The sequence below is a fragment of the Undibacterium sp. FT79W genome (assembly GCF_014284215.1).
Lineage (GTDB): Bacteria > Pseudomonadota > Gammaproteobacteria > Burkholderiales > Burkholderiaceae_D > Undibacterium > Undibacterium aquatile.
Genome location: NZ_JACOGB010000011.1, coordinates 1 through 57,671, shown reverse-complemented (window position 1 = coordinate 57,671; position 57,671 = coordinate 1). Strand labels below are relative to the sequence as shown.

At 50.9% G+C, this 57,671-nt stretch carries 49 protein-coding genes and 1 tRNA gene (1 of these 50 running past the window's edge); 18 read left to right on the top strand and 32 right to left on the bottom strand.

Annotated features, from left to right (window positions below; all coding sequences use genetic code 11):
- From H8K38_RS17435 to H8K38_RS17425, 3 genes are all read left to right on the top strand, one after another.
- Positions 1–168 carry the 3' end of a D-amino acid aminotransferase gene (locus tag H8K38_RS17435; RefSeq protein ID WP_186886122.1) on the top strand. 678 nt of this gene lie to the left of the window's left edge, so only the last 168 of its 846 coding nucleotides appear in the window; its start codon lies beyond the left edge, outside the window; it ends in the stop codon at positions 166–168.
- Positions 169–250: 82 nt separating this feature from the next.
- Positions 251–526: a DUF493 family protein gene (locus H8K38_RS17430; RefSeq protein ID WP_186886139.1), complete on the top strand. Its 276-nt coding sequence runs from the start codon at positions 251–253 to the stop codon at positions 524–526.
- A 205-nt stretch (positions 527–731) separates the two neighbouring features.
- Entirely contained in the window at positions 732–1,139 is a 408-nt protein-coding gene (locus tag H8K38_RS17425; RefSeq protein ID WP_186886121.1) for a hypothetical protein, read from the top strand.
- Positions 1,140–1,264: 125 nt separating this feature from the next.
- On the opposite strand, the gene gcvA is transcribed toward H8K38_RS17425, so the two are convergent.
- Positions 1,265–2,155, bottom strand: coding sequence for a transcriptional regulator GcvA (gene gcvA / locus H8K38_RS17420; protein WP_186886120.1), 891 nt, complete (start codon positions 2,153–2,155; stop codon positions 1,265–1,267).
- A 188-nt stretch (positions 2,156–2,343) separates the two neighbouring features.
- Here gcvA and H8K38_RS17415 point away from each other — a divergent pair, with 188 nt between their 5' ends.
- From H8K38_RS17415 to infA, 4 genes are all read left to right on the top strand, one after another.
- Complete coding sequence (locus H8K38_RS17415) at positions 2,344–2,667, top strand: DUF2917 domain-containing protein (protein WP_186886119.1); 324 nt, start codon at positions 2,344–2,346, stop codon at positions 2,665–2,667.
- 192 nt (positions 2,668–2,859) lie between these two features.
- A complete protein-coding gene (lipB, locus tag H8K38_RS17410) occupies positions 2,860–3,528 on the top strand; it encodes a lipoyl(octanoyl) transferase LipB (protein ID WP_186886118.1) in 669 nt (222 codons plus the stop codon).
- A 32-nt stretch (positions 3,529–3,560) separates the two neighbouring features.
- Entirely contained in the window at positions 3,561–4,559 is a 999-nt protein-coding gene (gene lipA, locus H8K38_RS17405) for a lipoyl synthase (protein ID WP_186886117.1), read from the top strand.
- Positions 4,560–5,537: 978 nt separating this feature from the next.
- Positions 5,538–5,801: a translation initiation factor IF-1 gene (infA, locus tag H8K38_RS17400; protein ID WP_186886116.1), complete on the top strand. Its 264-nt coding sequence runs from the start codon at positions 5,538–5,540 to the stop codon at positions 5,799–5,801.
- Positions 5,802–5,927: 126 nt separating this feature from the next.
- On the opposite strand, the gene mdcG is transcribed toward infA, so the two are convergent.
- The 3 genes from mdcG to H8K38_RS17385 form a co-directional block, all read right to left on the bottom strand.
- Entirely contained in the window at positions 5,928–6,611 is a 684-nt protein-coding gene (gene mdcG / locus H8K38_RS17395; protein ID WP_186886115.1) for a malonate decarboxylase holo-[acyl-carrier-protein] synthase, read from the bottom strand.
- A gap of 12 nt (positions 6,612–6,623) precedes the next feature.
- The gene (locus H8K38_RS17390; RefSeq protein WP_186886114.1) at positions 6,624–8,150 is read right to left on the bottom strand and encodes a biotin-independent malonate decarboxylase subunit beta; all 1,527 of its coding nucleotides are present in this window, start codon (positions 8,148–8,150) and stop codon (positions 6,624–6,626) included.
- Positions 8,151–8,224: 74 nt separating this feature from the next.
- A complete protein-coding gene (locus tag H8K38_RS17385; RefSeq protein ID WP_186886113.1) occupies positions 8,225–9,505 on the bottom strand; it encodes an HD-GYP domain-containing protein in 1,281 nt (426 codons plus the stop codon).
- 182 nt (positions 9,506–9,687) lie between these two features.
- On the opposite strand from H8K38_RS17385, the gene H8K38_RS17380 reads away from it, so the two are divergent.
- Both H8K38_RS17380 and H8K38_RS17375 read left to right on the top strand, forming a co-directional pair.
- Complete coding sequence (locus H8K38_RS17380) at positions 9,688–10,023, top strand: metalloregulator ArsR/SmtB family transcription factor (RefSeq protein WP_186886138.1); 336 nt, start codon at positions 9,688–9,690, stop codon at positions 10,021–10,023.
- A gap of 49 nt (positions 10,024–10,072) precedes the next feature.
- Positions 10,073–11,182, top strand: a complete 1,110-nt coding sequence (locus H8K38_RS17375; RefSeq protein ID WP_186886112.1) for a 6-phosphofructokinase — start codon at positions 10,073–10,075, stop codon at positions 11,180–11,182.
- Positions 11,183–11,239: 57 nt separating this feature from the next.
- On the opposite strand, the gene H8K38_RS17370 is transcribed toward H8K38_RS17375, so the two are convergent.
- Positions 11,240–12,550 (bottom strand): hemolysin family protein, encoded by a 1,311-nt coding sequence (locus H8K38_RS17370; RefSeq protein WP_186886137.1) that lies wholly within the window; start codon positions 12,548–12,550, stop codon positions 11,240–11,242.
- Positions 12,551–12,843: 293 nt separating this feature from the next.
- Between H8K38_RS17370 and H8K38_RS17365 the strand changes: the two genes are divergently transcribed.
- Both H8K38_RS17365 and H8K38_RS17360 read left to right on the top strand, forming a co-directional pair.
- Positions 12,844–14,871, top strand: coding sequence for a site-specific recombinase (locus H8K38_RS17365; protein ID WP_186886111.1), 2,028 nt, complete (start codon positions 12,844–12,846; stop codon positions 14,869–14,871).
- 135 nt (positions 14,872–15,006) lie between these two features.
- Positions 15,007–15,639, top strand: a complete 633-nt coding sequence (locus tag H8K38_RS17360; protein ID WP_186886110.1) for a YitT family protein — start codon at positions 15,007–15,009, stop codon at positions 15,637–15,639.
- On the opposite strand, the gene H8K38_RS17355 is transcribed toward H8K38_RS17360, so the two are convergent.
- Positions 15,640–16,644, bottom strand: coding sequence for a GlxA family transcriptional regulator (locus H8K38_RS17355; RefSeq protein ID WP_186886109.1), 1,005 nt, complete (start codon positions 16,642–16,644; stop codon positions 15,640–15,642). It abuts the gene before it with no gap.
- 193 nt (positions 16,645–16,837) lie between these two features.
- Between H8K38_RS17355 and H8K38_RS17350 the strand changes: the two genes are divergently transcribed.
- The 3 genes from H8K38_RS17350 to H8K38_RS17340 all read left to right on the top strand — a co-directional run bounded on the left by H8K38_RS17350 (position 16,838) and on the right by H8K38_RS17340 (position 20,286).
- Entirely contained in the window at positions 16,838–17,944 is a 1,107-nt protein-coding gene (locus tag H8K38_RS17350; protein ID WP_186886108.1) for an S-(hydroxymethyl)glutathione dehydrogenase/class III alcohol dehydrogenase, read from the top strand.
- Positions 17,944–18,831: an S-formylglutathione hydrolase gene (fghA, locus tag H8K38_RS17345; protein WP_304941563.1), complete on the top strand. Its 888-nt coding sequence runs from the start codon at positions 17,944–17,946 to the stop codon at positions 18,829–18,831. Before H8K38_RS17350 ends, fghA begins: the two co-directional genes overlap by 1 nt.
- A gap of 333 nt (positions 18,832–19,164) precedes the next feature.
- Entirely contained in the window at positions 19,165–20,286 is a 1,122-nt protein-coding gene (locus tag H8K38_RS17340) for a beta-ketoacyl-ACP synthase III (protein ID WP_186886107.1), read from the top strand.
- Between the two features lie 34 nt (positions 20,287–20,320).
- Here the strand turns inward: H8K38_RS17340 and H8K38_RS17335 are convergent, their stop codons facing one another.
- From H8K38_RS17335 to H8K38_RS17325, 3 genes are all read right to left on the bottom strand, one after another.
- Positions 20,321–22,522, bottom strand: a complete 2,202-nt coding sequence (locus H8K38_RS17335; RefSeq protein WP_186886106.1) for a TonB-dependent siderophore receptor — start codon at positions 22,520–22,522, stop codon at positions 20,321–20,323.
- A gap of 118 nt (positions 22,523–22,640) precedes the next feature.
- Positions 22,641–24,518, bottom strand: a complete 1,878-nt coding sequence (locus H8K38_RS17330) for a M56 family metallopeptidase (protein ID WP_186886105.1) — start codon at positions 24,516–24,518, stop codon at positions 22,641–22,643.
- Positions 24,515–24,922: a BlaI/MecI/CopY family transcriptional regulator gene (locus H8K38_RS17325; protein ID WP_186886104.1), complete on the bottom strand. Its 408-nt coding sequence runs from the start codon at positions 24,920–24,922 to the stop codon at positions 24,515–24,517. Before H8K38_RS17325 ends, H8K38_RS17330 begins: the two co-directional genes overlap by 4 nt.
- 287 nt (positions 24,923–25,209) lie before the next feature.
- Here H8K38_RS17325 and H8K38_RS17320 point away from each other — a divergent pair, with 287 nt between their 5' ends.
- Positions 25,210–27,780, top strand: a complete 2,571-nt coding sequence (locus H8K38_RS17320; RefSeq protein WP_255423058.1) for a cation-translocating P-type ATPase — start codon at positions 25,210–25,212, stop codon at positions 27,778–27,780.
- A gap of 19 nt (positions 27,781–27,799) precedes the next feature.
- Here the strand turns inward: H8K38_RS17320 and H8K38_RS17315 are convergent, their stop codons facing one another.
- The 3 genes from H8K38_RS17315 to H8K38_RS17305 all read right to left on the bottom strand — a co-directional run bounded on the left by H8K38_RS17315 (position 27,800) and on the right by H8K38_RS17305 (position 29,714).
- Positions 27,800–28,321 (bottom strand): TlpA disulfide reductase family protein, encoded by a 522-nt coding sequence (locus H8K38_RS17315; RefSeq protein ID WP_186886102.1) that lies wholly within the window; start codon positions 28,319–28,321, stop codon positions 27,800–27,802.
- Positions 28,322–28,453: 132 nt separating this feature from the next.
- Positions 28,454–29,257, bottom strand: a complete 804-nt coding sequence (locus H8K38_RS17310; RefSeq protein WP_186886101.1) for a transporter — start codon at positions 29,255–29,257, stop codon at positions 28,454–28,456.
- 1 nt (position 29,258) lies between these two features.
- Positions 29,259–29,714, bottom strand: coding sequence for an Lrp/AsnC family transcriptional regulator (locus H8K38_RS17305; RefSeq protein ID WP_186886100.1), 456 nt, complete (start codon positions 29,712–29,714; stop codon positions 29,259–29,261).
- 132 nt (positions 29,715–29,846) lie between these two features.
- On the opposite strand from H8K38_RS17305, the gene lysA reads away from it, so the two are divergent.
- Positions 29,847–31,094, top strand: a complete 1,248-nt coding sequence (gene lysA, locus H8K38_RS17300; RefSeq protein WP_186886099.1) for a diaminopimelate decarboxylase — start codon at positions 29,847–29,849, stop codon at positions 31,092–31,094.
- Between the two features lie 70 nt (positions 31,095–31,164).
- Here the strand turns inward: lysA and H8K38_RS17295 are convergent, their stop codons facing one another.
- The 3 genes from H8K38_RS17295 to H8K38_RS17285 form a co-directional block, all read right to left on the bottom strand.
- Complete coding sequence (locus H8K38_RS17295; protein WP_186886098.1) at positions 31,165–32,061, bottom strand: alpha/beta hydrolase; 897 nt, start codon at positions 32,059–32,061, stop codon at positions 31,165–31,167.
- A gap of 95 nt (positions 32,062–32,156) precedes the next feature.
- On the bottom strand, positions 32,157–32,675 hold the full coding sequence (gene sodC / locus H8K38_RS17290) for a superoxide dismutase [Cu-Zn] SodC (RefSeq protein WP_370587114.1): 519 nt from the start codon (positions 32,673–32,675) through the stop codon (positions 32,157–32,159).
- 105 nt (positions 32,676–32,780) lie between these two features.
- A complete protein-coding gene (locus H8K38_RS17285) occupies positions 32,781–33,533 on the bottom strand; it encodes a phytanoyl-CoA dioxygenase family protein (protein WP_186886097.1) in 753 nt (250 codons plus the stop codon).
- Positions 33,534–33,675: 142 nt separating this feature from the next.
- On the opposite strand from H8K38_RS17285, the gene H8K38_RS17280 reads away from it, so the two are divergent.
- Positions 33,676–34,731, top strand: a complete 1,056-nt coding sequence (locus H8K38_RS17280; protein WP_186886096.1) for a 3-deoxy-7-phosphoheptulonate synthase — start codon at positions 33,676–33,678, stop codon at positions 34,729–34,731.
- A 123-nt stretch (positions 34,732–34,854) separates the two neighbouring features.
- On the opposite strand, the gene H8K38_RS17275 is transcribed toward H8K38_RS17280, so the two are convergent.
- Positions 34,855–37,623 carry a pitrilysin family protein gene (locus H8K38_RS17275; RefSeq protein WP_186886095.1) on the bottom strand — a complete coding sequence of 923 codons (2,769 nt, stop codon included), beginning with the start codon at positions 37,621–37,623 and terminating at the stop codon, positions 34,855–34,857.
- A gap of 607 nt (positions 37,624–38,230) precedes the next feature.
- Here H8K38_RS17275 and H8K38_RS17270 point away from each other — a divergent pair.
- Positions 38,231–38,794, top strand: a complete 564-nt coding sequence (locus tag H8K38_RS17270; protein ID WP_186886094.1) for a GNAT family N-acetyltransferase — start codon at positions 38,231–38,233, stop codon at positions 38,792–38,794.
- Between the two features lie 148 nt (positions 38,795–38,942).
- On the opposite strand, the gene H8K38_RS17265 is transcribed toward H8K38_RS17270, so the two are convergent.
- From H8K38_RS17265 to H8K38_RS17185, 16 genes are all read right to left on the bottom strand, one after another.
- The gene (locus H8K38_RS17265) at positions 38,943–40,304 is read right to left on the bottom strand and encodes a formimidoylglutamate deiminase (protein WP_186886093.1); all 1,362 of its coding nucleotides are present in this window, start codon (positions 40,302–40,304) and stop codon (positions 38,943–38,945) included.
- Complete coding sequence (gene hutG / locus H8K38_RS17260) at positions 40,301–41,116, bottom strand: N-formylglutamate deformylase (protein ID WP_186886092.1); 816 nt, start codon at positions 41,114–41,116, stop codon at positions 40,301–40,303. Before hutG ends, H8K38_RS17265 begins: the two co-directional genes overlap by 4 nt.
- A gap of 80 nt (positions 41,117–41,196) precedes the next feature.
- Entirely contained in the window at positions 41,197–41,997 is an 801-nt protein-coding gene (locus H8K38_RS17255; protein ID WP_186886091.1) for an IclR family transcriptional regulator, read from the bottom strand.
- 221 nt (positions 41,998–42,218) lie between these two features.
- Entirely contained in the window at positions 42,219–42,866 is a 648-nt protein-coding gene (locus H8K38_RS17250; protein WP_186886090.1) for an SPOR domain-containing protein, read from the bottom strand.
- Between the two features lie 51 nt (positions 42,867–42,917).
- Entirely contained in the window at positions 42,918–43,688 is a 771-nt protein-coding gene (locus tag H8K38_RS17245; protein ID WP_186886089.1) for a type III pantothenate kinase, read from the bottom strand.
- Between the two features lie 40 nt (positions 43,689–43,728).
- The gene (locus H8K38_RS17240) at positions 43,729–44,571 is read right to left on the bottom strand and encodes a biotin--[acetyl-CoA-carboxylase] ligase (protein WP_255423057.1); all 843 of its coding nucleotides are present in this window, start codon (positions 44,569–44,571) and stop codon (positions 43,729–43,731) included.
- A 389-nt stretch (positions 44,572–44,960) separates the two neighbouring features.
- On the bottom strand, positions 44,961–49,190 hold the full coding sequence (gene rpoC, locus H8K38_RS17235; protein WP_186886088.1) for a DNA-directed RNA polymerase subunit beta': 4,230 nt from the start codon (positions 49,188–49,190) through the stop codon (positions 44,961–44,963).
- 230 nt (positions 49,191–49,420) lie between these two features.
- On the bottom strand, positions 49,421–53,527 hold the full coding sequence (rpoB, locus tag H8K38_RS17225) for a DNA-directed RNA polymerase subunit beta (RefSeq protein WP_186886086.1): 4,107 nt from the start codon (positions 53,525–53,527) through the stop codon (positions 49,421–49,423).
- Positions 53,528–53,742: 215 nt separating this feature from the next.
- The gene (gene rplL / locus H8K38_RS17220) at positions 53,743–54,117 is read right to left on the bottom strand and encodes a 50S ribosomal protein L7/L12 (RefSeq protein ID WP_186886085.1); all 375 of its coding nucleotides are present in this window, start codon (positions 54,115–54,117) and stop codon (positions 53,743–53,745) included.
- A 57-nt stretch (positions 54,118–54,174) separates the two neighbouring features.
- A complete protein-coding gene (rplJ, locus tag H8K38_RS17215) occupies positions 54,175–54,672 on the bottom strand; it encodes a 50S ribosomal protein L10 (RefSeq protein WP_186886084.1) in 498 nt (165 codons plus the stop codon).
- 292 nt (positions 54,673–54,964) lie between these two features.
- Positions 54,965–55,657, bottom strand: a complete 693-nt coding sequence (gene rplA / locus H8K38_RS17210) for a 50S ribosomal protein L1 (protein ID WP_186886083.1) — start codon at positions 55,655–55,657, stop codon at positions 54,965–54,967.
- Positions 55,657–56,088, bottom strand: coding sequence for a 50S ribosomal protein L11 (rplK, locus tag H8K38_RS17205; protein ID WP_186886082.1), 432 nt, complete (start codon positions 56,086–56,088; stop codon positions 55,657–55,659). Before rplK ends, rplA begins: the two co-directional genes overlap by 1 nt.
- 120 nt (positions 56,089–56,208) lie before the next feature.
- Positions 56,209–56,802 (bottom strand): transcription termination/antitermination protein NusG, encoded by a 594-nt coding sequence (nusG, locus tag H8K38_RS17200; RefSeq protein ID WP_186886081.1) that lies wholly within the window; start codon positions 56,800–56,802, stop codon positions 56,209–56,211.
- On the bottom strand, positions 56,802–57,185 hold the full coding sequence (gene secE, locus H8K38_RS17195; protein WP_186886080.1) for a preprotein translocase subunit SecE: 384 nt from the start codon (positions 57,183–57,185) through the stop codon (positions 56,802–56,804). Before secE ends, nusG begins: the two co-directional genes overlap by 1 nt.
- 38 nt (positions 57,186–57,223) lie before the next feature.
- Positions 57,224–57,299: transfer RNA gene (locus H8K38_RS17190), tRNA-Trp, on the bottom strand.
- A 73-nt stretch (positions 57,300–57,372) separates the two neighbouring features.
- On the bottom strand, positions 57,373–57,671 hold a 299-nt coding region (locus H8K38_RS17185), incomplete at its 5' end, for an elongation factor Tu (RefSeq protein WP_186884622.1).

Sequence of the window (57,671 nt, the reverse complement as noted above, 5' to 3'; positions counted from 1 at the left end):
CGCATCACCCGTGACGAAGTATTTGCAGCAGATGAAGTCATGTTGTCGTCCGCGACTAAAGAAGTGCTTGCCGTCGTCAAACTTGACGATCAGACTATTGGAAATGGCCTGCCAGGCCCCATCTACAAGCAACTGTATGCCGCATATCAATTAGCCAAAGCGGCGTAAGCGCAGCGTATTTCCATTTCTTCATGAACTCAGGAATGCAAAGCGCCGTCCGGCAAGATGAAGAAATGGAATTATCATGGAAATGAAACCTATCCCGCCAGAAGAGAGCCTGATCGAATATCCGAGTGATTTTCCGATCAAGATCATGGGTGCAATGCACGACGCCTTTGCGCAAACCATCGTGGAAGTTGTGACACTGCACGACCCGACGTTTCACGCCGGGAAAATGGATATGCGCCCTTCCAGCAAAGGCACCTATCTGTCATTAACGGTCACGGTCTGGGCCACCAGCCGTGAACAACTCGACAATCTGTACCGCGAGTTGTCTGGCCATCCTATGGTCAAAGTCGTGCTGTAAGCAATATTTAGTACTAAATATACTCCCCCCAGTATATTTTAAAGCCCTTTATTTCTGCGGACATAAAGGGCATTTTTATTAAAAAGAGGGGGAGTATGTAGCAGTAATTCAATACGGCACTCATCGAACGAAAGTCTCTTGCCAGGTAACATTGCGTGAAGCATACTGGCGTAGAAGTTATCACTTAACCAAGATGGAGCCGGGTATGTGGATATTACCGTTATTAATAATCATTATTCCAGTTGTCGTGTTGTCATTAAAAATTGGCGCAAAACAAGGCTGGCGCTGGCGTATTTTTGGAGCAGTGGCAGGCTTGACGATCGTACCAATCAGCTATGGAATGAATATAGCCGCGTATTACGTTCCGTTCACATATGGCGGCAAACTACTCGCAATTACCGGTTTCCTGTTATTTTATTTGCATGGAACACCTGGCTACCAGTTAGGAATATGGCTTGGAATCTTTAGAGGTAACGAAGTGATCAGTTCTGGCGCACCGCTTTACTACTCGTTGCTATTGAGTACCATTTTCTGGATCGTGACTTACGGAGGCTTTGGTTACTTCTTAGACGTGAAACAATCGAAAAATAAATCAACGATGATTTCTGTGTAAGATAAAAAATCTCGTCACAGATCAAAAATAAGCATCTCTATACTCCCCCCAGTATATTTTAAAGCCCTTTATTTCTGCGAACATAAAGGGCTTTTTCATTAAAATAAGGGGGAGTATGCAAGAAATCAGGTTCTGGCCGAGCGCACTTCTGCCAGCAACCACTCCCTGAATGCCCTGACCTGTGGCTTATCCATAGAACTCGCCGGATACACGAGGTAATACGAGACCGGGCAAGGAATACTGATGTCAAACAAGCGTCGCAGCAGGCCGGATTGAATATCGGATTCAACGATCGCATGCCTGCCGAGCGCGATTCCCTGACCATCGACCGCCGCTCTGGCGAGCATGGAAGAATCCTGAAAAATCAGGCCGCCACTGGGTTCATCCGCGTCCAGCCCGGCAGCCCGGAACCACGGTAACCAGGGCTCTTCGTCACAACGCAACAAATGCGCGCCCACCAGCTCGGCTGGCGTCTGCGGCACTTTATCAGCCTGATAAGTGGGACTGATGACAGGATAATATTCGTCGCCCATCAGCAATTCGCTGACGAGTCCCGGATAATGTCCGAGGCCAAAACGTATCGCAATATCCACCTGCTCGCGGGTGAAATCGACCAGCGATGAACTCGATTGCAGGCTGACTTCCAGGTCGGGGTGGTGTTCGATGAAACGCCCCAGACGCGGCGACAACCAGCGGGCAGCGAATGAAGGCAGCGATGTGATGCCCAAGCGTTTTTGCTTGTTGCGATCCCGCAGCAGATCCGCCGCATCCGCCAGCTCTTGCAAGGAACGCCGGATCGCGCTGGCAAAACGCTCACCATCCGGCGTAATGCGAATGCGCTTGCCATTTCTGACGAATAACTCCACGCCGAGCTCTTCTTCCAGCGCCCTGACCTGATGACTGATCGCGCCGTGGGTCAGATGAATTTCGTCAGCAGCACGCGAGAAATTTTCATGACGGGAAGCTGCTTCAAACGCACGCAAAGCAGCAAGATTCGGCAGACGGCGGAAATCCATTTGGCTTATATCTCCTATTTCGATAACGCATATTACTGTGAATTTAATTAGCAAGGAAAGACAAAATTACTCGTTTTACATCTTACTTTCCAACGACTACAATTCTGACATCGTAATGCAGGATTGGTCTTTTCAGAGATAAATTGCTGCATATTTAACTTTATGCAGATATCGCAAGGAGTCTGGAAATGACAATTAATTTCGCAAAACCATCATTCACTATCACCGCGGGCGACACCGTTTCAGGCCAAAGTGAACAAGCGCAAACATTCACCGTTACAGCTGGTCGTGTCTGGCTGACGATTGCCGGTGAAGACGAAGATTTCTGGCTGAGCGCTGGCGAATCCGTAACGGTACCTGCTCACCGTCTGGTAGTGATTGAAGCCGATCAGCAAAATAGCAGCATCGCATCCGTGGCAGCAACCCAGCCACAACATGCGTCAGCAAAAAATGCAGGATTCCCGTTCCAATGGCAAAAACTGACGCAAAAAATCAGCCACGTTTTTGCCTGATCAACGTAGCCAGTGTTTCAGCATAAAGATCACCGGGATATCCGCGTGATCTTTATTTTTTTGGGAACGCATTAACTTGTCGAAACGCGCTCACTGAGACTCCTCGGCAAGCGGCGCCACGCAATACATGCCGCACTTGCTGGCGGCGCTAAAAGCAGAATTCGTCCCGCAGCGATGTTACACTAGCGTTCTATGCAAGCAGCTCTGTCTAATTCCATCTCCCCTCGCGTCATCCATCGCGGCGTTGAATCTTATCAGCTCACTTTTGATGCGATGCGTGCGTTCACCGATGCGCGCGATGCGCAGACGCCGGATGAGTTCTGGATCGTTGAACATCCTCCTGTATTCACACTCGGGCTCGGCGCAGATCAGTCGCATGTATTGGCGGCGCATGATATTCCGGTTGTGCAGACCGATCGTGGCGGCGAAGTCACTTATCATGGTCCGGGCCAGGTTGTGATTTATCTGATGATGGATCTGCGACGCAGCCACCCGAAAGCGCGCTTGTTTGCGCGTGAATTTGTGCACAAGATAGAACAGGCCGTTATCGATACGCTGGCAGCGTATAATCTCGCCGGCGAACGCAAAGCCGGCGCGCCTGGCATTTATGTCAGCGATGGTCAGTACAAAGGCGCCAAAATCGCCGCGCTGGGACTCAAAGTGCGCGGCAATGGCTGCACTTATCACGGGGTTTCGCTGAATGTGGCTATGGATCTGACACCATTTTCTTGGATCAATCCCTGCGGCTATGCGGGACTGGCAACGGTGGATATGAAAACGCTGGGAGTCAGCGTTCCGCTGGCCGACGTACAGACGACACTCGCACAACATTTGCAGCACCTTTTGACTGTTACTCAATAAACGCTTTCTGATTTTCTGAACCGATCCGTATCATGACAACCGACAACACACCTGCATCCCCCGCCACCACGACTGCTGCTTACGATCCGACTGAAAAACAGAAAGGTGCCAGCAAGACTGCGCGCATTCCTATCAAGATTGTGCCGATGGAACGTTTGCCTAAGCCTGACTGGATACGCGTTAAAGCTGGCTCACCGACAACCCGCTTCTACGAAATCAAAGATATTCTGCGCGCCAGCAAACTGGTCACGGTCTGCGAGGAAGCTTCCTGCCCGAACATCGGCGAATGCTTCGGCAAAGGCACGGCAACCTTCATGATCATGGGCGACAAGTGCACACGCCGTTGCCCGTTCTGCGATGTCGGTCATGGCCGCCCGGACCCGCTCGACGTCAATGAACCGTTGAATCTGGCTAAAACCATTGCCGATCTCAAACTCAGTTATGTTGTCATTACCTCGGTTGATCGTGACGATCTGCGCGACGGCGGCGCTGCTCACTTTGCCGAATGCATTAGTAAGATCCGCGAATTGTCGCCAGCCACGCGCATAGAAATTCTGACGCCGGATTTCCGTGGCCGCATGGATCGTGCACTGGAAATTCTGAACCTGGCACCACCTGACGTGATGAACCACAATCTGGAAACAGCACCACGCCTCTACAAAGAAGCGCGCCCCGGTTCAGATTACGAATATTCACTGAGCTTACTCAAGCGTTTCAAGGAACAACATCCGAACACGCCGACCAAATCCGGCATCATGGTTGGCCTCGGTGAAACCGATGAAGAAGTGCTGCAAGTGATGCGCGATATGCGCGCCCACAATGTCGATATGCTGACCATAGGCCAATATCTGGCACCAAGCGGGCATCATCTGCCGGTGCGCCGTTATGTGCATCCTGACGTCTTCAAAATGTATGAAGAAGAAGCCTACAAAATGGGCTTCGCCCACGCCGCCGTCGGCGCCATGGTGCGTTCCAGCTATCACGCAGACCAGCAAGCGCATGGCGTAGGAACGGATGTGAAAGATCAGTAAGTGGTGAGACAAATCAGATACTGACGAGATAAGTCAATTAACGATTTTGGTGGACTTTTCGAAAAACTGTTTCAATAACAATCACTTGCCATCAATTTTTGCCTTTCCGAAGGATGAAAATTTTTGGCGAATTGACTGGTTCGGTGAAGTCGCTTTCCCCAATCGACTGCTACGCCGAACCCAACCATCGGTGCTGGTGCACCTATCGCGTGTACTGAATACTTCCTTTCAGGAAAATCCCGCTCTACTCCTTGACCCTGATTCCACATTTGCATCGAGACAACGCAATGTGTGGATTTCGGTCGGAACATTGTCTGCTGACCGAACATCCATGCAGGTGCGCTACACAGTCGTATTGCCTATTGCTGGAGTCAGGGATCAATATGTGTCGCATATCTCTCGCTTGGCGTTGATTTGTTTATATTGTGGATCAACCTGAGTGTCTATCACTACGCACAGAAAATACAATAAAGTCTCAGATTATTTGAACCTTGAACTTGCTTTGAATGTTCCAGCTTCCTTTTCATGGACGGCAGTATTTTGCATGACCGGTTTACAAAGTTAATACGAATTATTACTCTCAGAACCCGTCTGTAAAAAACAAACATGGATAGTGATTATGGTAAGACAGACCTAAGAAACGACTACGACCACCTAATCAGGGTATAATCTCCCGTTAAAGTGAGTTAGTCCAATTATCAAACAAATTTTCCGGCATCCGTTATCCTCTTCCGTCAGCGTAGTACTTTGCGTCAATTGGTGGCTCTTGCCTGTGCTGATTTTCCGGATATGTCTTTACGCTCTGACGTAAATGCCATACAAGTATGGCTCGCATAACGATCTTTTTCTCTTTAATGCAGCGGATACGCTGTACGAACAATAAGTAACGCCAGCTCCTGCAATGAATGTCATTGCAGGACTATATCAACTGCCGCAACAGCGACGGTACCTAATCATTAATATGAATGTGAACCCACAATGGCAAAAGAAGAACTGTTAGAAATGAACGGCCTGGTTGAAGAAGTTTTACCGGACTCCCGCTTCAGAGTGAATTTGGAAAATGGACATCAACTGATCGCCTACACCTCAGGAAAAATGCGTCAGCATCACATCCGCATTCTTGCGGGAGATAAAGTCACGCTGGAAATGTCGCCTTATGATTTGACTAAAGGCCGCATCACTTTCCGCCATATTGAAAAACACAGCGGCTCAGGTTCTGCTCAGCCACGCCGTCGTTACTAAACTGCAGGTGCGTTGAAATAAGCTGTCCGGACTGATCCAGGTAATCAACTCGTCGAGTGATGAGGGCATTTGAAACCGAATCAGTCTTCGCTTTGAACATGTCTGTATTTTGCCATTCCGGCAAGGCTAAGTTTCATGCAGACTTTCTGTCAGCACATGTTTGGGAAGTAGCCGGGCCTGATACATGTCTTTCACCAGAACAAGCTGATCCTGCGCAGCGTCCGGCACCGAGTCGGATAATAACCATTCCTTCCAACTGACTGCCTGCCCACGTGGAAAGATGACTTCACCATCCAGCGGCATTTGTTCACGATAACGCTGCAATAAAGTCAGTCCGGCAACAAGATGTTTGTGATCCTGCGGACGAAACAGGATGTCAATTCTGGAATTCGTATCGAGATAATTTAATCCCGTCAAAAACTGCAACGCGAGTGCACCATATACGCGTAAGCGCACACCGGCAGCCGTTGCCTCCAGATTCAGCTCTCGTAAAGCTGTTTGCCAGGCAACAGGCGCCACTGGAATTACCGTGCTCAGCGATAAGCTCGACTGATGCTCTATGATGTACTCGACTCTGGTTCTGGCAAATATGTATGGCTTACGCCCATCCGTCAGCGACAGATCAAATCCTATACAGACTTCATCATCGCCGGCTTCCGCATCCCGGCGCAACACCACAGCAGGCCACTCCTCACGTTGCCAGCGTTGCAAACCCTCGCTATTTTGCGTTTGCCTGGAAAAAATGTCGCTCCATGCCTGATCAGATAACCACACCAGATCGTGACGCTGAAATTGTTCAATCTGATCCACTTCAATACTGCCTTAACGTTTAATATCTGCAAATAATACGGCATCAACGACTTTTTGTGCCATAACACGCCCACCTCGTGCGGCGCCGTGCGACATACGTAAATCTTCATTGGAAATATCTGCGAATGCGGTCATCAGACAAGATGCCAGATTATTTTTCCAAATTTTCTGTATGCCGCCCATGCGCAGATAGTTTTCAGGGCCGGGCGCAAAAACCGGATGAGATTGCGCAAGTCCAGCGAGCGTTTCCAGTGGAATTTTCATAATGCGCGCCATGGCAGATAAATCCATGACTCTGATTATTGACGAAGGTAGTGCGTAGCAAGCATCTGCCATCATACCGCTACTGACAAAACCTCCGGATAAGGCCTGCCCATAGACCAAAGCGACGATCTTATGTCCGTTTCGCCGCGCTGATTCTATACATTTTCCCAGATGCGCCATATATCGTTGCATTCCCAGCATTTCATCCCTGCGGCGCAAACGCTGCCCCGTCGTATCGACCAGCAACAAAATCGGTCGCTCCGGATAATCACGCATCGTCATCAACACCAGTTGTGCCTGCTTCAGAGCGATTTCCACTCCGATTTCGGTGTGATTTGTCGTACCGATAACGCTGACGGTTGCGCTATTCATTTGCGCAGTGCCTGATAACACTGAGTTTTCTTCGGCGATGTCATATCCCTTAGGAAAAAGCTGTGCCGCCAGATGACCCCATTCCGGCTCAGGCTTCCCGGCTCTGCAAGTATCAGCGTAACCAGTATCGCCAGTCGCTGGTGGGAATGTCGCTAAGCGCTGCGTCAACATTGCATGTTCGGCTTCAAGTGAGCTGAAGCCCGATACTGTCTGCCTGGTGACCGTCAGTGCCTGCACCGCCGCTGCTTTAAATGCAGCAATCGTATCTTCCACCAACATCTGGCAATCGCCACTACGATAGCGATGTTCGCCGCCGCTGACTTGCCATACCAACGCACGATCTCTGGAGTCAAATTCCTCAACACCATGCACAGTTTCAATGACTCTGGGCCCGGACATTCCCAACCGCGCCTCGGTCGACATGACGAGAGTATCCGAGCAATTGGCGACGATGCCCATACCGCCAAAACAGCCATGCAGGCCTCCATTGAGTACGATTACAGGAATACCGGCTGCACGCACCGCCAATACTGCCCGCATCAGCTCAGAAACTGCGATCAAACCCGCGTTGGCTTCTTGTAAGCGCACGCCGCCAGACTCTGCCAGAAGTATCACTGCCGTCGGTTTTTCCAGTAGCGCTTTGCGCAATAAGCCAACTAATTTGGCGCCATGAACTTCGCCTATCGCACCGCCCATGAAATTGCCATCCTGCACAGCAGCGAACACCATTTTTCCGCACAGGTAGCCATAGCCGATGATGACGCCATCATCGAATGCAACCGGAGTATTCAGGTGTGGCAAATGCGGACTACCCCATGCAGGTGATGCGGGTAGCAATTCTTGAAAATGTTCAACGATGCCGTTTATGCGTTGCCGCGCAGTCGCATGCAGATAACTGGTCATGTCTTTATCCGGATAAATTTGCCGCTCTTGCTGCGCTGTGAGCGATCGAAAATCAGTCTCGTCTGACAGACCTATCAGGATGACTGTCTGGCGTTTTTCTGGGTATCGAAGAAATAAGTCATGCGTTTGCGTGGGCTCAGATATTCGTATATTTCAGGTGCAAGCTGCGCGGGTTTGAGACTGGCCTCAATCTCGATAACCGGCTCATGAACCAGATCAAGAATAATCGCCTCCGATTTAGGGACACTCGGATCATAGATCAATACACTGGGACGTAAGGGCTTACCAGAATTGACAGCAACGACCATACCGTAAGTGCCATCAGATAACCGGACTATCGTTCCGGGAGGATAAATACCCATACTGCGGATAAACAGATTCAAGGCAGCAGGGTCAAACTGCTTGCGCAGATGACCGAACATATGCGCCATCGCCTCGTAAGGGCTCATGGAATCTGCAGGATTAGGGCAATTACACAAATTATCGTAAGCATTCGTTATCGTCACAATACGCGCCAGCGGGGAAATTTTATCGCCCGGCAAAGCACCCGGATAACCGCTTCCATCCATATGTTCGTGATGCTGATTGATAATATCCAGCACCTGTTTTGGCAAATGTAATTTTTCAGCAATTTGCTGACCATAAAAAACATGCTGTCGCAATAAATTCTGCTCAGCACGCGTCAGTTCAAATGTCTTGTTAACAATCCGGTCAGGAATCTCCATTTTTCCTATGTCGTGAAACAGGCATCCCATACCCATCAACTTGATATCATCGGCGGAAAAAGCGAGTTCTTTCGCCAGCATCATCGTCAGCACAGTCACATTCAGCGAATGGTAATAAGCCTCTTCACCAGCAATTTTGTCATTCATCAGATGGATCGCGATATCCTTATCAACGAGCAGAGATTCCAGCATCTGCTGCACCAGCTCTTCGGCTTGCCTGACGGATTCCTGCGGACGTGCAAACAGGTTCTTCGTAATATTTTTTAAAGTTCCCGCTGCTTTCAGCAATTCCTTTTCACACTCAGCAATAGCATTGCGCTCTTTCAGAAGACGATCAATACGCGCACGCTTTTCTTTGATTTTCTCAAGTTCCTCAGGCGTCGGCAGGGCTACTTCTGCAACGGGTGCGTTGGCCGATGGCGGTGGCAGAGGACGACAATCCGACTTGGACGGATTCACCCTGATCGTTTTCAAACCTAACTGGCGAAGTGCCAGAATTTCCTGTTCGTTTTTTATCTTAAAACTGTTCAACGCAAAGGAATGATCAAGCCAGGAAATATCGAGATGAACATATAAGCCGACACACAGTTGTTCGACCGGAACGTTCACAGTAATTGGGGTTGCGCACATGTTGCAGATGAAAAGTATGAGTCAGGCTATTTTAACAGCCTGACAGCTTGGAATGACCGCGGCATTGTGCTGTCGTGCTGAACTCTAAGAGTTGGCGCTGGCATCCGCTTCTCTTGAAGGACACCAGCATCGCGCATTGAAATGGTATGATTGTCGCTTTAGAAGCGGAGCTTGCTACTGTGATGGAAGGCTTGTCAGATCAGGCGTTGACGCAAGTCGCGCAGTATTTCTCAGCGTTGGCAGAGCCAACGCGTTTGCGCATTCTGAATTGTCTGCGCGATGGCGAACTGAATGTTGGTGAACTGGCTGAACGCTGCCAATGCTCTCAGGCGAATGCCTCACGCCATTTATCGACGCTGGCAAAACACGGACTGGTTGAACGTCAGAGTCGTGGTACAACGGTGTTCTACCAGATCGCCGATCAATCCGTCTATGACTTATGTGATCTGGTCTGCGGCAATGTGGCCCGACAACTTGATGCGCAAGCAGCTTTGCTGGGATCAATCAGAGGCAAATAGTGACCTGAGCACAATCTGATCCGCTTTATTGGTATCACAGAGGAAATTCATGTCACATCCTATACGACGTATTGCCATCAGCACAGGCGGTGGCGATGCCCCGGGTTTAAACGCGGTCATACGTTCTGTCGTTTTTGCCGCTGAAAAACGCGGCTGGGAATGCTTCGGTATCCGCGAAGGCTTCAATGGCATATTACGACCGGATCGCTATCCGGTTGACGGCATTACCAGACTGACGATGGCACAAGTCGATCATATCGGTCACCTTGGCGGAACAATACTGGGAACCACCAATCATGGGAATCCTCTTAAGTTCGCCACCACCATGCCAGACGGCAGTGTGACAGAAACCGACCGCAGCGGGGAAATACACGCAGCGCTGAAGGCAATGGATATTAATGCCTTAGTCTGCATCGGCGGCGACGGCACATTAACGATTGCCAATGTGCTTCATCAGCAAGGAATGCGCGTCGTTGGCATTCCAAAAACCATCGATAACGATCTGGATAAAACCTTTACCACATTTGGCTTTGACACCGCCGTCGCCTTTGCAACCGAATGCACGGATAGACTGCACAGTACTGCCAGTAGTCATCAACGGATTATGGTGGTCGAGGTCATGGGACGTTATGCCGGCTGGATCGCATTGCATACCGGCATTTCTGCAAATGCGCACGCTATCCTGATACCGGAAATTCCGTACGATATTGAAAAACTGACGGCCCACCTGATCGCCAGAGACCGCGCCGGTCATCACTATTCCATCGTTATCGTGGCCGAAGGTGCGAACCCATTGGGTGGCGAACGCGTACTGCATGAAAAAGCCGGAGCCGGCTATGTGGAAAGACTGGGTGGCATAGGCGAAAACCTGGCGCAAGAATTACAGAGAAAAACCGGGAAAGAAGCCCGCGCCGTCGTGCTCGGTCATCTGTTACGAGGCGGTAGTCCGAGTGCCTTCGACCGCGTTTCTGCGATGCGCTTTGGTGCTGCCGCAGTCCGGGCATTAAATGAAGGGCATTCCGGCATCATGGTGGCACTGGCATATCCGGATGTGAATTATGTCGCACTGGAAGAAGTGGCAGGACGGATGAAAAGTGTGCCGCTGAATGGTGATATTGTGCAGACTGCGCGCGACCTGAATATCTGTCTCGGCGACTGAATTTCTACTTTATCCGACTTCGCATCAGCAAGTCACAACCTGCTGATGCGACGCGTATCACGATACGGCAGCCTCTTTTTTGGGGTAAATCCTGACCAGAACGATGCGTGGGCCATTCATCTTTTTAACCACGGCGTCAAAACGGTCGAACTCCACTTTCTGTCCTTCGACTGGCAAGTCGCCTAATTTCTGCATGATCAAACCACCGATCGATTCGACTTCATCGCTGTCTAGATCAAAGCGCAATGCCATGCCCAGCGTGTACAAGGGCAAGCTACCTTTTCCTATCAGGGTGCCATCATCCAGCAATGTCCAGTCGTTTTCATTCTGCCGAAATTCATCGCGAATCTGACCAACCAACGCGCCCAGCAAGTTATCCAGCGTTAAGAAACCGACTGGCTTACTGCCTTTATGTCCAACGATCGCGAAATGGGGAGCGCCTTTACGAAAGCGACGGAACAGCTCCAGAGCTGGCATATTCGGCGGCACAAATTCTACCTGACGCAAATGTTTACTCAGATCATCCAGCGGTTTGCCGGATTGCTGCGCCAGAAATAAATCCTTCAGATGCAACATACCCAGTACCGTTTTTTCATCTTCATCAAAATACGGATAGCGGCTGAAACGGTTACGTGCTGCCGTCTCCATGTTTTCTTCCAGGCTGGCGCTTTTGTACATCGCCACCACTTCATTGATCGGGCGCATCAGATCAGAAATTTCCAACCCGCCGAAATCGAGCACCTGCGCCATGATGCTCCATTCATCGCGTATTTCTTTGCTGCCGCCATGACTGCCGCGCAAAATCAGCTTCAGTTCTTCCGGTGAATAATGGCTATCACTGCCATGCGCAACATCCAGCCCCACCCATTTCAGTACCAGATTCGCACTGCTGTTGAGCACCCAGATCACCGGATACATCAGCCAGTAGAATGCATATAAAGCGGGAGCCGTCCACAAAGACACTTTTTCTGGCATACGAATTGCCATCGATTTCGGCGCCAGTTCGCCCACCACAATATGCAGGAAAGAAATGACGAAAAAAGCAAAAAAGAAGGAAACACCGTGAATAATTTCAACCGAAGTCACGCCCAAAACGTGGAACAAAGGTTGCAATAAATTTGCAAACGCAGGTTCGCCTATCCAGCCCAACCCGAGTGAGGCGAGCGTAATACCAAGCTGGCAGGCAGAAAGATAAGTATCGAGATGCTGATGTACCGTGACTAATAATTTGCCACGCAAGCCCGAAGATTTGGCAATACTGCGAATTCGGGTCTGGCGCAACTTCACCAGTCCAAATTCGGCTGCCACAAAAAAACCGTTTAACAACACCAGTAACAGCGCAGCTATCACTAACAATAAATTATCCAACACGAAACCTTAGTTACGAACACGGCATTACTTTAGACTAGTTTGCAACCATTTGCATGCAAATGCCTGTGACTCACACAAAAAATGGAACTTTTCTTGGTTTTTCCCGGTCTATCCTGTCACACCTCACAGGTAAAGCCGGTTCATTCAAGTATTGAACCAGCAGCCGGCACCAGCATCTTCCTCCTCCATAGCCCTGCGTTCATCGCGAATAGCAAGAGATGAACCCGGCAACATGACAAATCGTGCAAAGTACGCTACAAGTTGTCAGCAAAAAAATTAAGGAGAATCACATGTCTTTCGATATGATTCTGGCAGACATAAAGTCCAGCCTTGCATTAACACCTGCATATAACGACATCAGCCCGCTGCGCCGCTTAGTGGCACAAATACGGCCACGGCAAGCAACCGACAAGCAAAGAGCCACCGATAACATACGCGCGCTGTGCTTTGTGTTACGCCAGCATCCGGCATGGCGCAAGGCGCTGCGCGAATACGTGCTACAAGTCATCAGCACCCGCACTCTGGTCCATTTACTGACGGACACCGGCATCACCTTGAACAACGGCTTCTGGGGCGCCGCCTGGCAAAGATTGATCAATAAATTTCTTCCGCCATTAGTCAACAATGATTATGTGAAAGACATTTTCGGGCAAATCTTTGATCATCCTTCCGATCACATCTGGGTCAACGAGTTGGATGAAAATACCTGGCAAGATCTGATCGACAGTATCGGTTTTCGTACCTCGAAGGCACGACAAGCACATGCGGCGTTGACCAACGAAATTTTGAGCGCCGTACAGGTATTGTCATACCGGATAACCAATATCGGACTGGAAGCAGAGCTGGTACGTAATTATCCTGAGATCGAAAGATTCGAGTCGCCGTTTCTCCGGCAAAATGATGAGATCAATAATTACGTGATCAGCTATCGCACGTGGTTAAACGACTGCACAACGGCACGTGAAGACAATAAACATATCGAAGTCTTATTGTCGCAGTGTGATGATATCGTCAACCGGATACGGAAAACTGCAGCTGTCGCAGGGGTTTCTGTCAGCCTGACCCGCTTACTGTTGCGCCTGACGCAAAGCATGCACAGGTTACGCAGTCTGCTGGATTTACTCGACAGCACGGACGCCAACGAAGTGTCCTCAATAGCCATACGCTTATTCAAAGAGCTCGTCAGTGCCGACAACAAACGTCACAGCCTGACCGACCTGATGCAAACGAATACCGAATTACTATCGCTGCAAGTGACCGAACGCGCCGGGAAAAGCGGTGAACATTATGTGACCAATAATCGCAGTGAATGGATGGCGATGCTGCGCTCGGCGCTCGGCGCAGGCTTTATCGTCGGCTTCATGGCAACGATAAAAATTCTGTTCAGTAAATTAGCGCTTGCCCCGTTTGGGTATGCGGTTCTCTACAGCCTGAATTATTCAACGGGTTTCATGTTGGTACATGTACTGCATTTTACGATTGCGACCAAACAACCGGCGATGACTGCAGCGCTGATCGCCCGTGCGATCGATGAAGGCAAACAAAAGCTCGATGAGCTGGTCGAGCTGATCGTGCGCGTCTTCCGCTCACAGTTCATTGCCATCATAGGCAATATCGGCTTAGCGATACCGACGGCCTACGTCATTGCGTGGGTCTGGCTTTGGATGACCGGCAGCCATTTGGTCACGCCGGAAAAAGCCGAACATCTGCTGCACGATCTTGATCCGCTCAATAGCCTCGCACTGCCTCATGCAGCGATTGCCGGCGTCTGCTTATTTTTATCGGGATTAATTTCAGGCTACTACGATAATAAAGCCAGTTATGGGCATATCCCCGCCCGCTTACGCCAACTTGCCTGGCCACGAAAAATATTCGGTGAAGAACGTCTGCACCGCATCACTGATTACATCGGTGACAATCTGGGCGCACTGGCCGGAAATTTCTTCTTCGGCATCATGCTAGGCACGATAGGTCAGTTAGGCGTTTTCTTCGGGCTGCCGGTTGATATTCGCCACATCACTTTTTCCAGTGCCAATTTTGCTTTTGCACTGGTCGGTCTGGATCACCATATAAGCTGGCAACTGGCTCTGTATTCATTACTCGGCATTTTGTTAATCGGCATCGTCAATCTTGGCGTCAGTTTCAGTCTGGCAATGCTGGTTGCGCTGCGTTCGCGCCGCGTCAGCTTTGGTCGCGGTAGTACCCTGGTGCATTTGTTGTGGCGCAGGTTCCGTTCCGGTGGCAGAGATTTTTTCTTTCCGGGCAAAGAGCAACACCCGGAAAATCAAGCGCCAGAACAACGCGATCAGCAACATTAAGGCGTCTCGTCTGGGTCTGTTATTGATACAACTCAAGTATCCGGCTCGCAGCAGTTATCTGCCTTCATGATACTGCTGCGAGAGCCTGATCAGCAGGTACAATAAGCGTCCTTCCCGGTTCCGACGCATCCCATCATGTCAACGCAGCCCACACCATCTAAACGCTTTATTCCGCACAGTTTACTGGAAGACGTGCTGGCGATTCTGACCGGCACGTTATTTGTCTCGCTAGGGATCGCGCTCTTCAATCAGGTTGGGTTACTGACCGGCGGCACAGCTGGGCTGGCATTCCTGATTCATTACCGCACAGGCTTGTCATTCGGCACTGTCTTTTTTCTGGTGAATTTGCCGTTTTACTGGCTGGCTCTCAAACGTATGGGATGGCGTTTTACGCTCAAGACGTTTTGCTCGGTCGCGTTGGTGTCTTTATTTTCCGGGCTGCATCCGAAACTGGTACATCTGGTCGATGTGAATATGCTGACGCCGTTTTATGTTGCCCTGATTGGTGGCTTACTGATGGGCGTTGGATTTATCGTTTTGTTCCGCCATCAGGCCAGCCTTGGTGGGATTAATATTCTGGCGCTGTACCTGCAACAGACGCGCGGTATCCGTGCCGGAAAAATACAAATGGGGCTGGACTTCGTCATTGTGCTAGCGTCACTCGCTGTCGTCACGCCACTTGCATTGGCAGCCTCAATACTCGGTGCTTTTGCTCTGAATCTGGCTATCAGTCTGAATCACCGCCCGGGTCGTTATATGGCAATGTGATCACTTCGTCGCACGCAGTCGGGCGCGATAATCTGTCGGCGAACAACACAAACGTTTTTGAAATACGCGACGCAAATGATCGTCGCTGGAAAAGCCGCAACGCGCTGCAATGGCTTTAACGGGCGCATTTTTTTCCGCATTGTCTGCCAATAATTGACAGGCAAATTCGACACGCGCTGCTTCGATAAATTCCAGGGTACTGACACCGACTTCCTGTTGAAACAAGCGACTGAAATTGCGCAGACTCATCCCCGCCATCTTAGCCAATTGCGCAACTGGTAAGCGTTGATGCAGATTCGCCATAATCCACTGCTGCACATCGCGGATATTCGATTGCGCTGTTTTCTGACTCAATAAATGCGTGCTGAACTGGGATTGCCCACCCGGTCGCTTCAGATACACGACCATGTCGCTCGCGACTTCCAGCGCCAGTGCATGACCGCAATCGGCCTCAACAAATGCGAGTGCCAGATCTATTCCTGCAGTAACACCGGCTGAGGTCCAGAGATTGCCACTGCGGATAAAAATCGCATCCGCATCCACCTGAACCGCGGGGAAATCCTGCTGCAATTGCGCGGCAACGCTCCAGTGCGTCGTCGCATGTTTGCGATCCAGCAGCCCCGCCTGCGCCAGAAAAAATGCACCAGAACATAAGGCCGCCAGCCGGTTTACCTTTGGCGCAACCGCCGATACCCAATCAATAATTGCCGGGTTTTCCAGCAGCGCAGCATTGATATGACGGGAGCCGACGATAATCGCGTCGTCAGGCAGCGCCAAGGTATTCAACACCTTGGTCGCATCCAGACACATCAGCGTATCGGAACGCACCATGCCAATCTGAGCAGCGGCAATCTTTACGTCATATGCTGCAGGCTTGCCCTGTCGCTGCAAATGAATATTCGCATATTCAAAAACGGACATAGGACCGATGGCTTCCAGTGATTTAAAACCGGGATAAACCACAATATCCACGGTTCTCGGCAAGTGGCGTTTTTCTGACTTCATGAAGGACATCCGGTGAATGAAACGACGACATGATAAACGCGATCACGATTACCGTCATTTTCAGCCATTCTTCAGCTGTTTTCCGCCACACTACGCGATAAGCGATGCAAGCGCGCGTGCTATCCACGACAATCTGCGGCATCACATCATCTGAAGAGCGCCATTCCCGGCGCTCCCTCCTTAAAGGATTAACATGAAAACCAAAGCCGCCATTGCCTGGAAAGCCGGAGCACCGTTGACGATAGAAGAAGTCGATCTGCAAGGACCACGTGCAGGTGAAGTCCTGATCGAAGTCAAAGCCACCGGTATCTGCCACACCGATTACTACACGCTGTCCGGCGCCGATCCTGAAGGCCTGTTTCCGGCGATTCTGGGCCATGAAGGTGCCGGCATCATTGTTGATACCGGCCCGGGCGTTACCAGCGTGCGCAAAGGCGATCATGTGATTCCGTTGTACACGCCAGAATGCCGTCAATGCAAATTCTGCCTGTCACGCAAAACCAATCTTTGTCAGGCGATACGCTCGACTCAGGGTCGCGGTCTGATGCCGGATGCCACATCGCGCTTTTCGCTAGATGGCAAACCGCTGTTCCACTACATGGGCACCTCGACGTTCTCTAACTACATCGTCGTGCCGGAAATTGCCGTCGCCAAAGTCCGTGAAGACGCGCCTTTCGACAAAATCTGCTACATCGGCTGCGGCGTGACCACCGGCGTTGGTGCTGTCGTATTCAGCGCGAAAGTGGAAGCCGGTGCGAATGTCGCCGTCTTCGGTCTGGGTGGCATTGGTCTGAACGTGATTCAGGCCGCCAAAATGGTCGGTGCCGACAAAATTATCGGTGTCGATATCAATCCTAAACGTCAGGAAATGGCACGTAAATTCGGCATGACGCACTTTGTGAATCCGAATGAAGTTGACAACGTGGTGGATCACATCACGCAATTGACGGATGGCGGTGTCGATTATTCGTTTGAATGCATAGGCAATACCAAGGTCATGCGCCAAGCGCTTGAATGCTGCCACAAAGGCTGGGGACAATCCTTCATCATCGGCGTGGCGGAAGCCGGTGCAGAAATCAGCACCCGTCCGTTCCAGCTGGTCACCGGACGCGAATGGAAAGGCTCCGCATTCGGCGGTGCCCGCGGCCGCACCGATGTGCCGAAAATCGTTGACTGGTACATGGAAGGCAAGCTGAATATCGACGATCTGATTACCCATCGTCTGCCGCTGGAACGGATCAATGAAGGTTTTGATCTGATGAAGAGCGGCGAATCTATCCGTTCTGTTGTGCTGTACTGATGATGGCGGACGTCACGATGAAGGCGCTGCCTGAAGGTGTGGAACTGCTGAGCCAACACACGTGTTTTGGCGGGCTGCAGCAGTTTTATCGCCATCCATCAACAGAAATCGGGCTGCCGATGCGCTTTTCCGTTTTCCTGCCGCCGCAGGCACTGACAGGCGCTGTATGCCCGGCGATATTTTTTCTGGCAGGTCTGACCTGCACCGAAGAAACCTTCATGATCAAAGCCGGGGCGCAACGCGTCGCGGCGCGTGAAGGGCTGATACTGATCACGCCGGATACCAGTCCGCGTGGTGCGAATATTCCCGGTGACAGCGACGCCTGGGACTTTGGTGTCGGCGCGGGCTTTTATCTGGATGCAACCGAAGCACCGTGGAGTGCGCACTACCGCATGGAAAGCTACATCGTCCATGAACTACGTGCGCTCCTGACCCAGTTCTTACCCATCGACCAAGAACGTCTCGGCATCATGGGGCATTCCATGGGGGGACATGGCGCACTGACACTGGCCTTGCGCCACCCCGGCATTTACAAAAGTTTGTCGGCTTTTGCACCGATCGCCGCGCCGACCGAATGTGCATGGGGACAGAAAGCGTTTCAGGGCTATCTTGGAAATGACAATGCCGGCTGGGTCGCGCATGACGCCAGCCTGCTGATGGCACAACAAACGCAGACACCTTTTCCACAAGGCATACTGATCGACCAGGGCGAGGCGGATCAGTTTCTGGCGAGTCAGTTACACCCGCATTTATTCGCGACCGCCTGCGAAAAAGCAGGGCAACCACTGACTTTGCGTCGGCATGCAAACTATGATCACGGGTACTATTTCATCAGCAGCTTTATCGAAGACCATTTACTGCACCATAAAAATCAGTTGATCACCTGATTTTGCGACGGGATGAAGCACCGTGTACGCAGTGCTTCATCCTCTCATCCATGTCGACTGCCCCCTCCCGTCACAGTTAAATGCTTGTTTTTGATTCATTTTTTACCCTACTGGCTAGCATAAAAACTCTATTTCTATCGCTAATCGGATAAATTTGACGGAGTTTTGTGTAAAATTGGGCGACAACGTCGCGCTTACAACGCATTCACATGACCAACATTAGGGCGCCGCTATCCCTCATATTCCGATTATCGTCACCGGTGTAGCGCACACCATGCGCCCGGCACAATATTCCGTAGCGGAAACACGGCACCCAGCATAAGAAAGAAAACGATGAACAAAGTAGTCATCAGCGGCACCGGCCTTTACACACCTTCCGAATCCATCTCCAACGAAGAACTGATCGCCTGTTTTAACGCTTACGTACAGAAATTCAATCAGGAAAACGCCGCCGCCATCGCCGCCGGTGAAGTGACGGCACTCGAAGAATCTTCGGTCGCGTTCATAGAAAAAGCATCTGGCATCAAATCACGCTACGTCATCAACAAAGATGGCATTCTGGATGTGAAACGCATGGTGCCGCGTATTCCAGAACGCAGCGATGACGAGCCTTCAGTGATGTGTGAAATTGCGATGGCCGCTTGCCATCAGGCGCTGGAGCGTGCAGGTCGCACAGCGGCAGACGTTGATGCTGTCATCTGCGCCGCATCGAATATGCAACGTGCGTATCCGGCGATGGCCGTCGAAATTCAGAATGCACTCGGTATTGACGGTTACGGCTTTGACATGAACGTCGCCTGCTCTTCTGCGACGTTTGGTATTCAGGCCGCGGTCAGTGCGATCCAAAGCGGACAAGCCCGTGCGGTGCTGGTCGTCAGCCCGGAAATCACCAGTGGTCATTTGAACTGGCGTGACCGCGACAGCCACTTTATTTTTGGTGACGGCTGTACTGCTATTTTGTTGGAGCGCGCTGATCTGGCAACATCAAAACACCAGTTTGAAATCCTTGGCCTGAAACTGAAAACTCAGTTCTCCAATAACATCCGTAACAATTTCGGTTTCCTGAACCGTGCCGACGAGTCTGGCATCGGCAAACCAGACAAATTATTCCGTCAGCAAGGTCGTAAAGTATTCAAAGATGTGTGCCCGATGGCGGCAGCGACGATCACTTCCACTATCGAATCAACTGGTGTCCCTTTGCAAGACGTCAAACGCTTCTGGCTGCATCAGGCAAATTTGAATATGAACTTGCTGATTTCCCGCATGATACTGGGCCGCGATGCAACGCCTGAAGAGTCACCAACGATACTCGACACTTACGCCAATACATCCTCTGCCGGTTCGATTATCGCGTTCCACAAATATCAGGATGATCTGACCGCCGGTAGCGTGGGCGTAATCTGCTCGTTTGGTGCTGGCTATTCCATTGGCTGTGTGCTGGTGAAGAAACTCTGATCAATCTCTGGCTTCCGGGCTCTGTCAGACAAGGTCACAACTTAAGCTCCCACGCCAGACGCCATGTGCGCGCTGATTGCTGACGACTATTGTCGCTCCAGCGCGCGGTCGGCGTGGTGTAAGTGTCACTATCGACGCTGTCCTGTTGTAGCACATTGCTGACAGACATTCGTAGCTGGCTCTGAGGGTTTTGCTTCCAGGCCAGATAGAGATCAAGATGACGTTTTGGGTTGCGATGAACCCGCATATATTCTGATTCACGCGTAGTATTGCTGGCCTGAAAATGATAGTCCCCACCGATACGCAAACGAGGCAGCAGCTGATAATCTGCCCCTGTGCTGATCAGCAAAGGCACTTGTTGCGATAAGCGATTATCGGGACCAGGAACATTGTCCAGCCTTGACCAATTGCGGTTGAGCGTTGCGCGCAATTCCATGCCGGGGAAACGACTGGATAATTCTGCTAACTTTGTTTTCACTTCGATTTCCAGACCCATCACGCTGGCGCGGCCATGATTGCTCAACACATTCAGCCAGCTGCCGCCGCTCTGGCTAAGCTGCTCCATGATAATGTCGTCAATCTGACGCCGGTACAGATTCGCACTGATCAGGCTGGTGCTACCAAAATAATGTTCATACGCCAGCTCAAGGCCCCACGCACGTTCAGGGCGCAGTTGTGGATTCCCCTGAAAGTCTGCATTAAGCGGAGTATTGTTGTTATCGACGCGAAAACGGCGCGGCACCAGATTGGCAACGCTGGGTAATTTAAAGCTGCGGTTCATTGCAAGCCGCCACTGCGTCTGTTCTGTCTGCTTCCAGACGGTTTGCAGTATGGGACTGGCCATGATCGCAACATTATTGAAATCAAATCCGTCAGCTGCGAGCAACTCTTTACTGCCGCTGGTAATGCGCTCCCAACGCAAGCCCAGATAAGCCGACCAGGTTTTATTGATACGCCATTCATCCTGTATGTAGGCAGCGAATTTATTGATGCGCGCCTGGTAGAAATGCGCATCGCTGATCACGCTGCTATCGCTTACCTGCACATCGCGTTCAAGGCGATTTTCATTGCGCAAGGCGTGGCTGACTTCCCAGCCCAGACTGACAACGTGGTCAGCCGAATACGGCGCAAGATATTTACCTGACAGGCGATATTCATTTTCCAGCGCAGCACCGTTGACGTAGCGTATTTCCTGCAAATTCGCCTGACTATCTTTACCCCAGAACTTAAATTTTGCGTCACGTTCCAGCCTGTTCCATCCAAAGTTAATGTTGAGTTTGGCGCTATCGTCGAGACGACGTTCCCAACTGAGATCATTGCGCGATGTCAGCACATGCGCCGCCCAGATACTATTGTTCGTCGGGAAGTCTGTCGTATCACTGTCGTCTTGCTCATGCTTTGCTTGTTCCAGTCTGCTGGCGTTAATGTTGCCTTGCCAGTTCAGACTGTTTTCTGCATCGATTTTCCATTGGATGCGGGGAGATAAATTTAAGCCATCTTTACGGTTTTGCTGGGTTTGTTGTAGTTGCCTGCGGATTTGTGTTTGCCATTGTCCATTTGCAGGCTGAAAAACAGCGACGTTTTCCGCCAGGCTGATGTCGACATCATTGGTATTGCTTTCGGCATTTCCAGCTAAGACGTAAGAAATATCACCCCATCCTTCCGGAGCCTGCGCCCCAAGGCTCCAGGACACATTACCAGACAACCTGTTTGCTTGCAGGCTGGCATTGGCCTTAAATTCGCTCGCCTGTTTGCTGCTCTTTTTCTTGAGGACAATGTTAATGATGCCTGCGATGCTTTGGGCGCTCATATCAGCACTGGCGACGCGCATAACTTCGATTTTTTCTATCAGGTCGGGAGCAATGTTATCGATGGAAAAACCGCTGGGCGTGGCCTGACCATTGAGCAATATCTGGGTATAACCATTGCCTAAGCCACGCATACGTATTTCAGGCGCTTTTCCCGCGCCTTCACTGATGCTGATGCCGGGCAAACGTTTCAGCACTTCGCTAAGATTGGTATCGCCGTATTTTTCTATCTCGTCACGACCGTAAATGCTGCGCATGCCGATGTCGTCCTGGCGCTCGCGTACTGCCGTTGTTTTTCCGGTGATGTCGACTTGCTGGCTGGTCGCTTGTGCGAACGTAGCTTTACTGGCAAACAGGCTGATGGCAGCCACAGCCAGCACCTTTAATCGCGGCAACTGACTGCCGAAAATTTCACGTGTAAATTGCATGGTGTGTCTTTCTTTTGTTGTGTGTGGACGTGCCCTGTCCTTGCACCGCTCGGGGCGCAATATGTAAGGCATGGGGGGAGATAGCGTCAGCCAGCGAACCTGACTGACTAAAACCTGCTTAGCTGGCTGTGGTCGGTAGCATGGCAGCCCGTATATTCATCACATCACCATCGCGCGCATCAAGGTTTCTGGCATTCAGCAATACCATGACGACAGGCTTGCCTCCGATATTCATACGCATGGCCAGACAGCGACCAGCCGCTTTGGAATAGCCAGTTTTGGACAGACTGATGTTCCAATCCTGGTTGGCCGTCAGGGCATTGCTACTCTGGTATTTTTGCAGCGTGCCGTCGATGAAAACAGCACCTTCGCTACGACTGCTCTGGCGGCTTAACTCAGGATACGCAGCCGCGGCCATCACCAGTCTGGCAATGTCTTTAGCACTGGAGCGATTCTGGCTTGAAATACCGGTCGCTTCGACCAATTGTGTTTGCTGTAGCTTGAGCTGACTTATTTTCTTTTGTGCGGCATCGATAAATGCGGGCTCGCCACCGGGATAAGTTCTGGCCAGCGCCTTTGCAGCGATATTGCTGGAGGCGGTCAGCGCCAGTTCCAGCAAGCTTTGCCGCGTCAGTACCTGACCGGGCTTCAGCATAATCTGACGGGTATTCCAGACTGCAGCATCGTCTTTTGTGATGGTGATTTTCTCCTGTCGATCTAAACCGGCGTCGACAATCAGCATGGCCGTCATCAGTTTGGAGATAGAGGCGATAGGCACAATCGCGTCCGCATCTTTGTCCATCAATACCTGCCCGGTTTGCTCGTCCAGCACAAGCACATGTTCAGACTGGGTGCGGACATATACTGTTCTGCGAGGTGCAGCGTTGTTAGCAGCGTTGTTATCAGTATTGGCGTTGCTGACATTACCATCGATTGCGGTCGGCACGGCATGATGTACTGGCATAGTCACATCCGCCGTTGCCATCATCGGCATCTGCATCAACAGCAGCAATGCCATTCCGATACCCAATACGGGGCTCGCCATTTTCCAGTGCCATGGTTGCGCGTCAGGACGTATCAGGTGTCTGATACGTGACAGCAGGTCACCGCCATTCGCAGCGAGCCCGGGGCGGTAAAGCACACCTGACTCGAGTTTATCCAGCGCTTGCAATGCACACGCCAAAGGGCGGGCGTGACCAACGGCACTGATTGCAAGGTCATCGGCAATCAATTCTCTTTCTGTATTGATGCGCCGTGATAACCACCAGACAGCAGGATGGTAGAACAGCAACGACAAGACCAGATTTTGCAATAAATTGACGGCGTAATCCCAGCGTTTGATATGACCAAGCTCGTGTGCCAGCAAGGCTTCTATCATGTCGTATGACATACCGCTCAGCAGCGACGCAGGCATGAGTATCACCGGTTTGAAACAACCGTAAGTAATGGGGCTGAATAATTGCTGGCGAAATTGCAGCGTTACCTGACGTTGGATACCAAATTTGTGCGCCAGTCGATTGGCGCGACACTGCCATGTTGATGACGCGTCAGCTAAGGTGCCCGTCGCATGCTGCGCTCCCAGCTTGTGTACCCATAGCAAACCCAGCCCAAGGCGTAGCATCATGATCGCGACGCCGAGACTCCAGACACTGACGATAAAGGGCAGGCAGGCGCCGATTCCCGCAACAAAAGCGCTTTCTTTTATCCACACCAGATCCAGAGCGATGGCCGTGTTTGTTGCCAGTTGTAATGCCGCCTCCAGACTGAGCGTTTGAGGCGCCTGCCATTGCTGGACAATGCTCAGCAATGGCCATAACAGGCACAGCAACATGGCGATACAGGCAATCAGATAACGTAAATGCGGGCGGGCATTGCGGCATAGCGCAAACAGGATAGCGCTGATGCTGGCGATCAAAGCGCCCTGCCAGACGAAATTGAGTAAAGGCCAGCCCAATACCTCACTCATGCTGCGCGTCATGATGTCTGCGGATATCATGATTTCTTTTCTTCCTGCAGAATTTGCTCTATCTCTTTGCGTTCTGCGGCGCTGACATGACCACGTAGGGCTGCCAGTACCAGCGCCTTGCCAGAACCGGCAAAGACTTTCTGTATCAGATCCTTGAGCAGATTAGTTTGCAGTGAGTCTTGTTCTTGTGACGGTGCATATACGTGCGATCGCTGGCTTTCATCGCGGGTCAAAATACCCTTCCCATGCATGATTTGCAGATGGCGCAATACCGTCGCATAGGCGAGGTCAGGACGTTCCGCATGGGCAGCCTCATGTACCTGTTTGGCATTCATCGGGCCCTGCTGCCACAGTATCTTAAGCAAATTCAGCTCCGAGGCTGTGGGCTTGGGGATGGCGGATGTGGACGATACAGATTTAGGAACGGAGTTCATGAATAACTTCGAAATCAGGAATGAATGCAGAATAAATGTTCTAGAAACTTTTGTCTAGAAATTTTTTTCTATAATATTTTCGACTAATAAGCACCGGATCTCAGTCCATTGCGACGCTTCATAATGCGACAGTCGCTTGCAAGCCATTGCAAATCAGTCGCCGGACTTGCTCTTGCACAAGCTTATCTGGCGAGTTTGTTTGCTACTATGAGCATGTGTTTTTTGCATACTCCTCACCTGCCAGCTCACGTGAAAAGGTTCAGTACATGGTATCCGAAGTGAACGCAATGACCGGTCTTAGCGCTACGGAAGCCGCCGCCCGGCTGACGGCAGAGGGCGCCAATGAATTACCCTCCGCCAGACCGCGCAACATCGCCAATATGATATGGAAAGTCATCAGTGAGCCCATGCTGCTGTTGCTGTTTGCCTGTGGTGGTGTCTATCTGATTCTTGGCGATACACACGGCGCTGTCGTACTGGTATTTTTTATCCTGATCATCGTCAGCATCAGTCTGTTTCAGGAACATAAAACCGAACGTGCACTCGAAGCACTGCGTGACTTATCCAGCCCACGAGCCATCGTGATACGCGACGGCAGACAGCAAAACATCGCCAGCCGGGACGTCGTTTGCGGTGATTTGCTGGTTTTATCTGAAGGCGACCGTGTCACTGCTGATGCCATATTGCTGTCGTGCATGAATATGAGCGTGGACGAATCCTTGCTGACCGGTGAATCTTTAGCTGTCGGAAAAACAGTGGCAAAGCCGGCGCCGCTCACAATGGGACAAGCTGGCGGCGAACACATGCCTTTTGTGTTTTCCGGATCACTAGTGGTGCAAGGCAACGGCATTGCGCGCGTGATGGCGACTGGCAGCCGCACGGCGATAGGAAAAATCGGACAAGCTCTGGCCAGCGTGCAACAGGAACCAACGCGCGTGCAGACTGAGATGGACAAAGTCGTCAAAATGATCGCCTTTGCCAGTCTGGCTGTCGCACTGCTGCTGACCATTTTCTATGGCATCAGCCGCCACGACTGGTTGAATGGCATACTGGTCGGTATCACGTTTGCCATGGCGCTGATTCCGGAAGAATTACCCGTCGTGCTGGCTCTTTTTCTGGGACTCGGTGCCTGGAGAATTGCCCGACAAAGAGTGTTGACCCGCCGCGTACCGGCAATTGAGATGCTCGGTGAAACAACTGTGCTGTGCGTCGATAAAACCGGCACGCTGACACAAAACAAAATGGCCGTTGCGCGCCTGTTTGCGCAAGGCAGCCACTATTGCTGTACCGTGCCCGATGCGAAGCAGCCGCAGGTACTGGAAGAAGAGTTTCACGAAGTACTGGAATACGCGATTCTGGCCAGTCATCGCTCGCCATTTGATCCTATGGAAGTGGCGATTCAGGAATTCGGAAAATCAATGTTGGGGCAAACCGAACATCTGCACGATAGCTGGACGCTGGTTGATGAATATCCGCTCTCAAAAGAGTTACTGGCGATGTCACGCGTATGGCAATCGGCCGATCAGGCACATTTTGTGATCGCCAGCAAAGGCGCGCCCGAAGCGATTGCCGATCTTTGTCATCTCAGCGTTGAGCAAATAAACGCATTGCACAAGGAAGTCGATCTGCTGGCGAAGCAAGGCTTACGCGTACTCGGAGTCGCCAAAGCGCAATTCAGCCCGGTATCACTGTCTGCAACTGAAAATACTGATAATAAACTGCCGCCTATCCAGCATGATTTCGAGTTTGAGTTCATCGGCCTGATCGCACTCGCTGATCCGATCCGCGCTGGCGTACCCGCGGCGATACAGGATTGCCAGACTGCTGGCATCAGAGTCATCATGATTACCGGCGACTATCCTGCTACCGCGCAAAACATCGCTCAACAATGTGGCTTTGCAACATCCTCCGGCATCATGACCGGCGCCGAATTAACTGCGATTGACGATGCCGAACTCAGCCAACGCATCAAGACAACGAGTATCTTTTGCCGCGTATCGCCAGAGCAAAAACTAAGACTGGTCAACGTGCTGAAAAAGAATGGCGAGATCGTCGCGATGACCGGTGATGGCGTCAATGATGCGCCTGCATTAAAGGCCGCCCATATCGGTATCGCCATGGGCAAGCGCGGCACAGATGTAGCGCGTGAGTCGGCTGCACTGGTATTACTTGATGACGACTTTACAGCGATCGTGGCGACCATACGCTCAGGACGGCGCATCTTCGATAATTTACGCAAAACCATTCGTTTCATCATTGCTGTGCACATTCCGGTGATCGGCATGTCGCTGATTCCGGTGCTTGCAGGCTGGCCGCTGGTGCTGTTGCCCGTGCATATTATGGTGCTGCAACTGATTATTGACCCGACCTGTTCACTGGTGTTCGAGGCGGAATCGGAAGAGCCCGATGTCATGCGCAGACCACCGCGTTCCGTCAACGCCAGTATTTTTGATGCAGCAGTACTGCGCACCGGCTTGTTACATGGCACGGCGTTACTACTGACGGTGCTTGGTATCTATGGCTATGCATTACAGCATTATCCAAATACCGGAGAAGCCCGCGCCCTGGCGTTCACGGCAATGGTGATAGGAAATATCGGTTTGATTTTTATTCATCGCAGTGTGTCGTCAGACATCATCCACAGTCTGCGTTTGCCAAATCCGGCATTGTGGTGGGTGGTCGCTACGGCCTCAGCAATCTTGCTACTTGCGCTGAGTATACCGGCGATCAGTGCACTGTTTCACTTCGGACAACCGGCTTTACCCGAAGTGCTGACCAGCGCCGCAGCGGCTCTGTTTTGTATCGGCCTGATTGCAGCAGCCAAAGCATACCGATACAGACAGCGCCGTTTGTCCTGAGCTGTGTCTCAGATGAAGATCAACCAGCTAAAGCTTTTTCCAACAAACCATGCAATTCAGTGAATGAAGGCTCACCGACATAACGTTTTAAAACATTGCCCTGCTTGTCGATAACATAGGTAGTCGGCGTCAGCTTTACATCGCCGAAAGCCTGCGCCAACTTGCCCTGCACATCCAGTGCAACGTGAAATGGCAGTTGCCGGGTCTCAGCATAATTGACCACATAATTCGGCGGATCGTAGCTCATTGCCACCGCAACAAATTCCAGACCTTGCTTGTTGTACTTGTTATAGGTCTCTATCATGCGTGGCATCTCAGCGATACAAGTAGAACAGGAAGTCGCCCAGAAATTCACCATAACGACTTTGCCGCGCAAATCCTGCGTCGTCAATTTGTCGCCTTTCAGATTGGTGAACGTCACTTGTGGCATCGCGGGTTTGGCAGCGACCGACTGGTAAAAGAGAAAACCAAGCACAGCCAGTGCTATCGCTGCGATAGCGGCAAACAAAGCGAATTTACGTGGAGAAGACGGTGCCAACATGGGACTTCCTCAATAGTTCAGAGATAAGCGGGCATTATACGGTTTAAGCGTGATGTCGGCAGCGTGTCATCCATGTAGCGCCGGATTGACTGCCCTGTGTCTGACCTTCATCAAACGGCTACACTCCTGCAGCTAAAATAATCTGGCAATCGGCACAACAACGCCCGCAAAGAAAGCGCGGTCGGTCGCAGTGGCGCTGATGCCTTTGCTCAACCCTATATCAAAAGTCAAACGTTTGTTCGGACTGTAAGTCAGCGCCAGCAAGATCTGATTTTGCGGCTGACTGCCTTTACTTTTCGTTCCCGACCACTCAGCAGTGACACCCAGAGCCTCGCTGAGGCTATATGAAAAAGCCGAAGACAGACCGGTTTGCCAGCGGGACACGCCGTCATCTGCCCATCCCATTTTCGTCGCGTTCGCATTCAGATCCAGATGCCAGTCGCCCAGGTCTTTGCTGTAAATACCGTTCAGGGTGTAATCGCGTTTTTCTGTACCTATCGCTTGTTTTGCGGTTGGCAGTTTCACGCCCAGCTCCAATCCGAAAGCAGTGTCGCTGTCGATCACAAACGCCCGCTTCAACACCAGATTCACGTCACCCATGCCACGCACACGCGTCCCGGCGCCATCGTCATTCATAACACGAAGATCACCGCCCAATAAGATGCCCCACTGCTCGGAAAAAGCCAGTTTCAACAATGAGGGCAAACTGTCACGCCGGGCGTCTCCCGATTTACCGGATAAAACACCGAACTCCGCTTCGAGCTGACCTGGAAACGGCAATTGTGCCGAGTTCGATACCGATGGCCGATACGGTGTGATCGGCGCATCGTCCTGCTCTGCGGCGCCAGCCTGAAGGCTTACGCTACCAGCCAACAATCCTGCGCCGATACGTTTGATACACGCAGCTGTCGTACCGGAAAATCTCTTATTTTTCATCTCAGCCTCCTTCATGGACAGGTGCAGTAATCGTCTTTCCGGCGACATGCGTCGTCAGCACGATCGCCGTTGATGTCGATCCGAAGGCATTGAGCTCATTGATAATGCGCTGCAAATGCTCCACATCAGTTGCCAGCACACGCATCACTGCACCGTCTTCGCCGGTAACCGTATAACAATCGATAATTTCTGGACAAGATGCGACATACTGAGCGTAAGGTCTGCCCTGCTGCGTCGACAAACGTATCATTGCGGTAATCTGATAACCGAGCGCCTTAGGATTCACGTCTGCACGGTAGCCACGTATGACTTCAGCCGCCTCCAGACGCTTGATGCGTTCGGATACGGCAGGCTGACTCAGATGCACCTGACGGCCAATTTCCGCATGCGACATGCGTGCATCCTGTTGCAATAAACTCAGGATTTTCTGATCAAAATTATCTATTTTTGGATTCATAAGGAGACAAAAGAATTTTCCGTTGAATTCCATCAATCACGGTTGAATTGCTTATGGAATCCTATTTAAGCATCACGAAGCGCTTGTTAAAGTAGAGCTTACACTAAACCCGGTAAGGTTCAAGAGATCATCATGACGACCACTATCAGCAACACCCAGATCGCGCAGATCGCCACAGAATTCCACACCCCTTGCTGGGCATACGATGCCAGCATCATTCGCCAGCAAATCGCCCGTCTTAAACAGTTTGACGTGATCCGATTTGCGCAGAAAGCATCCAGCAATATTCATCTGCTGCGCCTGATGCGCGAACAAGGTGTGATGGTGGATTCTGTTTCTCTCGGTGAGGTTGAACGGGCACTGGCGGCCGGTTATGCGCCAACCGCCAATGCCGATCAGACCCATGCACCGATCGTGTTCACAGCGGATCTGCTGGATCGCAATGCATTGAAACGCGTGGTCGAACTGAATATTCCCGTTAACTGCGGTTCGCCACAAATGCTGGAACAGCTTGGACAGGCACATCGCGGGCATCCGGTCTGGCTGCGTATCAATCCCGGTTTTGGTCATGGTCACAGCCGCAAAACCAATACCGGCGGAGAACAAAGCAAACACGGCATCTGGTTTGAAGAATTGCCGGATGCACTGAAGATCATTGACCAGTATGGTTTGCAACTGGTGGGTCTGCACATGCATATAGGCTCAGGCGTTGATTACGACCACTTGCAAAGCGTCTGCGATGCAATGATCGCGCAGGTAAAAACCGCAAATCGTGACTTACAGGCGATCTCCATCGGCGGCGGCTTATCGATTCCTTATCGTGGCGATGAAGCTGTGGTCGATACCGATCATTATTTCCAGATCTGGGATAAAGCGCGTAAAGAAATTGAAGCGCATCTCGGCCACAAAATCAGTATGGAAATTGAACCGGGACGTTTTCTGGTTGCACAGTCGGGCATCCTGATTTCGGAATTACGTGCGCAAAAACAAGTCGGCAGTAATTTCTTTGTACTGGTCGACGCCGGCTTTAATGATCTTGCCCGCCCGGCGATGTATGGCAGTTTCCATCGCATCACCGCCCACACCGCGGACGGCACACCGCGCACGACCGCATTGAAGCCAACCGTGGTGGCGGGTCCTTTGTGCGAATCCGGTGATGTGTTCACACAGGAAGACGGCGGCGTCGTGATAACGCAGGATTTACCCGCCTGCGAAATCGGAGATCTGTTTGTCTTTCACGATACCGGCGCTTACGGTGCCAGCATGTCGTCGAATTACAATTCACGTCCGCTGATTCCGGAAGTGCTGGTCGATGGCGATAAAATCACGCAAATCCGCCGTCGTCAGACCATACAGGAACTCATCGCTTTAGAGCTGTAATACAGGGCCCATTGCGATGAAAACGAAAGGCGCTATACGTGCCATACAGCTCACGCTGTTGCGCCTTTTTTTATTTCAGACAAGCTCCGAGAAACTCCTGAATTTTTGCGGACACCTGGCGTCCCTGAGAACCAAAAGCGAAATGATCGGCATCGGCAATCGTCATTAACTCCACAGCCGCGCCAGCTGCTTTCATTTTCTTTGTAAAATCCTTAGCCTGTTGCACAGGTACAGTCGCATCCAGCTCGCCCTGCAACAGCAATAATGGCGGCAACTTATTTTTCAGCTTGCCTGATGCCGGGATATAACTGACAGGACTGGCGTCTTGGTAGGTCTTCGCCGATGCAGAAAAATCCTCACCCAGCAACGATTTCAGCATCACCCGCGGTGACATGGGGCCACGTATTGCAGGGTCGGCAGTCTGCCACCAATTGGGGAAATCCAGCGGGGGCGCGTGTAACACTGCACACCGCAACTGACTGCTGACGCCGCTGTAACCACCAGCGCTGTCCCACCTCCCTGGCGTGACCGCTGCCAGTGCGAGCAGGTGCGCACCGGCAGAAACACCAAATGCACCAATTTTCTCTGGATTGATCTGATACTCAACTGCTTGGCTGCGTAACCAGCGCACCGCACATTTCACATCCTCTATCTGCGCAGGAAACCGTGCTGCTGGTGCCAGGCGGTAATCGACACTCATCGCGACAAAACCCATACGCGATAAATGCTGCAACAAACCGTGTAAATCCGCACGGGAACCACCGAGCCAGCCACCGCCATGCACCACCATCACCGCAGAGTACGGCGGCGATGCATTGGTCGCCGGCAGCACATCAAATTTCAGCGGTACGTCATTGCCGCAAGCGGTGACGGTTTGCAATACAGGCATCGCTGCAGGCGTTACAGCCTGTGCCGGATGAATGAAGGTCACCAGAATCAACAAAGTGAAACAAAGACGCAGAAGCATAAAAAACCATTAAAAATAAAGTACAAAGAAAAAAACCTCACGTCAGACGCAAGGTTTTTATATCACGACACAAAAGCTGTTCACACGCTTGCAATTTATGGAACCACGCCACACGCCATGCGAGCACCGCCGCCGCCCAGCATCGCAGGATGATCGCTGTGATTATCGCCACCCGCGTGCACCATCAGCGCATGTCCGCTCAGATCGGCCGCTTTCAGACGCGGTGCCAGCACCGGATAATTCGCCTTGCCATCCGCACTCACGTACAACGCTGGTAAATCGCCTTTATGTCCTTTGCCATACGGCCCCAGATGCGCGCCTGATTTTTCCGGGTCCCAGTGCCCTCCGGCGCCCAGCGCGGCGGTTGCCACGCCATTATTTGCCGCAGGTGCGCAAGAAGGATTCGCGTGTACGTGAAAACCGTGCACACCGGCTGGCAAACCAGTTAAATCCGGTGTAATCAGCAAACCGTAGGCAGTATCTTCCAGTGTCACTTTGCCAGCAGTACCAAGATTGCCGCTCGCATCGACAAAATGCAATTCCAGTGTTTGTGCCTGCGCGATTCCAGTGATCAGGCTTGCCGCAATCAGACTCAGCTTCATTTTCGATAACATGGTGTCTCCTCAGGTTGTAAGACAGGTGAAACGAAGCCATTGCATGCAACAACATTCTGCAACGGCCTTTGAATCACAGCAAAGACTGACTATACACTTTTTATATCACAAAAGAATTTCAGGCAAACTCGCCGAACGCGAACCTGCTTCCGGCACATTTTCCGCATCCCGGTAAGTGAACACCATAGAAAATTTGCCTGCCGTGGTCAGATTTTTTCCAGCAGCATGAAACAAATTACTGTGAAACAGCAAGACATCGCCTTGCTGCAAAATCACCGGACGCGCCTTTGCCAGCAAGGCTTGATTCTGCGGCAAATCAGCACGTAAAAACTGCGCAGCATCTAATTGCGACGCCTCTATCTGAAGCTGATGCGATCCCGGTATCACCAGCAGACATCCGTTTTCCACCGTTTCATGTCGTAACGCCAGCCACGCTGAAATCAGTTCGGCGCGCGCAAAATGCCAGTAGCGGCTGTCACGGTGCCAGCCAGTTGCCGTGGAATACTGCGGCTGTTTCGTCATGATGCAATTGTGATGTGCTTGCGACATCAGCGCACCATTGCCAAGTAATTGCAACAATGGCTGCGCCAGTGCCGCGCCTGTCGCCCATGTTGCCAGCAGAGAATCACGCCCATACGCCTGCAACAAACGGCGTGCGGTATGCCCACCTTCGGCTTCGCGCGATGCCGGTGCGCCGGGATAGCGGGTATCCGCCTCATATTCTATGGGCTGTACATCATCCGCTAATTGTTGCTCTGCAAAGCGAATCACTTGTTCGCAAAAATCCGGCGTTGCCAATCCTGGTAAAACTAAAAAACCCTGAGTCTGAAACTCCTGAATCTGATCATGACTAAGCATTGTTATTGCCAATTTTCAAAAAGTGCAAAGCACTATTGTGCCACGCACTCGACACCGCGTTGCCCTGAAAACAGGCAAGTTTTGCGGCAGAGCAGCAAATTAAGTCATAATAGTCTCCAGGTTTTTCACTACTGACACCAACATGACTACTACCGCACTCGAAAATATCAACATCGTCTCGTTTGATCACATGCCTGCGCCGGAAGAGCTGCACGCCCGTTTGCCGCTCACGGAAGCGGCAGGTAATGTCGTCGAACAAAGCCGCGAAGCCCTGCGCAATATCCTTGATCGCAAAGACAAACGTCTGTTCGTCGTCGTCGGCCCTTGCTCCATTCACGATCCGGTGGCGGGTCTGGATTACGCGCGTCGTCTGAAAGCGTTGCAGGCAGAAGTCAGCGATGTGATGTTGCTGGTGATGCGTGTCTATTTTGAAAAACCACGCACCACGACCGGCTGGAAAGGTTACATCAACGACCCGTATCTGGATGATTCTTTCCGTGTCGATGAAGGCATGGAAAAAGCGCGTCGCTTTTTACTCGACGTCTGCGAGCTCGGTTTGCCTACCGGCACCGAGGCACTCGACCCGATTTCACCGCAATACCTGGGTGATCTGATCGCCTGGACAGCAATTGGCGCACGTACGACAGAATCGCAGACCCACCGGGAAATGTCGTCCGGTCTGTCAACACCAGTCGGTTTCAAAAATGGTACTGACGGTGACATCAGCATCGCGATCAATGCGATTCTGTCCGCCTCGCATCCACATTCCTTCCTCGGCTACAACAGTCAGGGTCAGGTGTCGATAGTACGCACCAGCGGCAATCAATATGGCCATGTCGTGTTGCGTGGCGGCGGTGATCGTCCTAACTACGATACGGTGTCGGTAGCGATGGCGCAGCAGGCACTGGTGAAAGCGAAACTGCCGCCGAACATCGTGGTTGACTGCTCACATGCCAACAGCTTCAAAAAGCCGGAATTGCAACCACTGGTGATGGCGGATGTGGTGAACCAGATCGCCAACGGCAATGACGCTATCGTCGGCGTGATGATCGAATCGAATATCGTCGCGGGTAATCAGGCGATTCCTGCCGATTTATCGCAACTGAAATACGGCTGTTCCGTCACCGATGCCTGTGTGGACTGGAGCACGACAGAAAATATGCTGCGTGAAGCAGCCGCCAGATTGCGTCAGAAATAATCTGGCTCAATCTGGTTCAGCATGTAAAAAGCGCAGTGTGAAAAATCACACTGCGCTTTTTTTATATTTCCACTGACAGTTACGCGAGCAGAATTTTCTGTCGCGTTATGCCCTCAAAAAGACTTACTTCGCGGCCGCTGCTTTTTTCGCTGCGCCAGCAAAATCGCCGACATAGAAATGGGCAAAACTGTCTGGTTTCACGTATTTGCGTATCACCGCATTCACATCATCCAGCGTCAGTGCGGCAATTTTCGCTTCGACCTCAGCATCAAATGCCATAGAGCGACCAACATATAACTGGCCGCGCAGGTTGCCTACCAATGCCGGATCTTGCGCACGGCGGATATTGCCTTCCTGTGCGATAGACTGCTTCGCATCCGCCAATTCTGCTGCCGTCACACCGTCTTTGACTAACAAAGCCAGCTCTTCTTTCACGCCGGTTTGTAATTTCGCCAGATTTTGCGGTGCGTACATTGCGTACAAAACAACCGCTGCGTTTTTGTCCAGACTCGGCACGCTCAGTGAACTGCCAGCACCGTAGCTGATGCCTTCTTTCTGACGCAGGCGATTGAACAGACGTGATTTGATACCACCACCGAGAATATTATTAGCAACGCGCAACGCTGGATAATCGGGCGACTGGTCATCGAGTTCAAACGGCAGTGATGCCAGATAAAACGCATTCGCTTTGTCCGGAGTTTCTATGCTGTTCGCTTGTCCGTTTGCATTCAGATTCAGGCTGGGAACACGAACATACTTCGCTGGACTATTCCAGTCGCCAAGCACCGTGGCCAGTTTCGTTTTGACTTCTGCCGCATCAAAATCACCGACCAGAGAAAACTCGGCACTGTTTGCACCATAGAAGGTTTTGTAGAAATCTTTGACGCTGTCGAGTTTTGCAGTGCTGTATTCTTCCATCGCTTCATTGAAAGAAGACTGATAACGAATATCGCCTTTTTTATACAGACTGTTTTTCAAAGCGCCCATTGCACGTGTTGCAACCGCTTGTGGCTCGTTTTTACCAGATTCTATCTGCGTCAGATTTTCTTTGACCAGCAAATCGAATTCAGATTGCGGGAATGTCGGTGCACGCAGAACTTCACGCAGCAGATCCAGCAAGGCTGGCAGATTAGCGCGCACGGTGTCAAAGCTGACATTCAGATTCTGCCCTGCACCGGAAATACGTAATTTAGCTTTCAGCTCACCGAGTTTGGTATCGAGTTCGGCACGGGTGAATTTGCCCGAACCGCGCATCAGCATATCCGCAGTCAGATCGGCAACAGCCACTTTACCGAACAGGGATTTTTCATCGCCGAAATGCAGACTCAGATTGCCATTCACGGTTTCACCGCGCGTTTTTTTGCTCAACAGCACGACTTTCGCGCCATTTTTCAGCGTCAGTTTTTCTGTGCGTTTATCGATATTGGCAGCGGTTGCATCGAAGGTCTCGCCTGCCGCCACAGTCGCACGGCCTTTGTAGCCTTCCACCAGTTTGGCAACGTCCGGTGCCGCTGGGATTTCAGCGCGATCAGGTTTTGCCACTGGCAGGAACTGACCATAACTGCGGTTGTCGGCTTTAAAATAATTTTGTGCGACGCGCTGTACATCTGCCACCGTCAATGCTTCGATACGATCACGTTCAATGAAGAACATGCGCCAGTCACCCAATGCAATCGATTCAGACATACTGACGCACAGACGTTGCGGATCGTTGATGGTTTTTTCCAACGCATTCAACAGATTGGTTTTGGCCCGCTTCAATTCGGCTTCGGTGACCGGTTCTTGCGCCAGCCCTTCGACAGTTTCAATCAGACTCGCTTTCACATCCGCGACATTCTGATCTTTACTCATGATGCCTAAGAACATAGCATAGCCAGGCTCTGCCAGCTGGAAGGTAATTTCACCGACACTCACTGCCTTTTTACTTTCCACCAGCTTTTTATACAAACGGCCATTGGGTGAAGAACCCAGAATCTCACCTAAAGCAGAGACAGCCGCAGCATCAGCATGGCTGCCTGCAGATGTCGGATACAGTACGGCAGCGAGTTGCTGATCGCTGACGCGGCGCACGGTCACTTCACGCGTACCATCGCGTGGCGCTTCGCGGGTCCAGGTGTTGCTCAGTTCACGCGTCGGTTTGGCGATGACACCAAAGGATTTTTCAATCAGCACCAGGGTTTTTGCCGCATCGAATTTACCGGCCACCATCAGCACAGCATTATCCGGCTGATAGAACTTACGGTAAAACGCCTGCAGGTTCGTGATTTTGACGCCTTCGACATCAGAGCGTGCACCGATGGTGCTGTGTCCATAGTTGTGCCAGTCGAAAGTGGCCGCACTGAGCTGCTTCCAAAGCACGCCAAACGGATTGTTTTCACCGATTTCCATTTCATTACGAACCACGGAAAATTCGGTATCGAGATCAACCCGTGCCACTTTGGAATTGACCATGCGGTCGGCTTCCATTTCCAGCGCCCATTTCAGATTATCTTCACTGGCAGGGAAAGTTTCGAAGTAGTTGGTGCGATCGTAAAACGTGGTGCCATTGAACTGCATGCCGCGCTTGCTCAGCTCTTGCATGATGTTGCCACGGTCTTTGGTACCCTTGAACACCATGTGCTCAAGCAAATGCGCCATACCGGTTTCGCCGTAACTTTCATGGCGTGAACCAACGAGGTAAGTCACGTTGACGGTGGTGGTAGGTTTTGATGCATCCGGTGCCAGCAATACGCGCAAGCCGTTAGGCAAACGGTATTCCGTGATGCCTTCAACACTAGTGTATGCAGTCGCTTTTGCTGCAACAACCGCTTTTGGCGCTGCTGCAAGGGTAGGCATTGCAGTCGCAGCAGTAAACGCGAGGGCAAATGCAAGGCAAATTGGTTTGAGTTTCATTGATTTATTCCATTAGTCGTTAAACGGTCAACTTCACTACTTCTGAACTTTTCTCTTCTATTTCTCTGATCTCTGATACCAGGCTGACATCGATAACAGCGATCAGTACCACTGATGCAACGTCACGCCGGAAAGGCGGTTTTGCGTGCACCCCGTTATGACAGAAAATGCTTGTTCTCTTATTAAACGAGAAATGAAGCATAACAAATTTTCATTGTTTTGCGAGAGTTTGTGACGAAATGATGAATACGCCGACGAAATGCAGAATGTGGTCAATAAAATAGCGTGAATTCACTCTCAAGAAGATCGCTGAAGTTCATCGACAATATCAATAAAAATGGGGAGTATGTGGCTTTTTCATCCTTATCCCTTTATGAAATAAGGATGCCTGAAAATACTGGGAGGGAGTATATTTATTCTTTCGCGACGAATTAGTGCGCCACAAGCGCTTCAGTGCTGGCTTGATTCACCTGACTTTCTCTTACTTCGGCTCCACCGCTGCGAGCAGATTGGTTTTGTCTGGCAGGAATACGTTAACCTGCGCCTGCGCAGCAACTTTGCAAGAAAAACCAAGCAGCGACACATCCCTTGCACCTGAGATCAACCGATGACATCTTCACCCACGTCTTACACCGTACGCCCCTTAACCGCACACGAATGGCAACAATACCGGCAGATCAGACTTCGCTCTCTTGCCGACGCGCCAGACGCCTTTGGCAGCACACTCGCAGCAGAAAAAGATCGTCCTGACGATGCCTGGGCAACACGACTCTTGCTGGCAACAAGCTCAGATAAAGATCACCCATTAATAGCGGAAATTTCGGGCGTTAAAAATGAATTTGCTGGTTTGCTGTGGGCGAAAGAGGATGCCACTGACACTTCCGTCGTCAATATTTTTCAGGTGTGGGTGGCACCAGAATATCGGGGACAAGGTATGGCAGCGGAACTGCTCAGAGCAGCAATTCTATGGGCAAAATCCAGGCGCGCCAGGCTTGTTCAATTAGGGGTGACGTGCGGCGACAGCGCTGCGATGCGACTCTATCTCCGGGAAGGATTTCAGGCCGTCGGCGTGCCTGAACCGCTGCGTCCGGATTCCGCTTTACTGGAACAAACAATGTGTCTGGTGCTGGAGCAGACGCCTTTCGTCTCCGACATTTTCCCTGAGAAATAATGGCATATTGATTGCCCATCAACCTTATTCATTGACTGAAAATTGGGGGAGTATGCACAAAAACCGCCTTAATCTCAGCAGAAAATAAGGAGGTTTAAAAATACTCCCCCCAGTATATTTTTCGCTTCCAGCAAGGAAAAATGCCAAATCACAGCTTGCGCAGCTCGCGCATGCAATTGACATAGGCGCTTTCTATCTGCGCTTGCTGGCAATGGCGGCCATTACTGACGACTTGTTTTCCACCGACATAAACGTCACGCACCAGCGTATCGTTACCGGCAAAGATCCAGCTATTGAGCACATCGCTGCTGGAAATTCCGGCCAGATTCGGATGCGCATCGTCGAGCACAATGAAGTCGGCACGATAACCGGAAGCGAGTTTGCCCAGCCTGCGCCCGCTGGCTTGCGCGCCGCCTTGCAGCGCCGATTGCCACAGAAAATCACCGACCTTTTTTTGCTGCGCGTTGCTGGCAATATTGCGGCCTTGCAAACGCAGACGCTGGCCATATTCGAGCCAGCGCAATTCTTCGACCACGCTTTGCGAAACATGGCTGTCGCTGCCGATGCCAAAACGTCCACCGGCGGCGATGTAATCCGGTAAATCGAAAAAGCCATCACCCAGATTCGCTTCGGTGGTCGGGCAAATGCCGGCCACGGCACCACTGGCGGCGATGCCGGCGACTTCAGTTGACGTCAGATGGGTTGCATGCACGAGGCACCAGCGCTGATCAACGAGACCGGTCTCCAGAAGCAATTCGACCGGGCGCTGGCCGCTGGCAGCGAGGCAAGCCTCGACTTCTTTCATCTGCTCTGCGATATGGATATGCACTGGCCGCCCGGTGGGCATTGCCTGTTGCAGCTCGCGTATCTGGCCTATGCTGGCCGCGCGCAGTGAATGCGGCGCAACGCCAACTTCCACCTGATGACTGCGGCTGGCTTCTAGATTTTGCACCAGCAGCAATATGTCATCGACACTCGTTGCAAAGCGACGTTGATCATCACGCAGCGGCTTTGCATGGAAGTCAGCGTAGCTGTACAACACCGGCAGCATGGTCATGCCGATGCCGCTCTGACTGGCGGCGGCGATCAGGCATAGCGCCATTTCCGCCGGATTCGCATACATCTTGCCCGCAGGGTCACGGTGCAGATAATGGAATTCACACACTGCTGTATAACCGTGCCGCAGACATTCTGCATACAGTTGTGCGGCAATCGCCTGTATCTGCTCTGGCGTGATGTGCAGCGCGTAGCGATACATGAGATCGCGCCAGGTCCAGAAGCTGTCTTTGCTGTCACCGGCGATTTCCGTCATACCCGCCATAGCGCGCTGGAATGCGTGGGAATGCAGATTGCACATGCCCGGTAACACGTAAGTCGCCTGCGGTTCGCCGGGTCTGACGGTGGCATCGTTTTCTATGCTTTTAATATCGCCCTGCGCATCCCACTGCAAGCGAATATTCTTTGTCCAGCCTTGCGGCAAAAACGCGTTGCGCGCAAACAGCGTCGTCATGCCGCCTCCGTTTCATGCGCCCAGTCTATGCACTGCTGCAGCAATTGCCGCAACAGACCCTGCACCTGCTGTGCCAGATCGGGGCGATACGCATACGGCGCGGCTTCGTTCATATACACGCGCTGGCTCATTTCCAATTGCACTGCGTGAATGTGCTGTGCGGGTTGTCCGTACTGACGCGTGATGTAGCCACCTTTGAAACGGCCATTGAATACATGGCTATAGCGCTGTGCATCAGCGGAATATTGCAAGCAGGCCGCCAGCCTTTGCTGTAATGCGGGGGCGCATGATTTCTGATCGGCGGTACCAAAATTCAGATCCGGTAATCTGCCATCAAAAAAACGCGGCACGACCGATGCAATGGAATGTGCATCCCACAACACCACTCTGCGATGCTGACGCTGCAAGCGAGCAAGCTCTGCTTGCAATTGCTGGTGATATGGTTGCCAGTACGTGCTGATACGGCGCTGAATTTCAGCATCCGTCGGTAGCTGATCCGGCAGATACAAAGGCTGTTTGGCAAACGTATCGACGGGACACAAGCCTGTGGTGTCCTGCCCCGGATACAGATTCGCATTATCCGGCGCACGATTCAGATCAATCACATAGCGCGAATGTTCCGCTATGAGTGTCGATGCGCCTAGCTCCTGCGCCATGTTGTAAAGCAAAGCTAAATGCCAGTCGGTATCCGCTTTCTCTTGCGCCACCGGCAGCATCTGCGCGGCGACTTCGGCCGGTATCGTTGTTCCGACATGCGGCATGGAAATCAGTAAAGGCGTGCTGCCTTGTTGAAAATGGAATGCGGGATACATGGGACGCTTTCAAAAATGGCTAAGACGATAGAAATGACGTTAGCGATGATGACGGTTTAGTCGATATAGTTTGTTCAGATTCAGATACGGCTTTCGATACGCAGACGCTGACTGATCTTGGCCGCAGCCGCCTGCGTCAGCCGTATCAATTCATCGCTACGCGGCAGGGCGCGGCTGGTCGGTGCCATCAGTGACAGGGTCGCCTCGGCCTTCACCGTTGCCGACATGACTGGCACGCTGACGCCCCAGACGCCAATATCGACTTCATCCTGACTGACCGCATATCCTTGCCGGGCGATCTCTTGCAGTTGTTGTTTCAGCTCAGCGACTCTTGCATCATCTAATTGCTGAGTCGCCAGTTGGGCATCCAACACGGCGGGCGGCAAACAGGCCAGTAAGGCTTTGGCGGATGCGCCGCGCGTCGTCGGGCCTGTGCTGCCACGCGTGAACGAACAGCGTAAAGCCTGCGGACTTTCCAGCATATCGAGACAAATTACCTGCCCATGCAAGTAAATTAATAAGCCCACGCTTTCGCCGGATCGCTCCAGTAATTGCTGCATTTCTTCGCGCGCTTGCTGCATAAGATGGGAATGATGATCGAAGCCCCACGCAAGCTGCACCGCCATTGGCCCAGGCTCATATAATCCGCTCTGGGCTACCTGCCCGTTGTGCACGTGCTCCTGCAACAGTCCCCACTTTTTGAGCATGGCAATTTGCCGGTACAAGCTGCTCAGCGGTATTCCGGTTTGTGCCGCCAATTCTCTGGCGCTGAGTGCCTGCCCTGCGCGTGCGACGCAAGCCAGAACCTGCAACACCCGCTCACCGGATGGCACATCGAACCGGACATCATGTACAGGTGCAGAAGGAAATAAGTTGATCATCGCTGACATTTCAAAAGAAGCTATGCCATGCTAACAGCAGACTCCGGAATATCAAGTCTGCATTCTCACATTATGAGAATAGGTGGTGAGATTTTAATCAGAAAAGGATAAAGAGCGAATACTACTTAGCTTTGCGCCACGAGAACAAAAGGTGATAAAAAAGCGCCACGGCGGGCGCTTAATCAAATCATAAAAACCACTGTTCAAAATGCGAATGAAGATCAGCTTTTGCTATAGGCCGCATTCTGGCAATTGCGGGTTTCCTGTGCAGGGAATTGTGCCTTAATCGCATCAAACTTCGTCTTTTCATCCCCATTCAGCGCCCGCAGCTGATAGGCAAATTTAGAGGTGGTCACGGTACGCGGCATGATGCGGGCGGTGCGTACCCCTTTATTATTCAGATTGGCCAGATGTAATTTTGCCGCTTCTTCAGTCTTGAAAATACCGAGTGAAATTCCCCAATGTAAGGTGCCTTGTTCCTGTATCACGAAGAAATCGGTGATGCCGATACGGCGCAATTCACCTACTTTCTTATCCGCACCATCTTTGCTGCCCTGAGACGGGATGTACACCATATGGGTGCCGATATCGCTGACATTCAGCCGTGACTGTCTATCGCCCAAAGCCAGCGTTTTTAACTTCTCTTCTATCTTCGGCGCCTCGGCCTGAGGAAAATTCCCGATTTCCAGACAAGCGATGATTTCAGCTTTTTTTTCCGGCACAGGCTCTGCTGCGGTCATCGCTGCACTGGCGGAAATCTGTACCAGTTCATCGACGTGATGCTGTTTTTTCAGGCGTTCCGGCTCATGCGTCTCCAATGACCAATGTCCCAGCCAGCCAAGATTGAACGCCAGCGCAAATGCGTTCAAGACCAATAAACTCCAGAAAAAAAATCGCAGCATGATGATAAGTAGGTGAATTCAGCTCGGGCTTGATTGTGCCACGACATACAGTCCAGTCAAGACAAGATTGGGGATATGCTGGCAATCAAAATCCAGATGGGGCAACAGATAAGGCGCGGCACCGCCGGAGATCAGACACGTCACCGCTGTTTTCTGTTCCTCGGCGAAGGCGTGATAAGCCAGTGTGATCGCACCAGTCTGCGCATGTATACAACCGCTGACGATCGCCTGATCAGTGTTATCGGCAAATGGTTGATGGACCCTGATGCTTTCTGCAACCTGCGGCAATTGTGCTGTATTGCGAGCCAGCGATTCCGCCATCAGTTTCAAGCCCGGCAAAATCATACCGCCAGTGAACACACCGTCTGCACTGACCGCATCGATCGTCGTTGCAGTACCGCAGGTCGCCACAATCAGATTCTGTTGCGGATACAGATAATGCGCCGCAATCGCAGAGACAAAACGATCACAACCCAGTTGCTGGGGATGACGATAATGGTTTTGCAGACCGGCCAACTCCGCTTGCGATGCCAGCCAATATGGTTGCAGCGTGGGAAAAATACGCGCCAATATATCGCTGAGCTGTGCTTTAACACCCTCACCCGCGACATTCGACACCAGCACTCTGGTGACCGGATATTGATGCCAACGCTCAGCCAGGGTGGCAATCTCTGTATGGGCAACAGAATCCATTGCCAGCCAGTCTGGTAACGCGTGAGTCAACGCTGTCGCTAACTGGGGGATGCCCCATTTGATGCGGGTATTACCGGCATCAATCAGTAATAGCATGTCTATTCTTCTTTCATTGTTTGTGCAATCGGCGCGAATATCAAACCGCATCGGTCAGTCTTAACGACACATCACCCGCCAGTACGGGTATTTGCCCGGCTAGAGTTTGCAGCAGCAGACGGCCGCTGACATCAACCCCGGTGGCGATACCACGCTGCAGTATCTGGCCGTGGTCAATGATCTGCACTTCCTGATTCGCGTAGGCATGCAGCGCATTCCAACGCGCCTGAAACGCAGAAAAACCGTGCTGATCGAACTGCTCGAAAGCTTTTGCGAGGGCGTTCAGCAAATGCGCAAGCAAAGCATTTCTGTCCATCCGTGCCAGCCACGGCGCATCTGCAACTGCACGCCCCAGGCTGGCTTCAAATGCCTCGGGCAACTGCAGATTCAGGCCGATGCCAGCCACAATCCAGGTGCCGCCATTTTTTTTGGCGGCACTTTCGATCAGTATACCTGCCAGCTTTTTTCCGTCGCGTAAAATATCATTCGGCCACTTCAGTTGCACTGGTAAATCGAGTGCCTGTAATACGTCTGCAATAGCAACGCCAACCGCCAACGGCAATCCCATCAGTGCGTGTGTCTCCCGGCTCAATGGCCAGGCAAGCGAAAACATCAGCATGCCACCCGGCACCGATTGCCAGCTACGACCTGCGCGCCCGCGACCGGCAGTCTGATGCAAGGCAACGCGCAGTAGCGGCTTATTCAATTCGCCCAATCGGGACAGCAGATCAGCATTCGTCGAGCCAGTTTCCGCGACAACTTCAACATCCGCCAACATGCCGAACGCATCACGCAATACGAGGATCTTCTCTGCAGCGATATTGAGCTGAACATCATCAGTACGGCCGCTTGCAGGCGTTGTGGTAAGGCATTGATCTGGCATGAGTCTGTATTCGTCGTGAAAATTTAAATTTTTATGAACCTTGCTTCAGACGTCAGCCTCTGATGCAGTACGGTTAGGGGGGTAACAGCAACTGACAACACTGCGAGGGGCTACGCTGAATCTCATTCTCTTAGGACTGACGCAATTTGCCCCGGCAAGGCTAAAAAGCTTTGTTCTGCTTTGGGAAACATCGCTGGTAAGCGATGTCCGTTTCGCCAGCAGGCAACATGTTGCCTGAAACCCTGGCTACACCATGGCGACGAAGACAGTACGAGTAGTAAGGCGAGGAGCCATAACGCCGCTGGGGCAGTTTTGCGACAGTCCTATCTCTATAAAAAAACGGCACCGGAGACTAAGCTTCGGTGCCGTTTTTATTCTTTCAGCTACGCTTACGCGTCGCCTTCATGCACATCAGTTGTTGTTGCTTCTGGAGCAGGAGCGAAGACTGCTTTTTCTGCTTCCAGCAACGCGTGACGTTCATCCGCTTCCCAGGTTTCTTTCAACTTGCGGGCGCGGTGGAATGCCAGACCGGTACCGGCAGGAATCAGACGACCCACGATGACGTTTTCTTTCAGGCCGCGCAGGGTATCTTTCTTGCCCATGATCGCTGCTTCTGTCAGAACGCGGGTTGTTTCCTGGAAGGACGCTGCCGAGATGAAGGAATCGGTCGACAGAGACGCTTTGGTAATACCCAACAAGATATTTTCATACGTTGCAGGAATACCGCCAGCAGCGACCACGCGATCGTTTTCACCTAACAGGTCAGAACGTTCAACTTGTTCACCGACGATGTAGTTCGCATCACCTGGATTCACCACAACCACACGACGCAACATCTGACGCACGATCACTTCAATGTGCTTGTCATTGATCTTAACGCCTTGTAAGCGGTACACGTCCTGCACTTCGTCAACGATGTAACGTGCCAACGCTTCGATACCCAGCAAACGCAGGATGTCTTGTGGATCGGCCGGGCCGTCAACAATCATCTCACCTTTGTTCACAACCTGACCGTCATGCACCAGGACTTGTTTGTCTTTGGTGATCAGGAATTCGTGTTTCTCACCGTCCATGTCGGTGATTTCCAGACGTTGCTTACCTTTGGTTTCTTTACCAAAGGCAACCGTACCAGTTACTTCCGCCAACATACCTGCATCTTTTGGTGAACGCGCTTCGAACAACTCAGCAACGCGTGGCAGACCACCGGTAATATCACGGGTTTTTTGTGATTCAGTCGGGATACGCGCCAGAACCTCACCAACGTGTACTTGCTGACCGTCTTTCACCGTAATCAGCGCACCAACCTGGAAGCCAATCGTCACTGCGTGCTCGGTACCAGAGATCTTGACCTCTTCACCTTGTTCGTTCAACAGCTTCACTTGCGGACGCAAAGACTTACCAGCAGCGCTACCACGGCGTTTCGCATCGATCGCTACCAGAGTGGACAAGCCAGTCACTTCATCAACCTGTTTCGCAACAGTCACGCCTTCTTCGACGTTTTCAAACTTCACAGTACCGGTGTATTCGGTAATGATAGGACGTGTCAGCGGATCCCATGTTGCCAGTGCTGTACCTGCCTTGATCACCATGCCGTCTTTCACGATCAGCGTGGCACCGTAAGGTACTTTATGGCGTTCACGTTCACGACCGTGGTCGTCCGTGATCAACACTTCACCAGAACGGGAAATTACGATCTGATCGCCTTTACCGTTCGTCACATAACGCATCGTTGCTGTGAAACGAATCGTACCGTTGGATTTTGCCTCAACGGAAGATGCCACTGCTGCACGGGACGCCGCACCACCAATGTGGAACGTACGCATCGTCAACTGTGTACCTGGTTCACCGATGGACTGCGCAGCGATAACACCGACTGCTTCACCAGCATTCACCATCATACCGCGACCCAGATCACGTCCGTAACACATTGCGCACAGACCGTAACGAGTGTCACAAGTCAGTGGCGTACGTACTTTCACTTCATCAATGCCCAGTGCTTCGATACGTTCAACCGCGACTTCATCCAGCAAAGTACCTGCTTCGTACAGTGTTTCCTGTGTTTCAGGATTCACGATATCGTTAGCAGAAACACGGCCGAGGATCAGGTCGCGCAGAGGCACGTTAACTTCACCACCTTCGACCAGCGCTTTCATGGAAGAACCATTGCTTGTACCGCAATCGTCCTCAACCACGACCAGATCCTGCGTCACGTCAACCAGACGACGTGTCAGGTAACCGGAGTTCGCTGTCTTCAATGCGGTATCGGCCAGACCTTTACGCGCACCGTGCGTAGAAATAAAGTACTGGAGAACGTTCAGACCTTCGCGGAAGTTCGCGGTAATCGGTGTTTCGATAATCGAACCATCCGGTTTCGCCATCAGACCACGCATACCGGCCAACTGACGAATCTGCGCTGCAGAACCACGCGCACCAGAGTCGGCCATCATGTAAATCGCGTTAAACGATTCTTGTGTACCAACTGTGCCGTCGCGGCGTGTAACTGGTTCAACTTTCAGTTGTTCCATCATGGCCTTACCGACTTCATCACCGGTTTTGCCCCAGATATCGACCACTTTATTGTAACGCTCACCAGCCGTCACCAGACCGGACGCATATTGCTGCTCGATCTGTTTAACTTCGTGCTCAGCCGCTGCCAGCAAAGTCACTTTTTGTGGCGGTACCAACATGTCATCGATACAGATAGAGATACCGGCGCGTGTCGCGAGGCGGAAACCCATTTGCATCAGTTGATCGGCAAACACAACGGTAGCGCGCAGGCCGCACTTACGGAACGATGTATCGATCAGTTTGGAAATTTCTTTTTTCTTCAACGCGCGGTTCAGCACGGTGAATGGCAAGCCCTTAGGCAGAATTTCTGACAAAATCGCACGGCCAACTGTGGTTTCGTAACGTTTGATCGTTTTAACGAATTCACCAGTTGCCGGATCTTTCGGATATTCAGTAATACGGACAGTCACGCGTGTTGCCAGCTCGACTTCCTTGTTGTCCCAGGCGCGGATCGCTTCTGAAACGTCAGGGAACATCATGCCTTCGCCCTTGCCGTTGATGGCTTCGCGAGACGCGTAGTACAGACCCAACACGATATCCTGAGAAGGCACGATAGACGGTTCGCCATTGGATGGGAACAGAATATTGTTAGACGCCAGCATCAGTGTGCGGGCTTCCATCTGCGCTTCGATAGACAAAGGTACGTGAACCGCCATCTGGTCACCGTCGAAGTCGGCATTGAAAGCCGCGCAGACGAGTGGATGCAACTGGATCGCTTTACCTTCGATCAACACTGGTTCAAACGCCTGAATACCCAAACGGTGCAAAGTTGGCGCACGGTTCAGCATAATCGGATGTTCGCGGATCACTTCTTCCAGAATATCCCAGACGACTGGCTCTTGAATTTCAACCAGTTTCTTCGCTGCCTTGATCGTTGTTGCCAGACCCATCAATTCCAGTTTATTGAAAATGAAAGGTTTGAACAGTTCCAAGGCCATCAATTTTGGCAGACCGCACTGATGCAATTTCAGTTGCGGACCAACCACGATAACGGAACGACCAGAGTAATCGACGCGCTTACCCAGCAAGTTCTGACGGAAACGACCGCCTTTACCTTTGATCATCTCAGCCAGAGATTTCAATGGACGCTTGTTCGCACCAGTCATTGCCTTACCGCGACGACCATTGTCTAACAATGAATCGACTGCTTCTTGCAACATACGCTTTTCATTACGCGTAATGATTTCCGGAGCGCGCAATTCCATCAGGCGCTTCAAACGGTTATTACGGTTAATGACGCGGCGATACAGATCATTCAGATCGGAAGTCGCAAAACGACCACCATCCAGCGGTACCAATGGGCGCAGCTCTGGCGGCAACACTGGCAATACTTCCATGATCATCCAGTCTGGTTTGATACCGGAGCGTTGGAACGCTTCGAGAACTTTCAGACGTTTTGCATATTTCTTGATCTTGGCTTCAGATTTGGATTCTTTGAGTTCTACACGCAAAGTTTCAGCATCACGGTCGATATCAATCGAACGCAGCAATTCACGGATACCTTCTGCGCCCATGAATGCGGTGAATTCATCGCCGTATTCTTCGTATTTAGCAGCGTAGTCGTCTTCCGACATGATCTGGCATTTTTTCAGCGGTGTCATGCCAGGATCGGTCACAACGTATGCTTCAAAATACAAAACGCGTTCGATATCGCGCAATGTCATGTCGAGCACCATACCCAGACGGGATGGCAGAGATTTCAGGAACCAGATATGTGCCGTTGGCGACGCCAGCTCAATGTGACCCATGCGTTCACGACGCACTTTCGCCAGTGTGACTTCAACGCCGCACTTTTCACAAATCACGCCACGGTGCTTCAGACGTTTGTATTTACCGCACAAGCATTCGTAATCTTTGATAGGGCCAAAAATTTTGGCGCAGAACAAACCGTCGCGCTCAGGCTTGAAAGTACGATAGTTGATGGTTTCCGGCTTTTTAACTTCGCCGTAGGACCAGGAACGAATTTTTTCAGGAGACGCCAGACCAATTTTGATCGCGTCGAATTGTTCGTTAGGTTGAACTTGCTTGAATAGATCGAGCAGGGCTTTCATGTATATCACTCCAGTGAAGCGCGCAATTTACTTTGAAATTCACGCTTGGTGGCTGAATGGTGCTGCAACAGAAGGTCTTTCGCCTTACCCTGTTCGCATCAGCGGGAGAGCCAGGTCTGTCGACACTGGTTCCGCTCATACCGGGAACGAACTCGCTTCCAAACTGCTGGCTAGCTGAATGACCAACGCCCGAAACTCGTTCGGGCGATGGTTTTACTACTTAATTACAATTAATCGCGTTCGAGATCGATATCGATACCCAGAGAGCGGATCTCTTTGACCAGAACGTTGAACGATTCCGGCATACCAGCGTCAATCACGTGGTCGCCCTTAACGAGATTTTCGTACACTTTGGTACGACCATTCACGTCATCAGACTTGACAGTCAACATCTCTTGCAAGACATAAGACGCGCCGTATGCTTCGAGAGCCCAAACCTCCATCTCACCGAAACGCTGACCACCGAACTGTGCTTTACCGCCCAATGGCTGTTGAGTCACCAGAGAGTAAGGGCCAGTCGAACGGGCATGCATTTTATCATCAACCAGATGATGCAGTTTCAACATATGCATGTAACCCAGTGTGACTTTACGTTCAAACGCTTCACCGGTACGGCCATCGTACAAAGTAACCTGGTTTTTCGACGGTGTCATACCGAGATGCTGCGCGATATGGTCAGGGAACGCCAGATCCAGCATGCGACGAATTTCTTCTTCATCCGCACCGTCAAACACTGGCGTTGCAAACGGCACACCGTTTTTCAGGTTATTCGTCAATTCCAGAATTTCTATATCGGTGAAGCTGTCCAGATCTTCTGTTTTGCCGGATTCGTTGTAAATCTTTTTCAAGAATTCACGCAACTCTTCGACCTTGGCTTTTGCCTTCAGCATTTCGCCGATACGCAAGCCCAGACCTTTTGCGGCCCAACCCAGATGTACTTCCAGAACCTGACCCACGTTCATACGTGAAGGAACACCCAATGGGTTCAATACGATGTCTGCAGGAGTACCGTCGGCCATGTATGGCATATCTTCGATAGGAACGATACGGGAAACCACACCCTTATTACCGTGACGCCCCGCCATCTTGTCACCTGGTTGCAAGCGACGTTTAACAGCCAGATAAACCTTGACCATTTTTTGTACGCCTGGCGGCAATTCATCGCCTTGCGTCAATTTGGTACGTTTTTCTTCGAAAGCCAGATCAAACTGGTGACGTTTCTCAGCGATAGAATCTTTGATCGCGACCAGAGCATTCGCTGCTTCGTCCGATGCCAGACGAATATCGAACCAGTGGTACTTGTCGATACTTGCCAGATATTCTTTGGTCAGTTTCGTGCCTTTCGCCAGTTTGGCTGGGCCACCATCTGCAATCTTACCGTCAAGCATACGTTCCAGACGTTCAAACGCATCGCCTTCAACAATACGCAACTGATCGTTCAGATCCAGGCGATAACGCTTCAATTCATCATCGATAATTTGCTGTGCACGTTTGTCGCGTTGGATGCCTTCGCGAGTGAACACTTGCACGTCGATGACTGTACCTACCATGCCTGAAGGCACGCGCAGGGACGTATCTTTGACGTCAGACGCTTTCTCACCGAAAATCGCGCGCAACAGTTTTTCTTCCGGTGTCAGCTGAGTTTCACCTTTTGGTGTCACTTTACCTACCAGAGTATCACCAGCTGTTACTTCAGCGCCGATGTAGACGATACCGGACTCATCCAGACGAGCCAGTTGGTTTTCAGCCAGATTTGAGATATCACGCGTGATTTCTTCGGCACCCAACTTAGTATCACGGGCAACAACCGACAACTCTTCGATATGAATCGATGTGTAGCGGTCGTCAGCGACCACTTTTTCAGAGATCAGGATCGAATCTTCGAAGTTATAGCCGTTCCATGGCATGAACGCGACCAGCATGTTCTGACCAAGAGCCAGCTCCCCCATATCTGTCGATGCGCCGTCAGCCAGTACGTCGCCTTTAGCAACCACATCTCCGACTTTAACGATAGGACGTTGGTTGATATTTGTATTTTGGTTAGAACGTGTGTATTTGATGAGGTTGTAAATATCCACACCGACTTCACCAGCCTGCGCTTCAGCATCATTCACACGAATAACGATACGGCCCGCGTCGATGTAATCAACTTTACCGCCACGCAATGCCTGTACCGTTGTACCGGAGTCAACTGCAACAGTACGTTCAATACCTGTACCGACAAATGCTTTTTCCGGACGCAAGCAAGGAACTGCCTGACGTTGCATGTTGGCACCCATCAACGCACGGTTCGCATCATCGTGTTCGAGGAACGGAATCAGCGATGCCGCAACAGAAACGACCTGACCAGTTGCCACGTCCATGTACTGGATACGTTCTGGGGATACCAGTATCGTTTCGCCAGCTTCACGCGCAGAAACCAGTTCATCAATCAGTTTGCCTTCACCATCGATCGTCGCATTCGCCTGAGCGATGATGTAACGACCCTCTTCAATCGCAGACAGGTAGTCGATCTGGTTGGTGATTTTGCTGTCAACAACCTTACGGTATGGCGTTTCCAGGAAACCGTATTCGTTCAGACGTGCATACAGAGCCAGAGAGTTGATCAGACCAATGTTTGGTCCCTCAGGAGTTTCAATCGGGCAAACACGACCATAGTGAGTTGGATGAACGTCGCGGACTTCAAAGCCGGCACGTTCACGTGTCAAACCACCAGGTCCCAGAGCGGAAATACGACGCTTATGCGTGATCTCGGACAATGGGTTAGTCTGATCCATAAACTGAGACAATTGTGAAGAACCGAAGAACTCACGAATCGCTGCAGAGATAGGTTTGGAGTTGATCAGGTCATGCGGCATCAGGTTGTCGGCTTCAGCCTGACCCAGACGCTCTTTGACCGCGCGCTCAACACGAACCAAGCCAGCGCGGAACTGATTCTCAGCCAATTCACCGACGCAACGTACACGACGATTACCCAAGTGATCAATATCATCGACTTCACCGCGACCATTGCGCAGTTCAACCAGAATCTTGATCACAGCCAATACATCTTCGTTCGACAGTGTCATCGCACCTGTCAGTTCATCACGCCCGATACGGCGGTTGAACTTCATACGGCCGACAGCGGACAGATCGTAACGGTCTTCGCTATAGAACAAACCATTGAACAATGCTTCAACGGAATCTTCTGTTGGTGGTTCACCAGGACGCATCATGCGATAAATCGCAACACGGGCAGCCATCTGATCCGAAGTGTCATCAGTACGCAAGGTCTGAGAAATATAAGCACCCTGATCCAGATCATTCGTGTACAGAGTCTGAATGTCTGTTACACGTGCATCGCGCAAACGCGCCAGCAATTCCTCTGTCAACTCGTCGTTGGCATTCGCAATCACTTCACCGGTATCGGCATCAATAATATTTTTCGCCAATACGCGGCCAAGCAGATAGTCCTCAGGTACAGAAATGTGCTTGATTCCACCCGCCTCGATTTCACGTACATGCTTAGCATTGATACGCTTATCCTTAGCAACAATTACTTTGCCAGATTTGTCAGCGATGTCGAAACGCGCAACTTCACCGCGCAAACGCTCAGCGACAAATTCCATCTCTGCGCCATCTGCATGCAGGTTGAAATTATCGAAAACAAAGAAATTTGCCAGAATCTGTTCGTTGCTCATGCCGATAGCACGCAACAAGATCGTTACTGGCATCTTACGGCGGCGGTCAATACGGAAGAACAGGATATCTTTCGGGTCAAACTCGAAATCCAGCCATGAACCACGGTAAGGAATGATCCTTGCCGAGAACAACAATTTACCGGAAGAATGCGTTTTGCCGCGATCATGTTCAAAGAACACACCTGGCGAACGATGCAACTGGGAAACAATCACACGTTCAGTACCGTTAACAACAAAAGAACCCGTCGTCGTCATCAAAGGCAATTCACCCATGTAGACTTCCTGTTCTTTCATTTCTTTAACGACAGGCTTAGTCGGCGATTCTTTATCCAAGATCACCAGGCGAACTTTTGCACGCAATGGCGAAGCATAGGTAAGTCCACGCAATTGACATTCCTTGACGTCAAAAGCAGGATCACCTAAAACATAGGACAAGAATTCGAGACGAGCGAATCCATTGTGTGAAACGATAGGAAAAATCGAAGTGAAGGCTGACTGCAAGCCCTCATTTTTGCGGTTTGCCGCTGTTCTGTCTTCTTGTAAAAAGCTTTGGTACGACTCGATTTGAGTCGCCAATAAGAACGGAACGTTGTGGACGTTGGCGCGCTTCGCAAAAGATTTACGAATACGCTTCTTCTCAGTAAATGAGTAGTGCATGGACACTCCGTGAGTGACAAGGAAGGATGGAGAATTCAGGATTCCTGTCACAAAATTAATTCAACTCTGCGACAAAAAACCTCAAGTCTCAGCCCTCGGTCTTAATAAACAGCTAAACAACCCTGAACGACAAAGAAGCCAAAGAGGAACCCTCTCTTTCGAGAGGATTCCTGCCTTTGACTTCGGCAAATCCGCAGATTTGCCTTAATACTGTATTACTTAACGTCGACTTTAGCGCCAGCTTCTTCAAGCTTTTTCTTAGCGGCTTCAGCGTCAGCTTTAGCAACACCTTCTTTAACTGCTTTAGGTGCGCCATCAACCAGATCTTTAGCTTCTTTCAAGCCCAGACCTGTGATTTCACGAACTGCTTTAATGACGCCAACTTTGTTCGCGCCAACTTCAGCCAGAATTACGTTGAATTCTGTTTGTTCTTCAGCAGCTGCAGCAGCACCGCCGCCAGCAGCAGGACCAGCTGCAACTGCAGCAGCGGACACACCAAATTTTTCTTCGAAAGCTTTAACCAGATCGTTCAGGTCCATTACGGACATCGCGCCTACGGCTTCCAGGATATCGTCTTTGCTAATTGCCATTTGAAACTCCAATTAATTAATTACATTGATACGGTATTTGACGGAAACGTCACTGCATTACGCAGCTTCTGTTTCTTTCTTTGCTGCCACGGCGGCCAGAGCACGTGCGAAAGCAGATACAGGAGCCTGCATCATACCTACGACTTGCGCCAACAATACTTCGCGGCTTGGGATGCTTGCCAATGCAACAACGCCAGCTTTATCCAGCGATTTGCCTGCATAGTTACCCGCTTTGATAACCAGTTTGTCATTGCTTTTTGCAAAGTCTTGAACGACTTTAGCAGCAGCAACAGCATCTTCCGAGATCGCATAGATCAACGGACCGGTCATTTCAGAAGCGAGGCTGGCAAATGCAGTTCCCTCAACAGCGCGACGGGCGAGTGTGTTTTTCAACACTCGCATGTATACGCCTTGAGCACGTGCGTTAGCACGTAATTGCGTCAAATGACCGACCTGGATGCCACGATATTCAGCCACGACGATAGTCTGAGCAGTTGCTACTTTTGCAGAGACTTCAGCGACGACGGCTTTTTTGTCATTCAGATTGAGACTCACGGTCAACCTCCATTAATGATATTCAGTCTGCACATCAGGATGATGCACTTCCCTCACATCGTTTCGAACACGGCGTCCGAAGTTAGGAGTTTCACTGGGGGACCAGTAATCACTACAAAACTTGTTCGGGTACACCATCTGCGTTGGGTTCTGCAAATTGCTCTACAGATGTTTAACTTGAAACAAAGTAACAAGCCCAACGGTCTTTGACACTCCGAACATCCTGATTGCTCAAGATATTCAGCCCAAAGATACGCCTCATGCAATACAGCATGAGGACTTAATTTTTTACTTAACCGAGATTAGCGTGATCAACGCGTACGCCGGCACCCATCGTAGATGAGATAGAAATCTTACGCAGGTAAACACCTTTGCTTGTCGCTGGTTTAGCTTTGTTCAGTGCATCGATCAATGCAACCAGATTCGACTTCAGATCACCATCAGCAAAAGACTTACGACCGATAGTAGTGTGAATAATACCTGCTTTGTCTGTACGGTATTGTACTTGACCTGCTTTTGCATTTTTAACTGCAGTAGCAACGTCAGGAGTCACAGTACCAACTTTCGGATTTGGCATCAGGCCACGTGGACCCAGAACCTGACCTAAAGTACCAACGATACGCATAGTATCTGGAGATGCGATCACAACGTCAAATGGCATATCGCCAGCTTTAACGCGTTCTGCCAAATCTTCCATACCAACGATATCTGCACCTGCTGCTTTAGCTTCTTCAGCTTTTGCGCCTTGAGCGAATACCGCTACACGTACTGTTTTACCTGTACCAGCTGGCAATACAACTGCGCCACGAACAACTTGGTCAGATTTCTTAGGATCAACACCGAGTTGAACAGAAACGTCGATAGATTCGTTGAATTTCGCTGTAGCACATTCTTTGATCAACGCGATAGCATTGTCAAATGGATACACTTTCAGACGATCTACTTTAGTTGCGAGCAACTTTGCTTTTTTAGATAACTTAGCCATTACAGACCCTCCACCGTGATGCCCATAGAGCGAGCGGAACCAGCGATAGTACGCACTGCTGCGTCCATATCAGCTGCTGTCAGATCTGCGCGCTTAGTAGTCGCGATCTCTTCAGCTTGCTTACGTGTGATGCTACCAACTTTATCAGTGTGAGGTTTAGCTGAACCTTTAGTGATACCTGCAGCTTTTTTGATCATGTAAGTTGCTGGTGGAGTCTTCATCACGAAAGTGAAAGACTTATCCGCAAATGCAGTAATCACGACAGGAATCGGCATACCTGGTTCAACACCTTGAGTCTGTGCATTAAATGCTTTACAGAATTCCATGATATTCAAACCACGTTGACCCAGAGCTGGACCGATTGGTGGGGATGGATTTGCTTTACCAGCTGGCACTTGCAGCTTGATAAAACCAATAATTTTCTTTGCCATGTTGGCTCCTTCATTAATTGAGTGTTAGCGCCTGACAAGGCTATTAACTAAGTCAGGCTCCTCTGTTTACTTCTCAGTTTCAAAAATTGCTTTTTTCGTACTAATCAACGATTGCTACTCTCAGACTTTTTCAACCTGAGCAAATTCCAACTCAACTGGTGTTGCGCGACCAAAAATCGTCACTGTTACACGCACTTTGGATTTCTCGTAATTAACTTCTTCAACGTTTCCGTTAAAATCAGTGAACGGGCCTTCCTTAATACGTACAACTTCACCAACTTCATACAATACTTTTGGCCTTGGCTTCTCAACGCCATCCTGCATTTGCTGCAGAATTTTATCTACTTCATGCTGAGGAATCGGCGCAGGCTTATTCGACTTACCACCAATAAAGCCAGTCACTTTGCTGGTATTTTTTACCAGATGCCATGTATCGTCCGTCATATCCATTTCAACGAATACATAGCTTGGAAATAAGCGGCGCTCAGTCACTACTTTACGACCATTGCGAACTTCAATCACTTCCTCTGTTGGCACAAGAATGCGACCGAACAGATCCTGCATTTCAGCGCGCTCAATACGCTCCACCAGAGCACGGTGCACACTTTTTTCCATGCCTGAGTAGGCGTGAACGGCATACCATCTTTTAGCGCTTTTAGGTACAGACACCTCAGGCGCTGTACCTTGCTCGTTTTCCTGAATGTTATCGCTCATTATTTTTTCCATCCAAGAATTACGTCATACAACAAAAACTCGAGAAACTTATCCGTCCCCCAGAGAAAGATCGCCATGACCAATACAAAACCAAACACCACTGCCGTAATCTGACCGGCTTCTTTGCGCGTAGGCCAGACAACCTTTTTTGTTTCACGAACAGATTCTTTAGCGAAATCAAAAAAATTACGACCAACTTCGGAGATTGCAAGCAGTCCGACAGCAACAACCAAGCCCGCCAGAAGAGCAACAACCCGAACCCAAGTCGACTGACCAGCGAGAATGTAAAAAGCAGCAATTCCAGAAACGACTGCAGCACCAGCCAGAATGACTTTATATTTGTCATTGGAGGTACTTACTGTTTGTACGGAATGATTAGACATACTTTTGATTTACTTTCGGTGCCCTGCGGCCTTGACGGTGGCAGGGGCGGTAGGAATCGAACCTACAACCTTCGGTTTTGGAGACCGACGCTCTGCCAATTGAGCTACACCCCTACATCTTAGAACCACTTGATAAGTACTGCGGCCTTGGCAAGCCGCAATACTTATTTCGAATGAACTTTAAAAATTACTCGATAATTTTAGCAACAACACCCGCACCAACAGTACGACCACCTTCACGGATAGCGAAACGGAGACCTTCTTCCATCGCGATCGGGTTGATCAGTTTCACTGTGATAGAGACGTTATCACCTGGCATCACCATTTCTTTGTCTGCTGGCAACTCGATCGAACCAGTTACGTCCGTTGTACGGAAGTAGAACTGTGGACGGTAGTTGTTGAAGAATGGTGTATGACGACCGCCTTCATCTTTCGACAAAACGTAGATCTCGCCCGTGAAGTGGCTGTGTGGCTTGATTGAACCTG

Coding starts and splice junctions, on each gene's coding strand:
- H8K38_RS17430 (WP_186886139.1), top strand. CDS start 251: ATGAAACCTATCCCGCCAGAAGAGAGCCTGATCGAATATCCGAGTGAT.
- H8K38_RS17425 (WP_186886121.1), top strand. CDS start 732: ATGTGGATATTACCGTTATTAATAATCATTATTCCAGTTGTCGTGTTG.
- gcvA (WP_186886120.1), bottom strand. CDS start 2,155: ATGGATTTCCGCCGTCTGCCGAATCTTGCTGCTTTGCGTGCGTTTGAA.
- H8K38_RS17415 (WP_186886119.1), top strand. CDS start 2,344: ATGACAATTAATTTCGCAAAACCATCATTCACTATCACCGCGGGCGAC.
- lipB (WP_186886118.1), top strand. CDS start 2,860: ATGCAAGCAGCTCTGTCTAATTCCATCTCCCCTCGCGTCATCCATCGC.
- lipA (WP_186886117.1), top strand. CDS start 3,561: ATGACAACCGACAACACACCTGCATCCCCCGCCACCACGACTGCTGCT.
- infA (WP_186886116.1), top strand. CDS start 5,538: ATGGCAAAAGAAGAACTGTTAGAAATGAACGGCCTGGTTGAAGAAGTT.
- H8K38_RS17390 (WP_186886114.1), bottom strand. CDS start 8,150: ATGACCAGTTATCTGCATGCGACTGCGCGGCAACGCATAAACGGCATC.
- H8K38_RS17385 (WP_186886113.1), bottom strand. CDS start 9,505: ATGTGCGCAACCCCAATTACTGTGAACGTTCCGGTCGAACAACTGTGT.
- H8K38_RS17380 (WP_186886138.1), top strand. CDS start 9,688: ATGGAAGGCTTGTCAGATCAGGCGTTGACGCAAGTCGCGCAGTATTTC.
- H8K38_RS17375 (WP_186886112.1), top strand. CDS start 10,073: ATGTCACATCCTATACGACGTATTGCCATCAGCACAGGCGGTGGCGAT.
- H8K38_RS17365 (WP_186886111.1), top strand. CDS start 12,844: ATGTCTTTCGATATGATTCTGGCAGACATAAAGTCCAGCCTTGCATTA.
- H8K38_RS17360 (WP_186886110.1), top strand. CDS start 15,007: ATGTCAACGCAGCCCACACCATCTAAACGCTTTATTCCGCACAGTTTA.
- H8K38_RS17355 (WP_186886109.1), bottom strand. CDS start 16,644: ATGAAGTCAGAAAAACGCCACTTGCCGAGAACCGTGGATATTGTGGTT.
- H8K38_RS17350 (WP_186886108.1), top strand. CDS start 16,838: ATGAAAACCAAAGCCGCCATTGCCTGGAAAGCCGGAGCACCGTTGACG.
- fghA (WP_304941563.1), top strand. CDS start 17,944: ATGATGGCGGACGTCACGATGAAGGCGCTGCCTGAAGGTGTGGAACTG.
- H8K38_RS17340 (WP_186886107.1), top strand. CDS start 19,165: ATGAACAAAGTAGTCATCAGCGGCACCGGCCTTTACACACCTTCCGAA.
- H8K38_RS17335 (WP_186886106.1), bottom strand. CDS start 22,522: ATGCAATTTACACGTGAAATTTTCGGCAGTCAGTTGCCGCGATTAAAG.
- H8K38_RS17330 (WP_186886105.1), bottom strand. CDS start 24,518: ATGATATCCGCAGACATCATGACGCGCAGCATGAGTGAGGTATTGGGC.
- H8K38_RS17325 (WP_186886104.1), bottom strand. CDS start 24,922: ATGAACTCCGTTCCTAAATCTGTATCGTCCACATCCGCCATCCCCAAG.
- H8K38_RS17320 (WP_255423058.1), top strand. CDS start 25,210: ATGACCGGTCTTAGCGCTACGGAAGCCGCCGCCCGGCTGACGGCAGAG.
- H8K38_RS17315 (WP_186886102.1), bottom strand. CDS start 28,321: ATGTTGGCACCGTCTTCTCCACGTAAATTCGCTTTGTTTGCCGCTATC.
- H8K38_RS17310 (WP_186886101.1), bottom strand. CDS start 29,257: ATGAAAAATAAGAGATTTTCCGGTACGACAGCTGCGTGTATCAAACGT.
- H8K38_RS17305 (WP_186886100.1), bottom strand. CDS start 29,714: ATGAATCCAAAAATAGATAATTTTGATCAGAAAATCCTGAGTTTATTG.
- lysA (WP_186886099.1), top strand. CDS start 29,847: ATGACGACCACTATCAGCAACACCCAGATCGCGCAGATCGCCACAGAA.
- H8K38_RS17295 (WP_186886098.1), bottom strand. CDS start 32,061: ATGCTTCTGCGTCTTTGTTTCACTTTGTTGATTCTGGTGACCTTCATT.
- sodC (WP_370587114.1), bottom strand. CDS start 32,675: ATGTTATCGAAAATGAAGCTGAGTCTGATTGCGGCAAGCCTGATCACT.
- H8K38_RS17285 (WP_186886097.1), bottom strand. CDS start 33,533: ATGCTTAGTCATGATCAGATTCAGGAGTTTCAGACTCAGGGTTTTTTA.
- H8K38_RS17280 (WP_186886096.1), top strand. CDS start 33,676: ATGACTACTACCGCACTCGAAAATATCAACATCGTCTCGTTTGATCAC.
- H8K38_RS17275 (WP_186886095.1), bottom strand. CDS start 37,623: ATGAAACTCAAACCAATTTGCCTTGCATTTGCCCTCGCGTTTACTGCT.
- H8K38_RS17270 (WP_186886094.1), top strand. CDS start 38,231: ATGACATCTTCACCCACGTCTTACACCGTACGCCCCTTAACCGCACAC.
- H8K38_RS17265 (WP_186886093.1), bottom strand. CDS start 40,304: ATGACGACGCTGTTTGCGCGCAACGCGTTTTTGCCGCAAGGCTGGACA.
- hutG (WP_186886092.1), bottom strand. CDS start 41,116: ATGTATCCCGCATTCCATTTTCAACAAGGCAGCACGCCTTTACTGATT.
- H8K38_RS17255 (WP_186886091.1), bottom strand. CDS start 41,997: ATGATCAACTTATTTCCTTCTGCACCTGTACATGATGTCCGGTTCGAT.
- H8K38_RS17245 (WP_186886089.1), bottom strand. CDS start 43,688: ATGCTATTACTGATTGATGCCGGTAATACCCGCATCAAATGGGGCATC.
- H8K38_RS17240 (WP_255423057.1), bottom strand. CDS start 44,571: ATGCCAGATCAATGCCTTACCACAACGCCTGCAAGCGGCCGTACTGAT.
- rpoC (WP_186886088.1), bottom strand. CDS start 49,190: ATGAAAGCCCTGCTCGATCTATTCAAGCAAGTTCAACCTAACGAACAA.
- rpoB (WP_186886086.1), bottom strand. CDS start 53,527: ATGCACTACTCATTTACTGAGAAGAAGCGTATTCGTAAATCTTTTGCG.
- rplL (WP_186886085.1), bottom strand. CDS start 54,117: ATGGCAATTAGCAAAGACGATATCCTGGAAGCCGTAGGCGCGATGTCC.
- rplA (WP_186886083.1), bottom strand. CDS start 55,657: ATGGCTAAGTTATCTAAAAAAGCAAAGTTGCTCGCAACTAAAGTAGAT.
- rplK (WP_186886082.1), bottom strand. CDS start 56,088: ATGGCAAAGAAAATTATTGGTTTTATCAAGCTGCAAGTGCCAGCTGGT.
- nusG (WP_186886081.1), bottom strand. CDS start 56,802: ATGAGCGATAACATTCAGGAAAACGAGCAAGGTACAGCGCCTGAGGTG.
- secE (WP_186886080.1), bottom strand. CDS start 57,185: ATGTCTAATCATTCCGTACAAACAGTAAGTACCTCCAATGACAAATAT.